Genomic DNA, 57,671 nt, shown 5'->3' with positions numbered 1-57,671 from the left:
CACGGCAATCGCGCCGACGACGGTGGCGATCAACGGTGGTATCCGCAACGACACCATCGACCTGACCGGCCTGGTCGGCACCAAGGTTGAGATCAACGACGTCGACGACACCACGGGCGGCGACACCGATACAGTGAAACTGGCCGGCAAGTGGGCCGATTACACCATCACCCGCGCATTCGATGGTACCTTTACCTTCAGCCTTGGCGGCAACGTCGTGGCGACGGCAAAGAATATCGAGCGGTTCACCTTCATGGGTGAGAACGGCGGTCTCGGCGGCACCATCCCTGCTTTCGATCTCATCAACGATGCGCCGATTGCCGCCGCTGACAGCGACACCGTAATCGAGGCCGGCGGCATCGCCAACGGCACGGCCGGCGACGCCTCGGCAACCGGCAATGTGCTGACCAACGACAACGACGCCGATATCTTCGACACCAAAACGGTTACTTCGATCCGGTTCGGTGCGGGCGCGGCGACGGCCGTTCCCGGCAACAATGGCGACGTCCTGGTTGCTGGCACCTACGGCATGCTTACCATCCATGCGGACGGCACCTATGCCTATGCGCTGGACAACAATGACGCCGACACCCAGGCCCTTGCCCAGAACGCCAGCGTCAGCGAAGTCTTCACCTACGGCATGAAGGACGCTCACGGCCTGACTTCGACGGCCTCGCTGACGATCGCCATCACCGGCACCGGCGACGCAACGGTTGTCGACCTGAACGGCGCTGCTGCCGGAAACGATACGGCGACCAATGCCACGGAACAGACGCCGCAGCAGTTCGCCTGGCAGGCAAGCCTTGCGGACGTCGACTCTTCGACGCTGCAGTCGATGACGGTCACGCTTGCCCACAACCTTGATGGAGCAAGCGAGACGCTCTTCCTCAACGCGACGGCAACCGCTGCCGCCGCGGGCTTGAACGTGGGTTACAACTCAACCACTGGCGTGCTGTCGATCACCGGTTTGGCATCGATCGCCACCTATCAGACGATCCTCAAGAACATCGTCTACCAGGACAACAGCGACAACCCGGATACCTCGGTGGACCGCACCCTGACCGTCGTGGTCAATGATGGGGTTTCCGATAGCGCGCCGCAGGTTGCGACCATTCATATGATCGCCATCAACGACGCGCCGGTATTGGCCGGTACGTTGACGGCGACGGTCGCCGAGGGCGGCAGCCAAGTCCTCAGTCTCACCGAACTCGGCTATACCGATCCGGACGATGTCGATGGCGGCGTGGTCTTCCACGTCTCAGACGTGACACACGGGTTCATCACCAATGGCGGAGCCCCGGCAACCTCGTTCACCGCGGCCGAACTCGAGGCCGGACTGATCAGCTACACCCACGACGGTTCGGAAGGCCCGACCGCATCCTTCTCGGTCAAGGTCGAAGACGGCAACGAGGACAACTCGGCACCCGGCACCAGCACCTTCAACTTCGCCGTGACGCCGGTCAACGATGCGCCGGTGGCAGTCGATGACTACTTCTTTACAAACGAAGATACCGCCATCTCGGGGCTGAAGCTCTTCGCCAATGATAGCGACATCGAGGGCAATCCCCTTGCCGCTAATGGCATTACCGTTGGAGGCCAGCTGGGCGGATCCATCTCGTTTGAGCAGAATGGCACCCTGTACTACAAGCCGCTGGCCAACGAGAGCGGATATGCGGTCCTGCAATACAGCGTTTCCGATGGAAACCTGACCAGCACGGGCACGGTTACCATCGACGTCCGTCCGATCGCCGACACCGCTACGATTTCCGGTTCCGGCCTGGGCAACGAGGACGCTACGGCCGCTCTGAGCCTCAACATTGCCCTTGGTGACACCGACGGCTCGGAAAAGGTGACGCGGGTCGAACTGTCGGGCTTCCCGCTGGGTGCGACTTTCAACCAGGGCGCGCTGGAAGGCGGTGTCTGGGTCATCACCAATACCGCCGGAGTCAACACCACCGGCCTGACGATGACGCCTCCGGCCAATTATGCCGGGAACTTCAATCTCAGCGTTTCGGCAACCGTCCTCGACAGCGCCACGCTGTCCGACCTTGCGGTCCACACGGATACCAAGGTGTCGACGGGTTCGATCGGCGTCAGCATCACGCCGGTCAACGATGGCCAAGCTACGATTTCGGTCACCGATCTCACCCAGACGGCAACAGATCCGACCGTCGGCGATGTTCTGCGAGCCACGCTGGGTTCCGACCCTGACGGCACGGCGACCAACGTCGTCCACACCTGGCTGCGTGACGGCAACGACACTGGCGTAACCACGGCGGATTACACCCTTACGGCCGACGATGTCGGGCACCAGATATCAGTCCGGACCACCTATGTTGACGGTCAGAACTTCAGCGAGACGGTCACCAGCGGTGCAACCGCAGCCGTAATCACCAACAACCATGCGCCGGTTGCCGTAAACGATACGCTGTCGTTCGGTGGTGGCGCGACCCCGGCTCCAAGCGGCACGGGCTGGTCGCTCAACGCCGAGAACGGCCATTACTACAAGGTGGTTGCCGGAAACTATTCTTGGACCCAGGCAGCGGCTGCTGCAGCGGCTGATGGCGGCTATCTCGCGACCATCACGTCGCAGAGCGAGCAGAACTTCATCCAGAGCGCAGGCACGCTGGGGACGAATTGGTACGTTGCCCAGAATGCTTGGATCGGCGGTTCCGACAGCGCTACCGAAGGCACCTGGAAATGGGTAACCGGTCCTGAAAGCGAGACAACGTTCTGGACCGGCGCGAGCGGTGGCACACCCGCCGGTTATGAAAACTGGAACACTGGTGAGCCTAACAACTGGGGGGCGGGAGAAGACCACGCTCAGATGATCTTCGTCGCCGGCGGCCTCTGGAATGACGGCACCAACACCACGGCGCCGAACGGCCAGTTTGGAGACTATGTCGGCTACGTCGTGGAAGTCGGCGGCGCCATCACCAATGGCGGCATATCCGAGGACGTTACCAAGACATTCGCGGCTACACTGCTGACCGCCAACGATACCGATGCCGACGGCGACGCACTGACGGTGATTTCGGTGACCAACAGTGCCGCCGGTGCTGTCGTTACTTTGAACGGCGACGGCACGATCAGCTACAACGCTTCCTCGTCTGCCACGCTGCAGGCGTTGGGTGCCGGCGAAACCGTGACAGACACCTTCTCCTACACCATCGACGATGGTCACGGCGGCACGGCAACGGCAACGGCGACGATCACGATCAACGGAGTAAACGACGCACCCGTGATCACATCTAGCGCGACCATCAGCCTTGTGGAAAATAGCAGCGCTGCCTACCAGATCGTCGCCACTGACGTCGATCACGATACGGCGCTGGTCTACTCGCTGACCGGCACCGACGCGGCATTGTTCAACGTCTCCTCGACTGGTGCCGTGACGTTCAAAAACGCGCCGGACTTTGACATTCCGGCAGATAACGGAGCCAACAACAAATACGATATCATCGTCCACGCTACCGATGGCATCGCCGACACGACTAAGGCCGTGCAGGTCTCCGTGACCAATGTCAACGAAGCCCCTGCCGTCGGGAATGAGCCATATGCTGTAGGTCGCGGGTATTCATTCACCGGAGCCGACGCCACTTACGGCAACCAGGTGATCACGCTGCCTGCGGGACTGTTCACGGACCCGGAGAACGCAGCGTTGACCTGGTCGGTAAATCTGCCTTCGGTGAAGTGGGCGTTCGACAGTTCGAGCCACACGCTGACCTTCCAGAACGACGTGCCGACCGGTGTATATGACATTGTCGTCAATGGGTCGGACGGCGTGAATACCGCTTCGCAGACGATCAAGGTTTGGGTGGCGGGGTCTACGGCGGTATCCCCGACAGCCAATGGCAATGCAAACCACCTCATTGGCGGCAACACCACTAACGATAATATCAATGGTGGCGACGGTAGTGATTTCATCCATGGTCGTGGCCGCAGTGATAATTTGTCCGGCGGCAACGGTGTGGACGTCATCTATGGTGGCGTTAACGACACCAACGGTAACGACACCATCTCCGGTGGTTCGGGTGACGACTACCTGAATGGCAACGAGGGCAACGACACCATCTACGGCGACGGTGACAACGATTGGCTCGATGGTGGGGCCGGCAACGATCAACTCATCGGCGGAACCGGAAGCGACACAATCCTCGGCGGCACCGGCAATGATACAATTTACTATGGGAGCGGCGACGGTGCGGACCGTGTGTATGGCGGCTCTGGCGACGATACACTTTACGTCGACGGAACTGGGAACAGCGATATCCTCAATGTTGTCGTTTCGAACGGTGTTATCACTCAGTTCGCCGGTGGAACGGTTCAGGATGTCGAGAACATCGCACTCTATATGTGGGACGAAGGCAGTGCTGGAGATACGCTAAGCTACAGCGGTACAGCCTCGACCGAGAATATCACCGTTGATCTTGCGGCCGGTACGGCGACAGGTTTCAACGACATCGTCGATGTGGAGAATGTTACAGGTGGCAACGGGAATGATACGCTAACGGGTGCTTCGGGGACCAACACGCTGATCGGTGGCGCCGGCAATGACACGCTCATGGGCGGCGCAGGTGCAGACACGCTGACGGGCAACACAGGGGCGGATACTTTCAAGTTCGCAAGCGGCGCGTCCGCAGTTAGTATTGGCGGTAGCGGCAACGGCGGTTCCATATCGGGTTACGATGTGGTTACTGATTTCAACGTGGCCGATCATGACAAGCTTGAGTTTACAATAGCGCCCTTTGCTGTTGGCAATACTTCGGGGGTCGACGGGAACAATTCTTCCCTTACGATTAACGGTGCGACCGTGAAGTCGCATGCCATTTCAAATGGCATTATTACTTTCGATGATAGCGGCACCTACAGTTCGAGTTCGCCTCTGACGCTAGCCTCCATGTCTAACGTTGCTGCCGTGGTGCAGTATTTGCGAGCCAATGATCTGGGCAGCGCCGGTGCCACTGTAGCCTTCACAGCAACGATCAGTGGAGTTGCCCATACCTTTGTCTATCAGCAGGTTGGAAACAGCCAGAACGTTAACAACGACATCCTGATTGATCTCGTTGACGTTAATCTGGCTAGCTTGTCGGCGCTTATCTCGGCTGCTGCCGTCGACCCCATCATCCTCGATCTCGACCGCAACGGCTTCGCCTTCACATCCCTCGAAGACGGCGTGAAGTTCGACATCGATGCTGATGGCCACAAGGATCAGGTGGCCTGGACCAAGACCGATGGCATCCTTGCCTTCGATGTCGACGGCAATGGCAAGATCGACAACGGTTCGGAAATCTTCACCCCGAACTTTGCCGGTGGCACCCATGCCGGTGGCGTGGCGGCGCTTTCGACGCTTGACGTCAACCATGACGGCAAGATCGATGCCTCCGATACCGGCTTCGATAAGCTGCTGGTCTGGCAGGATGCCAACGGTAATGGTGTCAGCGACGAGGGCGAGCTGAAGGGCCTGAACGACTACGGCATCACCGGCATCTCGCTCGATGCCGAGAGCGCGGAAGGTTATCTCGACGGCCAGGCTCTGTTCGCAGAAGGTTCGTTCACCTACGCAGACGGTTCGACCGGCTCCTTCGTCGAGGTCGGGTTCGACACTCTGTTCAGCGATGCGCCCGACCACGTGCTGGTCGGAACGGATGGTGACGATATCCTCGCCGCCATGCCGGGCCTGACGCAGATGACCGGCGGTGCCGGCGCGGATACGTTCGTGCTCGATCCTTCGGCCCTGCACGAACTGGACATGGCCGACATCATCACCGACTACAAGTCGAACGAAGGCGATGCGGTCGATGTTTCGAAGCTTCTCGACACCCTGCTTGGTCATCAGGCTACCGGTGAAGAGGCTGCCGCGAATGTTCGCACCACGATTGCCGGCAACGACACGACCGTCAGCGTCCAGGTCGCGACCGACAGCTGGAAGGATGTCGCCGTGCTTCAGAATCACACAGAAGCCGTCAAGATCCTCTTCGACGACGACAAGCACTCGGCCAACATCTCGCACGTATAAAGCGAAGCGTGCTGCAGGTCAGAAACCAGAGAAAAGGCGCGCAAGCGCCTTTTCTTGTTTAAGTAATGTCTTGCTAAACAATTTGAACGGCAAGCTACTGTTCTAGATTTATACAATTGGCAGGCGTGGGGCGCGTGTATCCTCGCACCGGGAAGAGTGGTTCTCCATGTGTCCCGGCGGCTACACAAGAGGTAAATGTATACGCCTGTGGAAACGGGCGGAATTATCTACTTTTGCGTCCAACCAGTTGGCTTTCTAAATTTTTTGTTAAAAAACAAATGGATGGATGGTTTCCATTTGGTAATTAACCCTAGAATGATGAATATCGGAAGCAGGCTTGGGCCGCTGATTTAGAAATGATAATACTTCCCAACGAAATCGCCGCAGTATATGAATGCCGACATGGGGTTTTAATCGGCGAGGGGCTTCCGATTGTTTAAGAGCACAAGAATTTTAGCGACGCTGCTGGCGACTGTAGCCTTGGGGGTCGTGTTTAGCGCACCTGCCAACGCGATGACGCTCGATGAGGCGGTAGCAAAGACTCTCAAAACCAATCCGCAAATCATGCAGGCGGTAGAAAACCGTGAAGCGGTTGAGTTCGAGCTGCGGCAGGCGCGGGGTCTTTATCTTCCCTCCATAGATTTGCAGGCAGGTGTAAGCCGCCGTAGACTGTCTAACAGCAGTACTGGCACGCTGACCCGCGACTATGAAAACTTCAAAGGCTCCGATGCGAGCCTGACAATTACTCAAACGTTGTTTGACGGCGGCAACCGTCGCTCTCAGGTGGAGCAGCAGGCATCGCGCGTTGATGGCGCTTCCTTCCGTGTTGTTGAGCGGTCCGAGTCGTTGGCTCTTCAGGTCACTCAAGATTATCTTGAGTATATCCTGCAGTCCAAGATCGTCGGCATCGCCCAGCAGAACGTCGCTGCCCACAGCCAGATTCTCGGCGATATCGGAGCCAGCATCCAGGGCGGTGCCTTGACCGACGCCGACCGTCTGCAGGGCCGTGAGCGCCTCGAGGCGGCACGAGCCCGGTTGCGCGAAGCCCAGGAAGAGCTGGAACTGACGAAGATCCGCTTCCTGAAGACGGTCGGAGAGCCGATCGGTCCGGTCAAGGTGCCGGTATCGCTCGCGAAGTTCATCCCGAAGACGCTCAACGATACGATCTTCATCGCCAAGAAGAACAGCCCGCAGATTCACGCGGCCGATGCCGACGTCGATGCGGCTGATGCCGGCGTTCGCGGTTCGCGCGCCAACTATCTTCCGAAGGTCGATCTTCAAGGTAGTGCACGCGTCGGCAACGACATCGATGGCAACCAGGGCAATACCAACGACGTTCAGGTCGGCGTGACCGCCCGCTGGAACCTCTATCGCGGCGGTATCGACCAGGCGCGCGAGCAGGAGCAGATCCGTCGCGCCAGCGAACAGCGTTACGGTTTGGCGCAGGCCCATCGCGAGGTTGAGGAATCCATTCGTTCCGCATGGAACGAGCGCAGCGGCCGCGGCGAGTTGTCGACGATCCTGGCGCGTCAGTCATCGACGAACGGCAGCCTCGTTTCCTCGTATCGCGAGCAGTTCAAGGTCAATCAGCGTTCGCTTCTCGACGTGCTGGATGCCCAGAACACCCGTTTCAACACCAGCATTCTTGCGGAAACCGCACGATTTGCTTCGCTTTTCGCCGAATACAAGATTCTGGCCGCATCGGGCAGCCTGCTTCAGTCGATGAAGCTGAAGCCCGTCGGTCAGGCTGAGGCGTATGCCCGGAATGAGTTTGCTGTCCCGGGTGGCGTCACGAATCCTGGCTATGTCGAAGTTGACTCCCGTCAAAAGGCTGGCATGCCCATGGATCTCCTGGCGCCGATCCGACAGTAACGGATTGGCAAGGACCAAATGCTCAACGTAAAGCTCGACCACGCAGACACGACGCCGTTTCGGACATTTAAAACTGCATTCAGGTCTGTTGCGAGCTTTTACGGGCGCCCGACGTCAGACATCGTCCTGTTTTCCGGATTGCCGGATGAGATTTCCGAATCTCTTGAACTGGACGATGTCGAGCATCTGGCGCAGCGCATCGGGCTGGAAGTCATCCGCCACGGCGAACGCGAATGTCGCGAGGGCAATTTCGATTGCCCCGCCATCATCGTCTTCGAGAACGGCGGCGTCCTGCCGCTGCTGGAGACCGATGTCGATGGAAACTACGTCACGGATCTGGTTCCGGCCTCGGGAAATCCCGTCAAGCTGACGCGTCAGGAACTCGTGGCGCTGAAGCCGAGCTTCGGTTTTGCCTTCACGCTCTATTATCAGAACGCGTCCGACACTGCCTCGGTCGGCATGGCCGGAGAAATCGAGCGCCGGCACTGGTTGCTGCGGGCGCTGGTTCCCTATTGGCGCACCTATATGCGCGTCATCATGGCCGCGCTGTTCATCAACCTGATTGCGCTCGGCTCGCCGCTGTTTACGATGAACGTCTATGACCGCGTGCTTCCCAACAAGGCATTTCCGACGCTCTGGGTGCTCGCCATCGGCATCACGCTTGCCTACACGTTCGATTTCCTCTTGAAGACCGCCCGCGCCGCGCTCATCGATCATGCCGGGCGTAACGCGGATCTGCGTCTTTCCCAGATGATCTTCGACAAGGTGCTGAATTCGACGCTCGCGTCGCGTCCGCTGTCGACTGGCGAATATGCCAACCGCGTCACGCAGTACGAGTTCGTCCGCGAATTCTTCACGTCCAACACGGTCGGCCTGCTGATCGACACGGCGTTCGTGTTCATCTTCCTGATCGTGATCTACATGCTTTCAGGCTGGCTTGTGGTGATCCCGGCCGTGGCTCTGGTGCTGTCCGTGCTGATCGGCCTGCATGCCCAGGCCAAGATCGGCCACCGCATGGCGGCCGCCACCAACGAAGCATCGCGTCGCCAGGCGCTGCTGGTCGAGACGATTTCGACCATCGAGACGGTGAAGAGCCTCCGCGCCGAAGCGGGCATGCTGCGTCGCTGGCAGGAGTTGATGAAGCTCTCGAGCCGCACCAGCGAGGAAATCAAGCATGTCTCCTCGAATGCCGTAAACCTCACCAATCTTGTCCAGCAGATGGTCAGCGTTCTGATCGTGATTGCCGGCACCTACGAGTTTTCCGAAGGCCATCTGGCAATGGGCGCGATCATCGCGACCGTGATGCTGGCTGGCCGCGCGGGGGCACCGCTCGGCCAGATCGCCATGGCGCTTGCCCGGTTCCGGCAGGCGATGACGTCGCTCAAGATCCTCGACAAGATCATGGAGCAGCCGGAGGACCGTCCGTCCACGGTGGGTTTCGTGAACCGCGAGATCAAGCGGGGCGGCTTCAGCTTCCAGAACGTCTCCTTTCAGTATCCGGGATCTGACTACAAGGTCATCAATCAGCTTTCGCTGACCGTCGCTCCTGGCGAGCGGGTCGGGATCATCGGCCGCATCGGCTCGGGCAAAACGACGCTCGGTCGCCTGCTCGACGGCCTTTTCCTGCCGTCCGATGGCCGCCTGCTGATCGACGGCGTCGATATCCGCCAGTATCACATGTCGGAAGTCCGCTCGGCGGTCGCGGTGGCCGGGCAATCGTCCGATCTGTTCTCGGGGACGGTAAAGGAAAACCTGCTGATCGGCCGCGCCGATGCGACGGACGAAGAATTGCTGCATGTGTCGCGCATGACCGGCGTCGACGAGTTCGTTTCCAACCATCCGCGCGGTTTCGACATGCCGGTCGGGGAGCGCGGCAGCAATCTCTCAAGCGGCCAGAAACAGGCTCTGGCGATTGCGCGCCTGCTTCTGACCAAGCCCAAGATCGTTTTCCTCGACGAGCCGTCGGGCGCCATGGACCTTGCAAGCGAGCGCCATCTCCTCGCCAAGCTCTCGACCGCATTCAGCCGCGAGACGACGCTGCTGATCGCCACGCATCGCTTCAGCATGCTGGAACTGTGCGACCGGCTGGTGGTGATCGACAAGGGCCGCATCGTTGCCGACGGGCCGAAGGCGGCCGTGCTCGAGGCGATGCAGCGCAAGGGAGCAAAGCCGTGAGCAGAGGCGTTCACGACAACCCCCCGTTCTTCGCTCGCATGCTGGTCGGCCTGGTGGCGGCCTGCATGGCGACGTTCCTCGCCTGGGCAGCGCTTGCCGAGATCGACGAGATCGCCCGCGGCGAAGGCAAGGTCATTCCCGTTTCCAAGACGCAGATCATCCAGTCTTCCGAAGCCGGCGTCGTCCAGGACATAGCTGTTCAGGTCGGCCAGGTCGTCCGCAAGGGGGATTTGATCGTCCAGCTGAACAATACGACAACCGAATCCACGCTCGGCGAATCCGTTGCCAAGGCGAGGGCGCTCGGCGCCAAGATCGCGCGCCTGCAGATGGAAGAAAAAGGCGAATACGACCAGCAATTCGTATGTCCGGCCGATGTCCTGGCGGTCGCCAAGAACGTCTGCGACAACGAAGACCGGCTGTTCCAGGCCAACAAGGCCAGTTACAAGAACAAGTTCGATGTGCTTCAGGAGCGCATGAAGCAGCGGCAGAACGAACTCAGCGAAGCCAATGCCAACATCGATCGGCTTGAACAGAATATCGCCGCCTCGACGCGGCAGCGCGATCTTTACGGCCCTCTGGCCAAAAAAGGACTGGTCTCGCAGACACAGCTTCTGACGATCGAAAGCCAGCTTACGGACCAGCAAGGCCAGCTCAAGGTCTATCAGGAAAGCCTGATACGCCTTCGTGGTGCAGTCGAAGAAGCAAAGCTCCAGGTGGGGGAAATTTCGCTGGTTATCCGTCAGCAGGCCCTGACCGACAAGGCGCAGGCCCTCGCGGAGCTCTCCGTCATCGATGAAACGATCCGCGGCGCTTCGGACCGCGTCAAGCGCACTGATATTCGCTCGCCGGTCGATGGCATCGTCAATACCCTGGAAGTCAATACGATCGGCGCCTATGTGGATCCGGGCCGTGTGGTTGCCGGCATCGTTCCGACGGCCGACACGCTGCTGATCGAAGCCCGCATATCACCGCGCGATGTTGCGTTCGTCCGCCGCGGGCAGCCGGCCATCGTCAAGATCACGGCCTATGATTTCGCGATCTTCGGCGGGCTCGACGGCGAAGTGACCAACGTTTCAGCCGACAGTATCGTTGAGAAGGAAAAGGGCGAGACCTACTACCTCGTCCAGGTCAAGACCAACAAGTCCGAGCTGGAACGCAACGGCAAGCTCTATCCGATCATTCCTGGCATGATTGCGTCCGCCGAAATCATGACGGGTCGCAAGACAGTCCTCAGCTATCTCATGAAGCCTATCAATCGGGCGCGTTCCGATGCGCTTACCGAACGGTAGAGCCCTCCAATGAAATCAGGTGCGCTTTCAATGTCCGGCATCGAACCTGCGGGCGATCCGCTGCCGATCATCGACAAGGAAGAAGTCGAGCCGCGTTTTCGCGCGGTCGTGGCGCGCAATGGCGAGCGCCGCGGTATCAGGCTCGAGAAAATCTATTGGGAAGGCCTCAGCCGCATGTCGGCGGCGGGCAAGATAACCACCGGCGATCTGGTCCAGTACACCGCGGCCCAGATGCCGGAGGGAGGCAATCTTACCTCGCTGCTGCGTGTCCTCAGCCTCAAATGGGCGCTTGGACGGCTGGCTACGGTCGAGGAAGTTTCGTCGCTCGAAAATCTCGGTGCGCTGGTCCAGGCATCGCCGTCCCCGACGGTCGTGCTGACGCGAGAAAAGCGGCTGCAGTTCTTCAACGAACCGTTTCTTGTCATGCTTCGGCAGCGGTTGGTGGGGGAGGATACGTCGCAGCTGATGAAGACCCTGAAGTTCTCGATCGACACGCAGATCGAAGACGCAATGGATACGCTGCAGATGAATCGCGGCAAGACCTTGAATACCGGCTTCACGATTTCCTGCGCCAGACAGGTCGTCAAGGGGCAGATCAATCTCGCCCTTGCCCCGGCACACGAAAAGCCGATGCTGATCGGCTATATTTCCCGTTATTGACATCCAGGGCCGGAGCGCATCGCATCCCGGCCCAGAAAGCTTAGAAGTTTACACCTTCGCCTGGCGCAATCTTTTCCAGCGGCGTTGCCATCGCGACGTTCTGGTCCTTGCGGCGGGAGCCGTGCAGGAAACCCTTGCCGCCCTTGATCGAATAGAGCGGCATGTAGTCGGGAAGCTGCGTATCCAGGAGAACCTGGTTGCGCATGTTGTCGAGGATGAAGAACTTGCCGCCGGCTTCGACCGAAAGAACGGCGTGGTAGAAGTGCCGCTTCTGGTCGAACAGGACGACGATCGACATCTGGTCGGGGTCGATGCCTTCCGCGCGAAGTGCCGCCATCTTGAGGATCGCGAAATCTTCGCAGTCGCCCTGCTGCTGGCTCAACGTTTCCCGGGGCGTGCTCCAACGGTCGGTAACCTTGTAGGCGTCCTGGTCGGTGCGGTAGCGAATGGACTGGTTCACCGCGGCATTGACGGCGTTGAGCTTGTCGCGGATCGACGATTGCGACGTGTTCAGGCCGACGAGCTGGATGGCGGCGAAGGCCGGGCTGCAGCCCTTGCCGTTGCATTTCACCGCGGTGCCGCTGTCCATTTCTTCGAGGGCGGGCGCGAGCTTCTTCAAGGCGGCAAGGCGCTTGAAGGGGATGGCGACGGTATCGAACACCGCGCCGTTGGGCGCTGTCGGCTCTACGCGCTTGGATGGAGACAGGTCGGCCGGCTTGATTGCGACCTCGATTACATTCGCAGGTCTTGCCGCGGGCAGAGCGATCGTCGAGCCGAGCTGGCTGAATGTCTGAAATGCTGCGGCAACCTGTACGTTCCGGAACGCAAGCGAAGCCATGATGGAGAGCGGCGTCGGAAGATATTCCAGGATATGAGTTCCGATAACCGCCACGCCGGCTCCAGTATTGGTCGGAAACTGTTGGTTTGCGATTGGAGCGGAGATGGCGGCGGAAGCAATGAATGGTAATGCTAGAGCTGTAGCGATTGCGACTTTCAGGGTATTCTTCTTATTCGCCATTTTTTTATCTCCCTTGATAGAGAGATGCTAGCAAGCGCTGCTGAATTTCTGGTTTTTGAAGATAGATAATCTATAAATAAGTTATTTGAGATAAAACGTATAAAATTTTATATTTACACGAGGGTGCTTGTTAATGATTTTTGTCTGGGATAGCATGGCGTTGCCACAACCAAGAAGGCCGCAGAGTGGTCCAGGAAATGCCCCAAGGACGTTCGTTTTTTAACCCTTCAGATCTCGCCGACGTTACTCATAAGGCCTTCCGAATGACGACGCGCCTGCGTCCGATACGCATGTCGCTGCTGGGTCTGTTGGCCGTCGCCATCCTATCGGGATGCGAGTCCTCTTCGGTTGCCGACAAGGTTCTCGACGACAAGGCACTGAAGCCGCCGCCATCCGTGGTCGAGGAAACATTCGGGCGCGGCTCGACGGAAGTCACCGTGCTTCTCACCAAGGCGTCGAACGGCACCTATGAGGGTGCTGCGCGCGACATACGTGACGGTGCGGCACTTGCCATCGGCGAACTTGACGATGCCAGCGTCATGAAGATCAAGGTGATCGACGTGGCGGAGGGGCCGGCTGCCGTGGCTCCGGCGCTCGCCGCTGCCAGGGCGCGCAATTCCGGTCTGCTGATCAGCTACGCGCCGCAGGCGACGACAGCGGCGATTGCCGCCATTCCGGCCGATCAGCGTCCGCCGCTGATCAATCTCTCAAGCCCTGTGGCCGGCGCGAACGTCTTCAATTTCGGGTTCGACGAGGTGGCGAGTGTTGCACGGGGCGTGCGCCCGGTCATCACCGCCGGCCATAAGAGAATTGTCGTCCTGGCGCCCAGCAGCATAGCCGGTGTCGACGAGGAGCGCCTGAGATCCGCGGTCGGCCAGGCCGGCGGCGCGCTGATCGGCGTGGTCCGTTATGATCCAGCCGCGCCGCTTGGCGACCTGCTTACCCGCAACAAGGCCCTGCTCGATGATGCGGGTGCCGTGGTGCTGATGGGGGACTCGCCAGCGGTCGGAACCATCCTCAAGGGTGTCAGGACGTCTTTCGGCAAACTGGCCGTGGTCGGAACCAGCCACTGGCCAATAGAGCTTTATGCCGATCCGGCTGCCTCCAATGTCATCATCGCAGCGGCCGATCCGGACGCCTCGCTGTTGATCGGCGAGCGATATCGCCGCTTCAACAAGCGTTCGCTCTCGGTCTATGCCGCGGAGGGTTACGACAGTATCGCGGTCGCTGCCGGCCTCGTCCGAGGCAAGGGTGCAACGGCGCTGACGCCGGAAGCGCTGACGACGAAGACGGGGTTTCGAGGCGTTACGGGCCTGTTCCGTTTCACGCCGAGCGGAATGGCGGAGCGCAAGATCGGGCTTTACAAGATCGACGGCGGCCGGCTGGTGGCCATCGAGCCGAAGGCGGTCAGCTTCTGACCGGATTTGACGCACCTGGTACCGGCGCAGATATCGCCCATCCGGGAGCAAATCCTCAATCTGCCGGTCGAGACGAAAAAGGAGTTCGGCTTCTCCTGTCTTTTGGTGCGTGGCAACCTTTCGGGTGTGGGCTATTTCCCGGACACTGCGAGCCGAATATTATCCAACGGAAAGACCGGGAGATTTTACATGGTTGATTATCGCTATCTGGGCCGCAGCGCCCTCAAGGTTTCGCCGCTGACACTGGGGGCCATGATGTTCGGCAACCAGACGCCGGACGACGTGGCGTTGCGCATCATCGACAAGGCGCGCGACCAGGGGATCAATTTTATCGATACCGCCGACGTCTACCACGACGGCAAGTCGGAGGAGGTCGTCGGGCGCGGCATCAAGGCTCATCGCGACGACTGGGTTGTTGCGACGAAGTTCGTCAATTTCCACAATAACAAACCCAACCAGGGCGGCCATTCGCGCAAATGGGTCTTCCAGACGGTCGAGAACTCGTTGCGCAACCTGGGCACCGATTATATCGACATCCTCTATTTCCACCGTTCCGTTTTCGATGCGCCTCTGGATGAGCCGATGCGGGCCATCGCCGATCTGATCAAGGCCGGCAAACTGCGTTACTTCGGCGTTTCGAATTTCCGCGGCTGGCGCATTGCTGAGGTATCCCACCTCGCCGACCAGCTGGGAATCGACAGGCCGATCGCCAGCCAGCCGCTCTACAACATCGTCAACCGCACCGCGGAAGCCGAGCAGTTGCCGGCCGCTGCCGCTTATGGTCTCGGCGTGGTTTCCTACAGTCCGCTCGCGCGCGGCATCCTTACCGGCAAGTACAATGTCGGGGAGGCGCCGGCGGCCGATACGCGTGCCGGGCGCGGCGACAAGCGCATGCACGACGTGGAGTTCCGCGAGGAATCGATCGCGATCGCCAGGCAGATCGCGGAGCATGCACAAGCGAAGGGGATTGCGGCTGCGGATTTTGCGCTCGCCTGGGTGCTCAACAACCAGCTCGTCACATCGGCGATTGCCGGTCCGCGCACCGAGGAGCATTGGGACGGTTATGTCCGCGCGCTCGAGGTCAGGCTGGACGCAGAGGACGAGGCGCTGGTCGATCGTCTGGTCGCAACCGGCCATCCGTCGACACCGGGCTTCACCGATCCGGCTCACCCGGTCGAGGGCCGCGTTGCCCGTTCGGCAGGTCGATCGGCGCCGGTCGCTCCGCTCACGCGCTCGCAAAGCGTCGCCTAGCGGATACGGGCGATCAGGAACCTGAGTTTGGCGCTCCCTAACTCAAGCATCAGCGCTCGATATCGGAAGCCGAGAATTCCCCGAGCCTCATCCGAATGGGCAGTTCCATTTCTGCAGGCCTGCTCTATCTGCTGGTGATCCGGGGTTCTCTCTCAAAGGCATACATGACTTCAGCAGATTCCGAGACGGAAACGACGGATGTCTGCATCGTCGGCGCAGGCCCCGTCGGGTTGGCGCTCGCTCTGAAGCTGGAGAAACTCGGGCTCACCGTAACCCTGCTCGAAATGGGCGCGGGCGGAGCGGCGGAAGACGCCGGTGCCGGCGAGATCGAATTCACCAACGGCCATCATGCCCCTTCGATGGCGATGTCCCGTCCGGGCATAGGTGGTGCGTCGGCGCTCTGGGGCGGCCGGTGCGTCGCTTTCGACGACCTGGATTTCGAGGTGCGGGATCATGTGCGGTTTTCCGGTTGGCCGATTTCCCACGAGGAGCTTCGCCGCCACTATGCGGAGGCGCTGACATTCCTCAACTGCAATGCCGACGAGCCTCCCTTAGAGGCGGTCGGCGTCTCGGACAATAGGATCGATACGAACGCGCTGGAGCGCTGGAGCCGGTCGCCGGATCTCGGGCCGATTTACGGGGAGAGGCTCAGGGCTTCCAGGCGTATTCGTCTCGTGAACGCAACCGTCGCCGGCATCACGCTCGATGCGTCCGGTGCGCGCGTCGAAAGTCTCACGGCCTATAGCGCCGGGCAGGAAAGCCAGATCACGGCAAGAACTTTCGTCCTCGCCGGAGGGGGGCTGGAAAATGCCCGCCTGCTGCTCGCCCTGCGGCAGAGGCGGCCGGAAGCACTGGGCGGTCCCGACAGTCCGCTTGGCCGCTTCTACCAGGGGCATCTCACCGGCTACATTGCCGTGCTGCAATTCGACAAGCCCAGGCTCGCGAACCACTTCGCCTTCAATATCGACGACGAAAACTATATCTTCCGTCGCAGGCTGCAGATCACGCCGGCGATCCAGGCGGAGGAAAAGCTGCTCAACTGCGTCTTCTGGATCGACGCTATTTCGGTTGCCGATCCCGCGCATGGCTCGGGTGCGCTATCACTCATCTATCTGTTCCTGAAGATGTTCGGTCTCTATCGCCGCCTCTCGAACGGCCTGGCGCCGACGGCCAGGGGGCCTGAGAATATCGACCGCCGGCAGCATTGGCGGAATATCCGCACCGATCGCCGGACGGTATTCGATCTGTTCGGATCGGTTCTCAACATGCTGGAGCGACGCATCGAACCGTGGCGCACGCTCATCAATCCGAAAGGCCGCTATCTGCTTCGCTACCATGCCGAACAGGTGCCCAATCCGGAAAGCCGGGTCTACCTGCAGCCTCAGGGCGGAGCGGGCACCCAGGCTGGTCTCGTCGTCGACTATCAAGTGACCGAACAGGACTTGAGTTCGGTTCTTAAATCGCACGAAATCCTCGATACGTGGCTACGCCGAACCGGTCTCGGGAGACTGGAATATCTGCATGACACTCACCAGCGGCGGCAGGCCGTGCTGAGCCAGGCATTCGATGGCTATCACCAGATCGGCCTCAGCCGCATGTCCGGCAACCCTGACGATGGCGTGACGGATGCCGATTGCCGCGTCCATGGCATCGGCAATCTGTATCTTGCAGGCAGCGGCCTGTTCCCGACGGGAGGCCATGCCAACCCGACTTTGCCGGCCGTGGCGCTGGCGCTCCGGCTCGCCAAACACCTTTCCGAAAAGCTCAGGCGATGATGGTCCGCCGGGGTCTGGCGGGGTAGGTCAATGCGGTGGACTTCTGGCGAAGGGTAAGCCTGCCGGCGGCGTAGAACATCAGGAACGAGCCGATCTGGTAGGGGAAAAGCACGTCGACCTCCACGAAGGCCCGTATCAGCAGCAGGACGCTCAGCGCGCATAACAGCGTCGAGCCGGGGTCGCGGTTGCGGCTCAGCATCGCGCTCAGATGGCCGAAGACGTTTGTCAGCATGATCATGCAGAGCAGGGCGAGCCCAACGAGGCCGGTCTCGACGGCGACCTCGATGAACGTGTTGTGGAAATGGAACCCGCTGCGGGCGGTGATGAAGAAGTCGTCCCACAGTCTCTCGGCATCGGCGAAGCCAGGAACCCAGTAACCCTGATAACCGGTGCCCAGAATCGGGTTTTCGCGTATAGCCTCGATTCCCTGCTGCCAGAGATAGGTCCGTCCTGTCAGCGTCGAATCCTTCCCGAATATGCCGAGGACCGCGTCGATGGCACCGATCTGGAGCGCCCCGACAATCGCGACCACTCCAATCACCACCAGTGCGGCGACCAGCAGCTTGCGGTAATTGGGAGAAAGATGCGCGACCGGCATGTAACCGACGCAAAGCGCCAGAACGCCGGCGGTGGTGATGGCAGAGGTCGCCGATTGAGAGGCGAGAAGGCAATAGGCGCTCAGAAGGCCGACGCCGCCCGAGGCGATCAACCAGAGACCCTTCTGCCGCCAGATGAGCAGATAGGATGCCGCGAAGAAAAGGCCGAGCGAGGCGTAGAAACCGAGCTGGTTCTTCGAGGAGAAGGCGCCGACGAAACTGTAGCTGCCGTCGATCGCGTCGTAGAGGTAGGTTCCGAACAGCATGGAAAACAGGAGTACAATCGCCGTGCCGACGATCGCGCCGCGGGTCAATGTCAGCACGCTGATCGTGCGCATGGCGATCAGCGCGCAGACCACATGGGTCAGGTATTGTATCGCGGTGCGCAGCGAGATGCCGAAGGCCGGCGACCAGAAGGCTGAAATGAAGCAGAACAGCGCAAACCCGAATATCCAGAGATATTTGAGGTAGTTGCCGAGCGCCCGCCGATAATCGGCGAGCAGCAGCAGGAACCAGACGCCGTAATAAGCGAGGATCGAAATCTGCCCGAACCGGCTCGAATAGGCGAACACGAAGAAGGACAGCGCGACCGCAGCCACGCCGTAGACTTCATTGCGAGCCGGATCGATCAGCGCAGATTTGGCAATCCTCATGCGATCCTCATTGCATCAGGAGCTCGGCGGTGACCTTGACGACGTCGCCGGGCATAAGCTTGTCGTTTTCGCCGACGACAACCTCTTTCGGCCCCTGACCTTCGTCCCGCACCACGGTGTATTTGATGGTGGCAGACTTGCCCGAAGGGTCGAATTTCAGCGCCTCGGCCGACTGAGCCACGGCTTCCGACATCAGTTCGCGGCTGGTGCCGAGCTGCAGACCGAGTTTTTCGAGTTCTGCATCGGTGTTCTGCAGCTCCTGGGCGCGCTGGGCCTCCCAGTCGTTGCGCAGGTTGATCTCGTCCTGGTTCGCCTTGTTGATATCCTGCTTGGCGCGAAGGGTGGAGGTGTCGATATCGAGGAGGTTGCCCTCGATGGTCGCGGCTCTTTCCTCGGCGGTGATGCGGCGGCTGGATGTCGCCAGCCCCTGTTCGGTCAGCTTCGCCATCTTTTCGCGATCCTCGCTGACGAGCTGCAGCTGCCGCTTCTGGGTCTCGGTCTTCTGGCTGAGCGACTGGACCTCGTTTTCGAGCAGCGTGCGCAGGTCGCCGAGCGCCTTCAGCTGAAGTTCGTAACGGTCGCGACGCGATTTCATCAGCGACGCTTCGCTGGCGATCAGTTTTTCGGCGTTGCCGATGTCTTTGAGTTCCGGGGGGACTTTCAGGTCGGTAGCGCCGGCGACTTCCGCCAGCAGCCGTGCACGGCGAGCAAGAAGCCGGGCGCGCTCGGAATCGTAGACGGAGGCGTCGCCGCGGGCATTGATGAAATCCCGGGCGAAACGTTGGCCCGAATCGGACCGGAGAAGGCCGCCGGCGAGGCTGATGGCCTTCAGCACGGTGAGGTTGGGTGTAAAGGGATATTCGCCCGGCGTATGCACGTCGCCGGCCAGGAAAACCGGCCGGAACTGGGCGATTTCCACGGAAGCCGACGGCAGGTTGCGCAACGCGAATTTGCCGCGCAACTCCTCGCCGATGGTTTTCGCCACCTCGCCCGCCGTCTTGCCGGCCGCCGGGAGGTCGCCGATGAAGGGAAGCGAGAGCGACCCGGTCGGCCCGATGGTATAGTCGCCGCTCACCGCATCCCAGTTGCGGATCGTGCCGTCGGCCGGCTGCCACTCGGCGACGCGGACGCGAAGCTTATCCATCACGCCGAGGCGATAGCCGGCCTCGTCCGCAGTCGCGCTACCGGCCAGAGCGACTGTGATCGCACCGGCCAGAAAACATAAAGCACGCAGGCCCCTCGCGGAGGCGGTTTGTGTCTGCATGGATTTTTCCTTCAAAAGGCGCGGAACTAGGTCCGCGCTCGAAGCCCGCCAAAATCGCCGATCCCGTCAACGGGCCGACGCCTCAGCAGAGGGGATGGATGATCAGTAACTGCCGCGCGCCATGCAGACGGCGGGGATCGTTTTCACGATGATGGCGACATCACCGATGAGCGACCAGTTCTGGACGTATTGGGTGTCGAACGCGATACGGGTGTCATAGGAAACGTCATTGCGGCCGCTGATTTGCCAAAGCCCGGTGAGGCCCGGGCGCGTGCTCAGGTAGTAGGCTGCAAAGCTGTCGTAGAGGTTCAGTTCCTCGTCGACCACGGGGCGAGGGCCGACAACGCTCATTTCACCCCGCAGAATGTTGAGAAGCTGCGGAAGCTCGTCGAGGCTGAGCTTGCGCAGCACGGTGCCGACAACCGTCACGCGGGGATCGACCTTGAGTTTGCGCGTCGCTCGCCACTCCTCCGCGGCTTGCGGGTTGGCTTTCAGGTGGTTTCGCAGGACTTCGTCGCCATTTACGGCCATCGTGCGGAACTTGAGGCATTTGAAGATGCGGCCGTTATGGCCGATCCGAGGATGGCCATAAAGAATAGGGCCATGGTCGGTAAACTTCACCAACGCCGCGATCATCAGGAAGATGGGACTGAACAGGATGAGGGCTAGGGCGGCGGCAGTGATATCGAAACTTCGTTTTGCCAAGCCCCCGGTTGGGAGAGTCATGCGGGCTTGGTCTGACGTTGAGAACGGCGAACCTGCCGAACGTGTCGCTGACTTCATAGAGTGAACTCCACTTAGGTTTTGCGATAGTCGGTGCCATTACGGCGCGTCATTGAGCGTTAATGTGATAATAAGTCTGTGTTCGCAATTTGATGAAGATCAAACTTTTCCGTCAACCGCCTCGGGCAGGGGGTGGGGGGTGATCCCCAACCCGCGATTGGGCGGGAACAACTTGGGAGATATACGCCAAAAGTACAGTCAATACTGTAGAAGGCGTGTAAAATTGGCCATGTAGCCAATATTAGCAGCTTGGGCCAAACTTATCCCTTCGTTCTCTCCTGTGGGTCGTCTAGTCATAAAACGCGCAGCTTCTTGGCGATGGGGACCAAAGTAGCTTTCGTCTGGGACCAAAGGCCCATCCCTGTTGCGTCGCAATACAATGCTGCAACGCAACAATGGTTGGCGAGTTCGCGTGAGCTTTGTAACAAAAGTTGATTGGGTTTGACGGGAGTTGAGAGAACTGGCCGCAGATTTCGTTCCAACCGGGTCGAATCCGGGCGAAAATGTGGCAAAACCGAGGCCTGAGCACTTGTGGTACTGAGATAAAGATCGATGCATTGCCTGCAGTATTTATCGGGAACCTCGAGGACCTTACGAAAGTTTCACCAATAGCTGGCACTATCGGGATCGGAAAACTTGAATCCTCTCCGCCAGACTCATATGGTTGTTTTATCGGGAGAGGAGCCTGAAAAGCCTAGAGCGGAACATTTATGTTCGGGAGGAAGGACCATGTACGCGCCGCGCGTCTTTATCAGCATGACAGGGACTCTGATCGTGTTCGCGGTGGCTGCGTACCTTATCACCGGGTCAGTCTATACGGCATTTATACAGACCCTGATCTGTGCAGTCCTGATCCAGGCAGGATATTTCGTCGCCATCCTCTATCTGGTCCGTCGTGAAAAGCAGTTGCGGGATGCAGGCGTAACTTCGGACGCCGCTGCGGCGGCCAAGAGTTCAAAGGACGGCAGCCGGCGTGACGGGCTGCGTGCCGATCCCGCTCCGCACCTTCCGGCCGGCGATACCTGAACGAAATCGCTCTTTTTTCCGCCAGTTTCACACGAGGGCCATTTTCCTGGGCCCATAGTTGCGTTGCGATGCAACATGGAGTGGGCTATGGCGGAAAACGCTTCTCAGACGATCTGCGTCATCATCGCGGTCAAGAATGCCGCGGAAACGATTGGAGTAGCAATCCAATCCGCCTTGAACGAGGCTCGTGTCAGCGAGGTCGTGGTGGTCGATGACGGCTCGACCGATGGCACTGCCGATGTCGCGCGCAAAGCCGACGACAAGTCCGGACGGCTGACCGTTGTTTCGTTCGAAAAGAATCGCGGCCCCTCAGCCGCCCGCAATCATGCGATTGCTATATCGAGCGCGCCACTGATCGGCATCCTCGATGCCGACGACTTCTTCTTCCCCGGCCGGTTCGCGCCGATGCTGGAGGAGGAGGGCTGGGACCTCATCGCCGACAATATCGCCTTCATCTACGAACCGAGCGGCCCCGTCCGTCCGGAACGGTTCGAGACCCGGGCGCGGACCATGTCGCTCGTCGAATTCGTGGAAGGCAACATCTCCAAGCGCGGTGTCAAACGCGGCGAGACCGGTTTTCTGAAGCCGGTGATGAGCCGGGCGTTCCTTGACGCCCACGGCCTCCGCTACGACGAGAACATGCGTTTCGGCGAGGATTACGACTTCTACGCCCGGGCGCTCGCCAAGGGCGCGCGCTACAAGGTGATAGAGCATTGCGGCTACGGCGCCATCGTGCGCCAGGATTCGCTGAGCAGCCGGCATCACACCGACGACCTGCGCAAATTCTACGAGGCGGACGACGCGCTCCTTGCAGATCCGGCGCTTGGCGAAGAGGAGAGGGCAGTGATCGTCCGGCATCGCGACCATACGCGCGACCGCTACGAGCTGCGTGCCTTCCTCGACATCAAGTCGCAGGCGGGGAACGGCGCGGCCATCCGGCACCTGCTCTCCCGCCCGCAGGTCCTGCCGGCGGTCGCGACAGGCATCTTCCTCGACAAGCTCGATCTCCTGCGCGCCCGGTCGTCCAAGCCGCAGGCGCAACCGGCCGGCATGCGCTATCTTCTGCCCGGCATACCCGCTGTTCAGAAATAGTCGCGGCGTATCCCTTCCAGCATCGTCCGGAACCTCTCTTTGCGCTCGTCCAGAACCTCGACGGGGCTGAGCCGCGGTTCCGCGCGGCTTGCCTGCCAGAGCGCCAGCACCGACGGAGCGGCAAGCAATTGCTTCGCCATGCCGCGAAGGCCGGCCCGCGAGGGCGTCCGGGTGATGACCTCGCCGCTGTGCGGCTCCGGCGCCGCCTCCTCATGCGCGGGTTGCTGACCTTCGAAGCTGAAGCCCCAGAAGCGCGAGCGCTTGGCCACCGCTTCTGCGCGGGTGGAGACTGGCACGTAGCGAGGTTCGTAAACCGTCCCCACCGATGCGGCCCAGTCGTTCCACTTGAAATTGTTGATGGAACGGGAGCTGCTGACGGCCACCCACGGCACCCGGAAGGCATCCGCCAGGATCGCGCCGTGCATGGATTCGGCGATGATCAGCTCCGACTGGGCGATATGGCGGATGACCGATTTGGCCTCGCCGCGCGGATCGAGATAGGTGAGGCCGACAGGCTCGCAGACGGCGTTCCACATGCCGAATTCCGCCGATTCCCAATGGGGAATGAAGGTCTTCTTGTGGATTTTCGGCAGATTCTGGAATTCCGGCATATCGGCGATCATCGCCGCCGGGTCGGTGATCGCCTTGTCGGGCGAAATGCCGAGCTTGGCGGCCGTCATCGGGCCGCGGACCGCCCGCACGTCCCATTCCGCCGCGTCGGCGACATCAGGCGGCGTGCCATAACCGTAGCCGCTGCCGATGACCAGCTTCTTCTGGCCTGCAGGCAGCAGGACCGGATTGAGGACAGTGCCGACGCCGACCAGCAGGACCTCGGGGTGAACGTCCCGAAAACCGGGAAGCAGCGCATCCCAGAGCCAGAGATTGAGGTCGTCGCCGAAATTGCCGTGATGCGATTCCCAGTAGTACGCTTTCATGCGGGCCTCCGTGGGATGATAAAATTAAAAGGAAACACAGGCATTTAGCGCGCGTTGCGGCCGAGTTTCCCGGCCCCGAGTTCGAAGGCCGCCCGGATTAGCGCGGGATCGCGCATCACCCAGCGGGCGAGCAGGCCGAGGTCCGGCGCCTGGCGGCGTTTCACCCGTCCGGCCTGGCTCCAGAGGGCCTGCCGCCGGGCCGTGTTCTTGTAGGATGCGATCGAGGCGACGTCGCTGGGGCGCGAACGGAAACGCTCCTCCAGCGTATCGAGCGCCACCCAGGTGTTGAACTGCTGTCGCAGGAACTGCGGCGAGCGATTGTCGATGCTGTGGAAGATGTTGAGACCCATGCCGCGGACCGCACCCTCTTCGTCGCAGAGCAGGGTTCGCTTCGATTTCAGGATGCAGTCGACGAAGAACAGCACGTCTTCGGCCGCCAGCCGCAGCGAGGGTTCGAAACGGACCGTCTCGAAGACCGGCCGGGCGATGACCATGCAGGAGAGATGCAGGAAGCTCCAGTTCTTCAGCATGACGCTCGCGAGATCCGGCATTTCGATCAGGAGCGGGCTTTCAGAAAGCCGCGTACCGCCTTCCGTCTGTTCGAGTTCGGCCATGCCGAAGTGGTAGTAGAACTCGTCGCTTGCCTGCATCGAGGCCCAGTAGCACTCGGCATCGAAGCGGGTCATGCTCTCAAACGCATTCTTCAGATGATCCGGCAGCCAGACGTCGTCCGAATCGAGAAGTGCCGCGTAACGGGTGGCAGCGGGTATGTTGTCGAGGCCGGTATTGCGTGCCGCACCCGGCCCGCCGTTCTGCTGGCGGATTACGCGGATGCGGGATCTCCAAGCGTCTTCAATGCCTTGAAGCTCCATATCTGCGGAGAGGGGCGACTCGTCGTCGACAATGACGATATCGAAGTCCTGATAGCTCTGATCGAAAATCGATTTCAGCGCGCGGCGAAGAATGCCGGCTTCCTTCTGGAAAAATGGGATAACAACCGTGAACGTCGCCATGTTTTTGCCCCTGCCTTTTCAAAGAATTACAAGCCTCTGACGTTTGTCGGGCTCCGGGTTGACGGCAGTGCGCTGCCGTATCGAATGACCTCCCGTAACAGGATTTGACCCTATGGCTCCCGCCAAGACGATCACACCGGCCTCGGCCGAGCGCGTTATCTAAGACCGTTACATTCGGGCTGAAATTTGTCACGGGCTCCAATCTGGCAAGACCGCGGGCCTTGGAAGATCTCGGATCGGTCCCCCGGGGCACCACCCGGTGCTGTTTTCGGCGATGATCTGCCGGTCGTCCTGCGCATCCTCGCAGCGCAGTTAACGAAGTCTTATCTGGAGGCGGCAAGCGGCGGTGCAGCCGGGGGAGACCCCATCAATTGGCACCCTTTTGGTGGCTGCGGCCTGGTTTTGCTGAAAATTCAGGACGTCGTCCGCCGCCGCGGATCCCGGCGGTGCAGCGGGGTCGGCTTTGCCCGATTGTGTCCCAGATTTGCCCAGATTACGCCACATTCCGCGCCCGTTTGAGGGCGAGGAGGTACATGGATACGAAAGTGCTAGCCGTTTCGGCCTATTGCAAAAAGATTTTTTTGTGCTGTTGCGGTGCAGCATTCCGAGCCCCGAAGTGGGCCCTGAACCCTTGAAAATCATAAGTCCCCGAAGCCGTATCGGACGCCGGGACAGGAGCCTCTTCGAGCCTCAGTATTTCCGCGTGGGTTGCTTTTTTGCTGCGCCGCCACATTTTGCGCCAAACTCGGCCCGATCCTTTTTGCGTGACTGCGGGCTCAAGTCTGCTCTGATTGAAACGGTGGTGACGGGAGGCACTGCCCAAAAAGGGGTGACTCGTTTGACTGTCGATCCAAACATATCCTCCCGTATCAATCTGATGCGTATCCTGCTGATCTCCGGCATACTCTTCGTCCATGTGCCGCACGATCCCGGGACCAGCCCCTTCCTGGGGCTGAATGGTTTGTTCGATTGGCTCAGGGTTTTCCTCGGGGATAGCCTGTTCCGTATCGGCGTGCCGTGCCTCAGCGCAATTTCCGGTTACCTGCTGTTCCAGCGTGGCTGGGAGACGTTCGACTATGCCAAGACGCTTCGCTCCAAGGCGAGGACGGTCCTGGTGCCTTTCCTGTTGTGGAACCTCGGTCTGCTTGGGGCCGTTCTCGTCGTCCAGCCAATGGACATCGGTGTTGGGTATTTCCCTGATCTCTGGAACCTTTCCACGCGGGAATTCCTGAGCAACGCATTGGCCACGGAAGGGCTGCCGATCAATGTTCCTCTCTACTTTCTGCGCGACCTGATCGTCTGCATCATCCTGTCGCCGATCCTTGCCATGTCGGTGCGGCGCTTTCCGGCAGTGACGCTTGGCGTGCTGTTCCTGCTGGCGATCACTCCCGCATTGATGCTCGGCATTGTCCTGAAGAAATCGATCCTGTTCAGCTTCACCCTCGGCATCTTCCTGGCGCTCCACCGGGTGGATCTCAAGGTTGCGGACCGGTATGCGGGGTTGGGTACGGCAGCGATGCTCGCCGCCGCAGTGCTGCTGTCCATCGGCCTCTACTGGACCGGCCCGGATTTCCCCTGGCCTCTCGACATGGCGCGCAGCGCGCTTTCGATTGTCGGCGCCGGCGGATTCTGGCTGATGTCGGCGATCGTCATCCGTTCCTGGGCCGGCCAACGGCTTGCCGCCACCGGAAGCCTGAGCTTCTGGATGTTCTGCGCCCATTACCCGCTGCTCGTCCTGATGTGGATGGTGTGGAACCGGGTGGCAGGTGACGCCCTTTATCCCGTCTTCTACACGGCCGCCGCCGTCGGAAGCTTCCTCATTCTTTTTGTCAGCAACCGTCTTTTCTCGCGCAGAATGCGCGGCCTGTATGAGGTGTTGACGGGCAGCCGCGGCCGCAAGGCCAAGCTTTCGGCCGCCGCCAGCTCCCACTCACCCGCCGGGGCCAACCATCCCGGCGAACCCGTAATGACGCAACAGCATAGGTGAAACATGACGGCCAAGGCCAGACAGATTCAACTAACCTGCCAGGTTATCATCGCTGCCGCGGTATCTGGACTTCTCTCCCCCGCAGCACACGCCCAACAGGGTGCTGCGGGTCAGTCCTTCGTGGAGAACTTCGACAGCCTCGATCGTTCCGTCTGGTACGTCTCGGACGGCTGGAACAACGGCAAGCACCAGAACTGCACCTGGTCGAAGAAGCAGGTGAAGGTCGAAGGCGGCGCCCTGCAGCTCGGCTTCACCGGAGACAAGACCGGCGACCGCGGCTTCGCCTGCGGCGAGATCCAGACCAAGGCGCGCTTCGGCTACGGCACCTACGAGGTGCGCATGAAATCCGCGACGGGCTCGGGACTCAATTCGGCGTTCTTCACCTATATCGGCCCGACCGACAAGAAACCGCATGACGAGATCGATTTCGAAGTGCTCGGCAAGAATACCGGCCAGGTCCAGCTCAACCAGTATGTTTCCGCCAAGGGCAACAACGAAAAGCTCGTGCCGGTCGCCGGCGGTGCGGACAAGGGTTTCAACGACTATGCCTTTATCTGGGAGGAGAACCGCCTCCGTTACTTCGTGAACGGCAAGCTCGTCCACGAAGTAACGGACAAGACGAAGATCCCGCAAAACCCCCAGAAGATCTTTGTCAGCCTCTGGGGAACCGACACGCTCAAACAGTGGATGGGCGCATTCTCCTACACCCAGCCGACCTCGATGACCGTCGACCGGATCTCCTTTACCGCGATCGGCGAGAAATGCCGCTTTCCTGAATCCGTGCTCTGCACACTCGGCTGAGCCGCCTTGGCGGCTCGACAATGGAGTTGGACGATTTGACTTTGAGCGTTCTCTATCTCGCGCATGACATGGCCGACGCGGCCATCCGGCGGCGCGTGCTGACCTTGAAGGCCGGCGGTGCGACTGTCACCGTCGCGGGCTTCGAGCGCGGCTCGAACGTGCTTGCCGACGAGCGGGATGTGACGACCGTTTCACTCGGGCAGACGGCGGACGGGCGTTTCGCACAGCGCATCGGAGCGGTTCTTGCCGCCCGCATGAGGCTGAAGCGGACGCTGGCCGATATCGCCGTGCCCGACGTCATCATCGCCCGCAATCTGGAGACGCTTGCGCTTGCCGGACGTGCCGCGTCCATGTTCAGCCGCCGGGTTCCTGTCGTCTACGAATGCCTCGATATTCACCGCCTGCTTCTCGACGAGGGAATGAAGGGCCGCCTGATGCGCCAGGCGCAGCTGTTTTTCGGCAGCCGCGCCAGCCTGCTGATCACGAGCTCCCCGGCTTTCGTGGAAAATTTCTTCAGGCCGCGTTCCGGCCTCGACCTGCCGGTTCTGCTTCTGGAAAACAAGGTGCTCGCCCTTGAGCCGGAACCAGTTTCCGGGCAGCTCCAGCCCCGCCCACCGGAGCCGGGCAAGCCTTGGCGGATCGGCTGGTTCGGAGCAATCCGCTGCCGCAAGTCGCTCGATATGCTGATCGACTTCGCGGCCCGCATGGACGGGAAGGTCGAGATCGTGTTGCGCGGCCGCCCGGCTTACAGCGAGTTCGACGATTTCGATGCCAAGGTCGCCGCCGCCCCGCATGTCGAGTTCCACGGCGCCTACCGCAATCCCGAGGATCTCTCTGCGATTTACGGCGACGTGCAGTTCACCTGGGCGATCGATTTCTTCGAGGAAGGGCTGAATTCCAGCTGGCTGCTGCCGAACCGGCTCTATGAAGGCGGGCTATACGGCGCGGTTCCGATCGCGCTTGCAGGCACCGAGACCGGCCGCTTCATCGGCAAGCGAGGCATCGGCCTGGTGCGCAATCAGGTGACGGCCGAGACCCTCGAGGCGCTGTTCAACGAGATGACGGAAGCCCGCTACATCGACCTCTTTTCCCGGCTTGCCGCCGTCGAGCGCAGCCAGTGGGTGACCGGTCCGGCGGAATGTCGCGCCCTTGTCTCTCGGCTCGCTGCCCTACATCCCAACGTCCCGTCGCCGGCCGAAATGCCGGCTGTTTCAACCCTGCAATCGTGAGGTGGAGTATGGTTTTGCGTTCTCACTCCAATGCCCAGATGTCCGAGATCCGGACGCTTCTGGTGATCCCGTGCCTCAACGAAGCGGCAACAATCGCGCCGCTGTTGCACAAGCTGAATGGCCAGCGCGGCGACATGGACATGCTGATCGTCGTCGCGGACGGCGGCAGCCAGGACGGCACGACGGACATCGTCCAGGGACTTATCCCGGAAATCCGGGACCTCGTGCTGATCGGCAACCGCAAGCGCATCCAGAGCGCGGCCATCAATCTCGCGGTCGACCGTTTCGGCGAAGATCGTGACTTTCTCATCCGCATCGATGCGCATGGGGATTATCCGGAGGATTATTGCCGGACCCTGCTGCAGGAGGCAGTCGAGATGGATGCCGATTCTGTCGTGGTCGGCATGGAGACGATCGGTTTCGGGACTTTCCAGAAGGCGACCGCGGTGGCGCAGAATTCCAAGCTCGGAAACGGCGGTTCGAAACATCGCGCCGGCGGCGGCGGCGAGTGGGTCGATCATGGCCATCACGCGTTGATGCGGATTTCGGCCTTCCGGGCCGTCGGCGGCTATGACGAGAGTTTCAGCCACAATGAGGATGCCGAACTGGATTTCCGGCTGCGCGCGGACGCTTTCCGAATCTGGATGACCGGCAAGACCTACATGACCTATTATCCGCGCTCGACCGCCTCGGCGCTGTTCCGGCAATATCTGGCCTACGGCCGGGGCCGTGCGAAAAACCTCGTCAAGCATCGTTCCATTCCAAAGCTCCGTCAGGCCATCCCGCTGGCAGTCGCGCCGGTCGTCCTCGGCGCGGTGCTTGCGCTTCTCTATTGGTGGGCGGCCGTGCCGGTGGTCATCTGGGCCGCGGCCTGCATCGGCTACGGCTTCTGGCTCGCCGTCGGGCAGAAGAACCCTTACGGGCCGCTCGCCTCGCTCTCCGCGATGATCATGCATTTCGCCTGGTCGGCCGGCTTCTGGCTGGAACTGATCGGCATCCGCCCACGGAGGATCGCTTGATGGCGGCAGAGGAAAGGCCGTTCCGTATCGATATCGGTATCTGCACCTACCGACGTCCCGAACTTGCCGAAACGCTGATCTCGCTCTTCGAGATTGCCGTCCCGGCGGGCGCGGAACTGCGCCTGATCGTTGCCGATAACGATGCAGGCCCGAGCGCAAGCGGGCTGGTGGATGGTTTGCGGGAGCGTTCGCCGTTCCCGATCCGCTATGTGCATTGCCCGAAGTCGAATATCTCGATCGCCCGCAATGCCTGCCTCGCCGAAAGCGATGCGGACTACCTTGCCTTCATCGACGACGACGAGACGGCGGAGCCGGAATGGCTGGCCGGTCTGATGGCGATGGCGAGGCAAACGGGCGCGGACGCCGTTCTCGGGCCGGTCCGGGCGGTCTACGGAGCGCAAAGCGCCGACTGGATGCGCAAGGGCGACTTCCACTCGACGATGCCGGTCTGGGTCGATGGACAGATCAGGACGGGTTATACTTCAAATGTTCTGCTTCATATGCGCTCGCCGGTCGTCGCGGGCCGCAGGTTTGCGCTCTCGCTCGGCCAGAGCGGCGGCGAGGATACGCATTTCTTCACCGCACTGACCGATGCTGGCGGCCGGATCGCGTTTGCGCCGGATGCGGTGGTCGAGGAACTGGTGCCTGAAAAGCGGGCAAGTTTCTCCTGGCTCGCCAAGCGCAGGTTCCGTTCCGGGCAGACGCATGGGCGCATCCTTGCGACAAAGAATTCCGGCTTCGGCCGGATCAAGCAGACCGCACTTGCTGCGCTGAAACTCGGTTATTGCCTGGCGGTGACGGCGGCAACCATTGCCTCGCCGGTCATTCGTACTCGCTACGCTCTTCGTGCGGCACTCCATGCCGGCGCGGTCACGGGCACGCTCGGCATCCGCGAGATCCGCCAATACGGAGCCGCCGAAGCCACATGACGATGCATGATATGCAGGCCCCGGATTTCCAGCCCGACGTGAGCTTTGTGATTGCGGCTTACAATGCCGAGGAGACGCTCGCACGCGCGATCGACAGTGCGCTCGCCCAGATCGGCGTGACGCTCGAAGTGATCGTCGTCGACGATTGCTCGACCGACGGGACGCGGGCAGTCGCCGAAGGTTATTCCGATCAGCGGGTCAGGCTGATCGCCCAGGCGGTGAACGGTGGGCCGGCTGCGGCTCGAAACGCCGGACTCGCGGCGGCCAGGGGCCGTTGGGTCGCCATTCTCGATTCCGACGACACGGTCTATCCCGTCAGGCTTTTGACCATGCTGGAGCGGGCAGAGGATGCGCAGGCGCAGATTGTCGTCGACAATCTCGACGTCATCCCGTTCGACCATGGCGAGCCCCATGCGATGTTCTCCAAGGAGGCGCTGAGGCAGCGGTCGATGCTGACACTTGCCGATTTCATCGGCTCGAACGTGATTTTCCAGTCGACCTTCAACTTCGGCTACATGAAGCCGATCTTCGAACGCGCATTTCTCGTCGAGCACGGGCTGCGCTTCGACGAGGCGCTGCGGATCGGCGAGGACTATCTGCTGCTTGCTTCTGCCCTGGCGAGCGGTGCGCGATGCGCGATCGCGCCGGAGATCGGATATGTCTACCACCTGCGCCAGGACTCGATTTCGCGCGTCCTGGAGCAGAGCCACCTGGATGCGATGTTGGCCTCCGATCGCGCTTTTCTCGCCCGCTACAAGCTGGATGCGAAAGCCTCGGCTGCCCAGCGCAGGCGCACCCGCAGCATCCTCGAAGCGGGCTCATTTCTCACGCTCGTCGACGAAATCAAGAAGGGTTCCGTCGGCGGCTTCCTGAAAACGGCAATCGAAAACCCACGTGCGCTCCGACTTCTGCGCATGCCGATTGCCGTTCGCATGCGTCGGCTGGTGAAGCGGCCGACGTCAATTGAAAATCCGATCAATAGGGCGGGGGCGCCCTCAGAAAGGACGAAGGAATGGACATGAAAAGACCAGTTCGAAAGGCGGTGATACCCGTCGCAGGCAACGGCACTCGGTTCCTGCCGGCCACCAAGGCCATGCCGAAGGAAATGTTGACGATCGTCGATCGGCCCGTCGTGCAATATGCGGTCGACGAAGCCATGCAGGCGGGAATCGAGCACATCATTTTCGTGACCAGCCGCAACAAAACCGCGATCGAAGACTATTTCGACAGTGCGCCGGAGCTCGTCGCGACGCTGACCCGCGCGGGCAAGACGGTCCAGGTTACCCAGCTCGAAAAGATGCTGCCGGTCGCCGGCACCGTCAGCTATACGCGCCAGCAGGTGCCGCTCGGGCTCGGCCATGCGGTCTGGTGCGCCCGCGAACTGGTCGGCAACGAACCCTTCGCGCTGCTTCTGCCCGACATGGTTTCCTACGGTCCGCAGGGCTGCATGGCCGGGCTGATGGATCTCTATGAAGAAGTCGGCGGCAATGTCTTTGCGGTCGAGGAATGTGCACCGGAAGAGACGTCGAGCTATGGTATCGTGGGTGTCGGCCACAGCGTATCGCATGGTTTCGAGGTGACGGAGATGGTCGAAAAACCAAAGCCTGCCGAGGCACCGTCCAATTATTACCTGAATGGGCGTTATATCCTGCAGCCGGAAATCTTCGAATTGCTTGCCCGGCAGGAACGTGGCGCCGGCAACGAAATTCAGCTGACGGACAGCATGCACAAGCTTGCGCAGGTCCAGCCGTTCCATGCGCATCCCTATCAGGGACGCACATTCGACTGCGGCAGCAAGCGCGGCTTTATCGAGGCGAATGTCGCCTTCGCCATGCTTCGCCAGGATATGGGGGCCGAGATTTACGCCTCCATCAAGGAACTGATGATGTCGCACGAAACGCGGGTCAAAGCCGCCTGACGCGCATTCAAATCATACGAGACGGATGGCGGCAATCCGCCATCCGTCCCCCAAAGCTCCAGAAAGCGGGCCCTATGGATCAGGTAAACTTCCGACCGAGAACGATATTCCCGAGCGAAACGCGGGATAACGATACGTTCATCGATCTCGATAAGCTCTGGGCGGCTGCGATCCGTCGTTCGGGGATCGTCGTCGTCTGCCTCATCGCCACCGTTGCCCTTGCCGGGCTCTACCTGGTGATGGCGCAGCCGATCTACACCGCCCTGACGCAGATCCTCATCGACGAGAACCTTTCCCGTTATGCTGACGACGCGCAGGACAGCCAGTCGGCCCAACAGATCGACAACCGCATGTCGAGCGCAGTCGAGATCCTGAAATCCAAGGCATTGGCGGTGAGGGTGGTAGACAAGGCCAAGCTCGATCAGAACGACACGGTGGTCAATCCGCCGCAGTCGCCGGTCGATCTTGCCAAGGGCGCCATCCGCAGCGTCGTCGCGCTTCTGACCCCCGGCAGTCCGCCGGCTTCCGAAGAGGATATCCGGATGGGCCGGCGCGAAAAGGCGGCGGCTGTCCTGCAGCAATCGCTGACCGTCGAGCGTGTCGGTCGCAGCTCGGTGATCGCACTGTCCGTTCGTTCGCCGGATCCGCAGCTTGCCGCGATGATCACGCGGACCTATGCGGAATCTTATCTCACCGAACAGCTCAACGCCAATTTCGATGCGACGGAGCGGGCTTCGCTCTGGCTGCAGGAGCGCCTGAACGATCTCAACAGCCGTTCGCAGCAGGCCTCGCTTGCCGTCGAGCAATTCAAGACCCAGCACGGTCTGGTTTCGCCGCGCGGCGAACTCCTGTCGACACAGCAGCTTTCGGATCTCAACAGCCAGTTGATCGTGGCGCAGGCCGATGCAGCGACCGCTTCGGCACGCTATAATCAATATCAGGCGATCATCGACAAGGGGCCTGACGCGGCCGTTCAGAATGCCGTCATTTCGGCTCGCGATACCGACAACACGGTCATTCAGGACCTCCGCAAGCGTTACATCAACATTTCCGACCGCGAGCAGGGCATCATCCAGCAGTTCGGTGCCAACCATCCGCAGGCGGTCGCGCTCAAGACGGAAAAGAGCGAACTCGCGCAGCAGATTTACCGCGAGCTGCAGCAATTGACCGGCAGCTTCCGCAACGTGTTCGAGGTGGCGAGTTCGCGCGAAAAATCGCTGCGTGAAAGTATCGACCGGGTCGCGGGCCGCAATTCGGAAGCGAATGTCTCGATGGTCCAGCTGCGTGAACTGGAGCAGAGGGCGGCGGCGCTGAAGACGCTCTATGAATCCTATCTCGGACGCTTCGAAGAAGCGACGCAGCGGCAATCCTTCCCGATCGCCAAGGCCCGCGTGATCTCCGATGCCGGTCTGCCGACGGCCCCGTCCAGCCCGCGCAAGACGCTGACCATGGCGCTCTCCATCGTGCTCGGCCTGCTGATCGGCGGAGCCGCGGCAACGCTTCTGGAATTCCGCGAGCGGTTCTTCCGGACCGGTGACGACGTGCAGGAGAAACTGGGTCTTCGCTTCCTCGGCTACCTGCCGAAAGTGAGCGGCGCCAGTGCGGAGGAAACGCCACCGCCGGCACCGACCGATGCCGAAGCAGCGGGAGCACCTCCCGGCAACCCGATCTCGTTCCGTCGCTTGATGCGGGTCGCGGTCGAGGCGCCACGGTCTCAGTTCGCCGAGACGCTGCGCAATGCCAAGCTCGCCTGCGATATCATGCTGCAGGAGCGGAAGTGCCGGGTGATCGGCGTGGTCTCCTGCCTGCCGGGCGAAGGGAAATCCATGGTCGCCGCCAATTTCGCCGGGCTGATCGCCTCGACGGGCGTTCGCACGCTGGTGATCGACGCCGACCTGCGCAATCCGGGTCTCAGCCGCATGCTGGCCTCGGAGCCGGAAGTCGGACTGGTCGAAGTAGTGCTCCAGCAGACGCCATGGACCAATGCCGCGCGTGTCGACCGCCGATCGCGCCTGACGATCCTGCCGATGACGACGCGCAGCAAGCAGCTCGCCCATACGAGCGAACTTCTCGCTTCTTCCGGCATGAGCCATTTCCTCGAAAGCATCAAGGATACGTTCGACGTCATCGTCGTCGATCTGGCGCCGCTCCTGCCGGTCATCGATGCCAAGGCCTTCGAGCCCTATGTCGACGGTTTCGTCTTCGTCACCGAGTGGGGCGTGACCCCTGCGAAGGCGGTGCAGTCCATCATCCGGTCCGAACCGCAGATCGCCTCGAAAACGGTGGGCGTGATCCTCAACAAGACGGAGATGTCGGAATTGCACCGCTATGCCGATCCGGGCTCGCCGGAGCGGCTGCACAGCAGCTACGTCTCATATTACAAGGAAGGTTCGGCCTCGGCGCCACGCTGACCTATGATTCAGCTGACATGTGATTAAAGGGGCGGTTTTTACCGCCCCTTTTTCGTCAGGCGCTTGCCGCGGCCTGGTCGCTCCACTGCGTGCAATCGGCGAAATCGACCTTGCGAAATACGTGGCCGATGCCGATCAGTACGGGTTCATCGATACCGATCTCTGCCATGGCCGCAGCCATGTCGCTCAGACGCCCGGCCCAGCGCCGCTCGTTCGGCCGCGTCACCGCGCTGACGATCACGACCGGCATGTCGTGCGTCATGCCGGCGTCCGTCAGCTTGCTCACGATCTCGCCCGCGGTGCGTCCCGCCATGTAATAGATGGTCGTGGTTCGCGGGTCGGCGAGGCTTTTCCAGTCCAGATTGTCCGGCAGCACGCCCTTGCGCGAATGGCCGGTGACGAAATGGACGCCCTGCGCATGGTCGCGATGGGTCAGCGACACGCCGAGCCGCGAGGCCATGGCGCTCGCCGAAGTGATGCCCGGCACGACGTCGACGGGGATGCCTTCGCGTTCCAGGCAGGCGATTTCCTCTCCGGCGCGGCCAAAGACCATCGGATCGCCGGATTTCAGGCGGACGACACGTTTGCCCGCCTTGGCGAACTTCACCAGCATGTCGTTGATGTCTTCCTGGCGGCAGCTTACCCGGCCACCGCGTTTTCCCACCAGCATTCGTTTCGCCTCGCGGCGTGCGAGCTCCAGCACCTCGTCGGAGACGAGATCGTCGAACAGGATGACGTCGGCCGCCTGCAGGGCACGCACCGCCTTTAGCGTCAGAAGTTCGGCATCGCCGGGGCCGGCGCCGACAAGGGTGACACGGCCCTTCTGGGCCGAGGATGCGACGCGGCCGGCATCGGCGAGGATTGCGGCTTCGCTGCCCGAGCCCGGTTCGCTGCCGAAGGCGCGGTCCACGAAACGTTCCCAGAAGGCTCTTCGCTGCGGGCCGGGCGCCAGGCGGTCGTTGATCTTTTCCCTGAGCGACTGGGCGAGCTCCGCCCAAGTTTTCAACGAGGCCGGCAGCAGGGTTTCGATACGACGGCGGATTGCCTGCGCCAGGATCGGCGCCGCGCCATCGGTTGAAATGGATACGACGACCGGCGAGCGGTTGACGATCGAGCCGAACTGGAACTGGCAGAAGGCGGGTTTGTCGATGACATTGACCGGCACGCCGGCCGCGCGGGCAGCGTCGAAAAACGCCTGCGCCTCGTCCTCATCGTCGCAATCCGCAATCGCGATCGCTGCGCCCTCGAAAATCGAAGCGTCCCACACGTTTAGATGATGAATAAAGCGACCCTGCGGATGTTCCGCCCCGCGTTCGATCAGCTTTTCGAATGTCTCGGAAAGCCTGTCCGCATAGACATGCACATTGGCGCCGCAGGCAGCGAGCAGCTCAGCTTTCCAGGCCGCTGCATCCGACCCACCGGCAACGATGACGGGCCTGCCTTCGAGCGCCCAGAAGACCGGGAGCTTCGCAAGCGGCGCCATGCGAGCGCCGCGATCAGGAGATGCTTCATTCCGCAGCTGCTGCAAGACATCCATCGATGATCCCCCTGATTTCAGCGCGGCAGGAGCCGCAATTGGTGCCGGCATTGGTTTCCTTGCCGACCGCCTCGACGCTGTGGCAACCCGTCCGGACCGCGCCGATGATCCGGTTGACGCCAACCGAAAAGCAGGAGCAGACTGTGGCGCCGGGATCCGGCTGGTCGGCTCCGGGGCGTCCGGCAACGATCGCAAAGCGCTTGCGCAGATCGGTATGTTCGGCGGCAAGCTGGCCGATTGCCCAGTTGCGCGCGACGGCGACCGGCTCGTTCGCAAGGAAAAGAGCTGCGAGCAGCTTTCCGCCGTCGAAAAAGGCGAGGCGCAGATCGCCGGACTGATGGTCGGCATAACCGAGCGGCTCGATCTCGGCCGGGATGCCGAATGCTCCCCGGCACCAGGCCACCCAGTCCTCGACCGGGTCCGCGAACGCGAGTTCGATCCGCCAGCCGCCGTCGGCCTTGGCGAGCGCCCAGTAACCCGCCTGTGGGTTCAAGGGTTTCGAGGCGGAAACGGCAAAGCCGTAGAAGCAAGCGGCGAACGGCCGAGCGGCGATCGCTATGTTCTTCGAGGCCGGTTGACCGGAAAACGGGTCGGTGACAGGTGCGACCAGCGCATCGATGCGCGCCCTTGCGGCGAACTGGTCGTTCCAGTGCATCGGCACGAAGAGGTTTCCACGGGCCTGGCGTTCGGTGACCAGCGCCCGGACGATTGCCTTGCCGTGCGGGCTTTCGAGCTCGACCAGGCCGGCGCCGCGAATGCTGAGTTCCATCGCATCGCGCGGATGGAGTTCCGCAAAGGGCTCGGCGATATGGCCGGAAAGCCGGGCACTTTTCGCCGTTCGCGTCATCGTGTGCCAATGGTCGCGGATGCGGCCGGTGTTCAGCGTCAGCGGGTATTCTTCGTTCGTGCGGTCGGTGGCCGGTGCCTGGACGGCGATGAAACGTGCCTTGCGGTCGGGGTGATAGAAGCCGCCATCGGCGAAAAAGCGCTTGTCGCTACCCCCGAGGGCAGGATTTTCCAGCGGAGCGGGCCACTGAAAGGGCGCCAGTGCATCGTATCCCTCTTCGCCGATTTCGACACACGCTCCGATATCGAAATCCCGGCTGCCCTCGTTCTCGAAGGCCGAAAGTGCCGCATGTTCGGCGAAGATCTCAGCCGCAGATTGATAATCGAAGCCGTCAAAGCCCATGCGCTGGCCGACTTCTGCCATCTGCCACCAATCGGCTTTGGCTTCGCCGGGTGCGGACAGAAACCAGCGCTGGCGGGAGATGCGGCGTTCCGAATTGGTGACAGTGCCGTCCTTTTCACCCCAGCCGACCGAGGGCAGCAGGACATGCGCGTGGCGGGCCGTATCGGTGTCCCGAAGAATGTCGGAGACCACCACGAAAGGACAGGCTTTGATGGCAGCCTCGACCGCATCGGCATCCGGCATCGAAACCACCGGATTGGTGGCCATGATCCACAGTGCCTTGATCCGTCCGTCGGCGACGGCGCGGAACATGTCCACGGCCTTCAGGCCCGGCTTTTCGGCAATCCGCGGCGAGGCCCAGAAACGCTGCACGCGGTCACGATCGTCCGCGCTTTCGATCGCCATATGGGCGGCGAGCATGTTGGCGAGACCGCCGACCTCGCGGCCACCCATCGCATTCGGCTGGCCGGTCAGCGAAAAGGGACCGGTGCCCGGCAGGCCGATGCGGCCGGTCGCCAGATGGCAGTTGATGATGGCGTTGACCTTGTCCGTACCCGACGCCGATTGGTTGACGCCCTGACTGTAGCAGGTGACGACCTTTTCCGTCGTCTCGAACAGGTCAAAGAACTCGCGAAGCTGCATCGCCGGCAGGCCCGTCCGCTCCATCAGTTCGGTGAAGGAAAGCGCGGAAGCGGCGGCAAAGGCTTCGTCGAACCCTTGCGTATGTGCGGCGATATAGTTCTGGTCGATTGCCGGGCTTTGCGCGAGGTGGGCGAGCAGGCCCATGAACAGCGCCACGTCGCCATCCGGCCGGATGCCCAGATGCAGGTCGGCGATATCGCAGGTCATCGTCCGGCGCGGATCGATGACGACGATCTTCATGTCCGGCCGCGCGGTCTTGGCCGCTGCGAGCCGCTGATAGATCACCGGATGACACCAGGCGAGATTGGAGCCGGTGAGGATGACCAGATCGGCGAGTTCGATGTCCTCGTAGGTGCCGGGAACGGTATCGGATCCGAAAGCGCGGCGGTGGCCGGCGACGGACGAAGACATGCAAAGCCTGGAATTGGTGTCGATATTTGCCGAGCCGATGAAGCCCTTCATCAGCTTGTTGGCGACGTAATAGTCTTCGGTCAGCAACTGGCCGGAGACATAAAAGGCAACGGAATCCGGTCCGTGTTCGGCGATGGTTTTCGAGAATTTTTCGGCGACGAGATCGAGCGCCTCGTTCCAGTCCGTCTGCCGGCCGAGGATCTCGGGGACGAGGACACGCCCATCGAGATCGATGGTTTCCGCCAGCGCCGATCCCTTGGAACAGAGCCGGCCGAAATTGGCCGGATGCTCGGGATCGCCTTTGACCGTCACGGCGCCGTTGTCCGCCACCGTAGCGATGACGCCGCAGCCGACGCCGCAATAGGGGCAGGTCGTCTTGGTGGTGTTTCCACCCGACTGCATTTCCGTTTCCAGAAGACCCGCCCCCATCGGTTCACTCCGCCGGAACGCCAGCGGGATTGCTGATATGGCTGGCCGGAACGCTCTGTTTGCTCTTCTTTCGGCCATGGGTCGAATAGAGGGTGAGGCCGACGAAGGTGAGGCCGCCGACAAGATTGCCGATGACGGTCGGGATTTCGTTCCAGATCAGGTAATCCATGATCGAGAACTTGCCGCCCAGCAGCAGGCCGGAGGGGAACAGGAACATGTTCACGATGGAATGTTCGAAGCCCATGTAGAAGAACAGCATGATCGGCATCCACATGCCGATGACCTTGCCGGACACGGAGGTCGACATCATCGCGGCAACGACGCCGGTCGAAACCATCCAGTTGCAGAGAACGCCGCGGACGAAGAGCGTCAGCATGCCCGCCGCGCCGTGTGCCGCATAACCGAGCGTGCGGCCTTCGCCGATATGACCGATCCTCTGGCCGACTTCGTTTGGTGCCTCGCTGAAGCCGAAGGTGAAGATGATCGCCATCATCACCGCAACAAGGAAGGCGCCGGCGAAATTGCCGACGAAGACGAGCGTCCAGTTGCGCATCACGCCGCCGGCGGTCACACCCGGCCGCTTGTCGATCAGGGCGAGCGGTGTAAGCGTGAAGACGCCCGTCAGGAGATCGAAGCCCATGAGGTAGAGAAGGCAGAAGCCGACCGGGAAGAGGATGCCACCGGCGAGAGCGTTGCCGGTCTGCACCGTGATGGTGACGGCGAAGGCGGCGGAAAGCGCAAGAATGGCGCCCGCCATGAAAGCCCGGATCAGGGTGTCGCGCGTGGACATCAAGACCTTTGCCTCGCCGGCATCGATCATCTTCGTCACGAATTCAGTGGGATGCACATAGGACATTTTTTTCTTGTCTCCCTAGAGTAGATCGTCGGTAAGGGCCGCGCCGATTATTCGGCTGCGGCCAACTGTTCTTCGAGTGCCATGAAGATGTCTTCGCCGCGCAGTTCGAGCCGGATGGTCCGGACCGAGCCTTCGTCGGCGCCGAGCGCCTTGCCGGTTTCGAGCGAAATCACCCAGTTGTGCAGCGGACACGTCACCGAGGTGCCGTGCACGATGCCCTGGCTGAGCGGTCCACCCTTGTGAGGGCAGTGATCCTCGATGGCGAAGACCTGGTTTTCGGCGGTGCGGAACACGCCGATCTTGCCTTGGGGCGTTTTCACGCAGCGCGCGCCGCGGAGCGGAATGTCGGTCAGCTTGCCGATCGCGATCCAGTTCATGCTCATCTCCTCACTCGGCTGCATGCGGGTAGCCGACCGTCGCCATCGGCCGGAACTCGTGTTTGTCCTTGCCGGAGACACGCTCCGACCACGGGTCGACCTGGGCGAACTTCTGGGAGAAGACGAAGCGCTCGTAATAGGCCTCGCGCTTCTCCGTATCGGTCATGATCTGCCGGCGGATTTCGTCGAGGCCGATGCGCTTTGCCCATTTGTAGATGCGCTCGAGATAGCGGCCCTGTTCGCGGTACATCTGCGTCAGCGCGACGATGTATTCGAGCGCCTCGTCCTCGGTCTTCACCAGTCCGAGCACTTCGGTGCCCTTGATGTCGAGGCCCGCGGCGCCGGCGAAATGGATCTCGAAGCCCGAGTCCACGCAGATGACGCCGATATCCTTGCAGGTCGCTTCCGCACAGTTGCGCGGACACCCCGAGACGGCCAGCTTCAGCTTGGCTGGCGTCCAGGAGCCCCACATGAATTTCTCGATGCGGATGCCGAGGCCGGTGGAATCCTGCGTGCCGAAGCGGCACCAATCGGAGCCGACGCAGGTCTTTACCGTGCGCAGGCCCTTGGCATAGGCCTGGCCGGAGACGAAGCCGGCCTTGCCGAGATCGGCCCAGACGGCGGGCAGGTCTTCCTTCTCGATGCCAAGAAGGTCGATGCGCTGACCGCCGGTGACCTTCACCATCGGTATCTCGAACTTATCGACGACGTCGGCGATCGCCCTCAATTCCTGCGAATTGGTGACGCCGCCCCACATCCGCGGCACGACGGAATAGGTGCCGTCCTTCTGGATGTTGGCGTGGACGCGTTCGTTGATGTAGCGCGACTGGTAATCGTCGGCATATTCATCCGGCCAGTCGCAGACGAGGTAGTAGTTGAGCGCCGGGCGGCATTTGGCGCAGCCACAGGAGGTCTTCCATTCCAGTTCCTGCATGACCGCAGGGATGGTCTTCAGGCCCTTTGCCTTGATCAGGCGGCGCACGTCGTCATGGCCGAGTTCGGTGCAGGTGCACATCGGCTGCACGGCCTTCGGATTGTAGGCATCGCCAAGCGTGATCGCCATCAGCTGTTCGACGAGGCCGGTGCAGGTGCCGCAGGAGGCGGAGGCCTTGGTGTGGGCACGCACGTCGTCAAGCGATGTCAGGCCCTTGGCGGTGATCGTCGAGGTGATCTTGCCCTTGCAGACGCCGTTGCAGCCGCAGATTTCCGCATCATCCGGCAAGGCTGCAACGGCCGCCATAGGGTCCAGCGGGGACCCTCCCTGGTAGGCCTGGCCGAAGATCAGCGTGTCGCGCATCTCCGAGATATCGGTCGCCTTCTTCTTCAGGTCGTTGAACCAGGCGCCATCGGAGGTCTCGCCGTAAAGGACCGTGCCGATGATGCGGTTGTCCTTCAGAACGAGGCGCTTATAGATGCCGGCGGTGGCATCGCGCAGCACGATTTCCTGCCGGTCGTCGCCATCGGCGAAGTCGCCGAGCGAATAGAGGTCGATGCCGGTGACCTTGAGCTTTGTCGGCGTGTCGGAATGCACGAAGGCCGGCTTGGTGTCGCCCGCCAGATGCGACGCCGCGATGCGGGCCATCTCGTAGAGCGGTGCGACGAGGCCGTACACCATGCCGCCCACTTCGGCGCATTCGCCGATGGAATAGATGTCGCCGTCGGATGTCTGCATTCCCGCATCGACGACGATGCCGCGATTGACCGCGAGGCCTGCTTCCTTGGCGAGGCCGGCGCTCGGGCGGATACCGACCGCCATCACCACCAGGGTCGCCGGAATGATCGTGCCGTTGTCGAGTTCGACGCCCTCGACCTTGCCATTGCCGATGATCTGTTTGGTATTGGCCTTGCAGATCACCTTGATGCCGCGCTCTTCGACGGCCTTCTGCAGCAGGTAACCGGCGGCCGGATCGAGCTGGCGCTCCATCAGCGTCGGCATCACGTGCAGCACGGTCACGTCCATCCCACGCTGGGCGAGGCCGGCGGCTGCTTCGAGGCCGAGCAGGCCGCCGCCGATGACGATCGCCTTTTCGCGCGACTGGGCGGCGAGAAGCATGGCCTGGACGTCGTCGAGGTCGCGATAGGTGATGACGCCCGGCAAATCCTTGCCCGGTACGGGGATGATGAACGGCACCGAGCCGGTGGCGATCACCAGCTTGTCGTAGCTTTCGGTGACGCCGTGATCGGAGGTAACGGTCTTCGCCGCACGGTCGATCGCGACGATCTTGTGGCCCTTGTAGAGCGTGATGCCGTGGTCGATGTACCAGCCGTCGCCATGGATAACGATCTGCTCGAAGCTCTTTTCGCCGGAAAGCACCGGCGAAAGCATGATGCGGTCGTAATTGACGCGCGGTTCGGCATTGAAGATCGTGACTTCGTAGCGGCCGGGCGCCTGTTCGAAGAGATGCTCCAGCATGCGTCCCGGCGCCATGCCATTGCCGATGATGATGAGTTTTTCTGTCATGGTTCTTACTCCGCGGCTTCGACGAAGCGGTGGCGTTCGTAGAGGAATTTCAGGACTGCCTCGCGGCACTTGAGATACGTGCGGTCGGAAGCAAGCTCGATGCGGTTGCGCGGACGTGCGATCGGCACGTCGAGCACTTCGCCGATCTTGGCGGCAGGGCCGTTCGTCATCATCACGATGCGGTGGGAAAGCAGTACCGCTTCGTCGACATCGTGGGTGATCATCACCATGGTGTTGCCGAGACGGCTGTGGATCTCCATGACCGCGTCCTGCAGATGGGCGCGCGTCAGGGCGTCGAGGGCGCCGAAGGGCTCGTCGAGCAGCAGAATCTTCGGTTCCATGGACAGAGCCCGGGCAATGCCGACGCGCTGCTTCATGCCGCCGGATATTTCCGCCGGGCGCTTGTCCTTGGCGTGAGCCATCTGCACGAGGTCCAGGTTTTCCATGACCCAGTCATGCCGCTGCGCCTTGGTCTTGGTGCGGCCGAAGACTTTCGAGACGGCGAGATTGACGTTTTCGTAGACCGTCAGCCAGGGCAGCAGCGAATGGTTCTGGAAAACGACGGCGCGTTCCGGACCCGGTGCGTTGACCTCGCGGTTTTCGAGCAGCACAGCGCCCGCCGAGACGGGTGTCAGCCCGGCAATGAGGTTGAGCAGCGTGGACTTGCCGCAGCCGGAATGGCCGATGATCGAGACGAATTCCCCCTTGGAGATCGTCAGGTTGATGTCCTTCAGAACCTCGGCTCGATTGCCGCCGCGGTCGAAATGTTTGTCGATATGATCGAGCTTCAGGTAGGCGTTCATGGTCCGCTCCTCAGTTTGCCGAAGCGCCGCGGGTGATGATCTTGCCGAGCGCGGAAACCAGCTTGTCGAGGGCGAAGCCGACGATGCCGATATAGGCGAGCGCGACGATGATGTCGGGCAGGCGCGACGAGTTCCACGCATCCCAGATGAAGAAGCCGATGCCGACGCCGCCGGTGAGCATCTCGGCTGCGACGATGGCGAGCCAGGAGAGGCCGACGCCGATCCTGAGGCCCGTGAAGATGTAGGGGGCGGCCGATGGCAGCATGATCTTGAAGAAGAATTCGATCTGGTTCAGCCGCAGCACCTGCGCGACGTTGCGATAGTCTTGCGGGATGTTGCGAACCCCGACGGCGGTGTTGATGATCACCGGCCAGATCGAGGTGATGAAGATCACGAAGATCGCAGAGGGGCTCGAATCCTGGAAGGCTGCGAGCGACAGCGGCAGCCAGGCGAGCGGCGGCACGGTGCGCAGTACCTGGAAGATCGGGTCGAGACCGCGCATCGCCCAGATCGATTGTCCGATGATCGCACCGACGATGACGCCGGTCACGGCGGCGAGGCCGAACCCGTAGGCGACGCGCTGCAGCGAGACCAGTACCCGCCAGCCGAGCCCGATATCCTGCGAACCGTAGACGAAGAACGGATAGGCGATCAGGTCATAGGCTTCCGTCCAGACCACATGCGGCGAGGGGAGCGAGGCATTCGGCGCCGAACAGAGGACCTGCCAGACGAGCAGGATCAGCGCCAGCACGATAACCGGCGGCACAACGTTGCGCAGCGTCGTCATGCCGATCTGCTTGAAATCGATCCTCGATACGGGCTTGCCGGAAAAGGGGACGATCGTTGCTGCCGGCTTTGCCGTAGCGACTGCGGAAACATTTTCTTTTTTTGCCAGGGCGGACATCTGCGCGCTCCTTAGAAAGGGAAAAGGCCGGCGCGTGCGTCCACGCGCCGGAGGTGGGGAAATCAGGACGCCGCCTTGATCGAAAGGCTGTCGAGATAGGCCGAGGGGTTTTCCGGATCGAAGACCTTGCCGTCGAAGAAGGTTTCCTTGCCGCGTGAAGAGGAGGCCGGGATGTCGGCTGCCGCGACCCCGAGATCCTTGGCGGCGGTGCGCCAGATGTCCTCGCGGTTCACCTGGTTGACCAGCGCCTTGATGTCGGTATTGGCAGGCAGGTAGCCCCAGCGGATGTTCTCGGCCATGAACCAGCTGTCGTGGCTCTTGAACGGGTAGGACGCGCCGTCCTTCCAGAACTTCATGTAGAGGTCGGTGCCATTGGCGACACGGCCGTTGCCGTAGTTGATGTCGCCCTTCAGGCGACCGAGGACGTCCTTCGGCGGCACGTTGAACCACTGACGGCGCCCGAGGATTTCGGCCATCTCCGCCTTGTTGTCCATGCTTTCGCACCATTGCTGGGCTTCCATGACAGCCATCAGCAGGGCCTTGGCGGCGTTCGGGTTCTTCTCGATCCAGTCGGCGCGCACGCCGAGCGCCTTTTCCGGATGGCCCTTCCAGAGTTCGCCGGTGGTGGCCGCCGTGAAGCCGATGCCCTGGTTGACGAGCTGTTCGTTCCAGGGTTCGCCGACACAGAAGACGTCCATGTTGCCGACCTTCATGTTCGCCACCATCTGCGGCGGCGGCACGACGATGGTCGAGACGTCCTTGTTCGGATCGATGCCGCCGGCGGCGAGCCAGTAGCGGATCCAGAGGTCGTGGGTGCCGCCCGGGAAGGTCATCGCCGCCTTGATTTCCTTGCCTTCGGCCTTCTTCTTGTCGAACGCCGCCTTCAGCTTGGAGGCATCGAGCTGTACGCCTGTCTCGGCATATTCCTTGGCGACCGAAATGCCCTGGCTATCGAGATTGAGGCGGGCGAGGACTGCCATCGGTACAGGCTTGTTGTTCTGGGTCACCTTGCCGGTGTGCATCAGGTAGGGAAGCGGCGAGAGGATATGGGCGCCGTCGATGCCGTTCGCGGCACCGCCGAGCACGAGGTTGTCGCGGGTCGCACCCCAGGATGCCTGCTTGGCGACATCGACTTCGGGAAGGCCGTGCTTGTCGAAGAAACCCTTCTCCTTGGCGATGACCAGCGGGGCGGCGTCGGTGAGCGCGATGTAGCCGAGCTTGATGCCCTTCACCTCGGGGCCGGCCCCGGCTGCGAAGGCGCCGGACGGGAATGCGGTCTTGACGGCGCCGATGAGGGCGGCGGTAGCTGTCGTCTTGATCAGGCTGCGACGGGTGATGCCGCTCATCAAAATCTTAGTCATGCGCAGGTTCCCTCTGCTGGTTCTTAGGAATTAGGCACAAAAAAAACGCCGCTCGGAGATCGCGCGCCTGGGAACTGGGAGGAGTTCCGGGCAGCAAAAACCTTGCGACGTCGATGTCTTTGAAAGCGCTTATCACGCGCCTAACTGCTCCAGTCGCCATTGACCGGAGCAATTTCTAATAAGCAAAGGCCGTGCCAGTTTTCGAGCGCCATGCTAGGTCGCTGAAAAACAACAAAATTTCGGTTGTGAAAGTTTTGGCTTAAATTGTCGGCAGCTTATCGCGCTGCAATATTTTTGTGCGATTGCCAAACTGAAGGCGCCAAATGCTGTGCAGCGCCTGCCGGAATTTCAGACGTCCTGGCGGTCCGAATGGGCAGGGAGAGAGCTTCGGACGGCGAAATCTCGGACGTAATCCATCATGTTCGAGGGGTCGAACACATGGCCGTCCATGAAGCGGTCACCGCTTCGGTCCCCTTCGATGCCGACGTCTGGTTCAGTCGGGCCGATGCCAAGGGCGGCCCGGTAGAGATCGGGGCGATAGGCAGCCGCCGCTGCCCGTAGGCCTTGTTCGCTGAATTCGATCTGACCCCAGCGGATCATCTGGCTGTAGAGCCACAGTGCATGGCTCGGCCGCGGATAGTTGGCAAATCCGCGGTGGAAGGTGAAGTAGTCGGCGATGACGCGGCGGTTGCCCTTGGCATCAAGGCTGAATTCGCCGGACAATACGTGACGGATGATATTGACCGGGGCACCGATGAAGCGCGGACCGGCCAAGACCTCCGCCAGCGCGTCATGGTTCTCCGCCCTGTCGCACCAGCGGGCCGCGGCATCGAGCGCGACGATGAGACGGGAGACGGTTTCGGGATGGCTTTCCGCCCATTCCGGCCGCATGGCGATCACTTTTTCCGGTGCCGAGGGCCAGATATCGTGCTTGGCGGCGACAATCCGGCCGACCCCGCGTTCGGACGCGACCATGTTCCACGGCGCGCCGACACAGAAGCCGTCGATGGCGCCGGCTGCCAGTGCATCGGAGGTCATCGGTGGGGGCACGACGACGAGTTTCACATCCCTGTCCGGGTCTATTCCGCCGGCGGCGAGCCAGTAGCGGAATTCGTAGTTGTGGGAGGAGAAGGGATAGGTCACGCCGAACATCGGCAGTGCTTCGCCGCGTTCCCTCATCGCTTCGAGCACGCTGGCGAGCGCCTTTGCGTTCTCCAGGGCGCCTGCGGTTTCCGATATCCCGCCGACCTCGCGCATGCGCTCGAAAAGCCGCGTCGAAAGCGTGATCGCATTGCCGCCGCGGCCGAGCGAAAACGGCGTGATGGTGGGCGAGGGGTTGGAACCGAGCCCCAGCATGGAAGCGACCGGCATCGGCGACAGCATGTGGGCGATGTCGAACTGGCGGAAGGCGAGGCGGTCGCGGACATTGGCCCAGGACACGTCCTTGACGAGATCGAGGGTCAGTCCCTCTTTGGCGGCAAAGCCGAATTCGGCGGCGGCGATCAGCACGGAAGCATCGACCAGCGGGATGAACCCGGCGCGCAGGACCTTCGGCCCCTCGCCGTTCGAACGGGTGGGCGCGGAGAGGTTGCTTCCGGATCGGTCGGTATTCATCATCATGTTCACTCCGGCTTTCTCCCGGACATTTCGGTGCTCGGAACCATCACATCAACAGGCCCGCTGCCGTGACCACGCTTTGAGCGATGTCCGACATCTTCTTCTTTTCGTTCATTGCCGTCTGGCGCAGCAGCGCAAACGCGTCTTCTTCCGACAGGCCGCGCATCTTCATCAGAATGCCCTTGGCCCGCTCGATCACCTTGCGCTCCTCGAGCGCCGATTTTGCCTCGGCGAGCTCCCGCTGAAGCCGGCTGAAGGCGTTGAAGCGGCTGACCGCCATGTCGAGGATCGCCTTGACGCGCTCCTTCTTCAACCCGTCGACCACATAGGCCGAAACGCCCGCATCCATCGCGGCCTCGATCAGAGCCGTATCGGAACGGTCGACGAACATGGCGATCGGCCGGCTGACGGTGCGGGTCAGTTGGAACAGATGCTCCATCATGTCGCGGTTGGGGTTCTCGATATCGATGACGATAACGTCCGGCTTCAACGTTTCGATGATGCGCGCGACGCCCTGGACCTCGTGGATGACAGTGACTTTGCTATGCCCAGCCTCCCGCAGCCCTTCCTCGATGATGGAAGCGCGGATGGCATTTTCATCGATGACCAGAATGGTGAGATCGGGTGCCGGCATTCTTATAGTGATGACGCAGTGCAACAATCTTGGCAAGGGCAACCGGCACTCCGACCAATTTCATGACATCATTCGCCGCTTGGAAAGGACCAGTTAACCTTTATTTTCTACTTCCTATGAGAATGTGCCCTTCCCGTATCTCGTCTGGTTGTCATGCAGTTCTCACGCAATAATCATCCTCAGAGTTCTGACCTTTCCAACGCCGAAGACGACGCTGTCGACCCGGCGCAGCCGGGTCTTCGCCGCCAGAATCTGGCTGATCTCAACCAGTCGGCGATCGAGCAGGCGCCGTGGCAGGCGGCGTTCCGGCTGGCCCCGAACGTGCGGTTCACCCGTACGCCCGAAAGCGCGCTGGCCCGCAAGGCGAATGCCGGGCAGGCTCCTGCGGAGCAGGGCGAAGCGCCGGTTGCCGAGCAGATCGAAATCATCCCGTCCGAAGCGTTCCTGACCCCGGCCGCGGATGATTCGCAGGTCCCCGGCGAGGCGCTCGCCGCCCCGATCGAACAGATCGCGGGCCTGCAGCAGCTTGCGGCGACGATGCGTTACCATGTGCCGGAAACGCCTGCCGTCGCGCGGCCCGAGCGGCTTGAGGAGGCAGCGCCAATCGCGGTGCCGCGCCAGGATATCGCGATCTCCGATTTCGCCTTCTGGGACGCCATGCCCTTCGAACTCGAGGGGCCGGTCGTTGTGGAAACGGGCGTTCAGCCGGCCGAACCGCCAATCGCGGCTGCCGTGGTGCAGCCGGGCGAACCGGTGACGGCGCTTTATCGTGAAGTCCCGCGCAGGAGCGTTGCCAGAACCGTAGTCGTTGCGCCGTCTCCGAGGCCGGAGCCGGTGAAGGTGCCGGAGCCCGTCGCACCTGTCCGGGTCGCTCCGCAGCGCGTGGTGAAGGCCAGGGCACCGGTCGTCGAACCGGCGCCTGCCCCTGTCGCACAGGTGCCGGCACCCGCCCCCGCCCTGGTCACGGCGGCCCCGGTCGTCGCTCAACCCGAAATCACCCGTCCGCGGACCGTCCGGCCGGCGGAAGCGGAATACGAATTCCCGCCGATCTCACTGCTTCAGGAGCCGCAGGGCGAACGTGGCCAGGCGATGCAGCCGGATGCCCTACAGCAGAGCGCCGGCCTGCTCGAAAGCATTCTCGAGGATTTCGGCATCCGCGGCGAGATCATCGACGTGCGCCCCGGTCCGGTCGTGACGCTTTATGAATTCGAGCCGGCGCCGGGCGTCAAATCCTCGCGGGTCATCGGCCTTGCGGACGATATCGCCCGCTCGATGTCGGCTCTGTCTGCCCGCGTCGCCGTGGTGCCCGGCCGCAACGTGATCGGCATCGAACTGCCGAACGCGACGCGCGAGACCGTGTATTTCCGTGAACTGATCGAATGCGAGGACTATTGGGAGACCAAGCACCGGCTGGCTCTCTGCCTCGGCAAGACGATCGGCGGCGAACCGGTTATCGCCGAGCTCGCCAAGATGCCGCATCTGCTCGTCGCCGGCACCACCGGTTCGGGCAAGTCGGTCGCTATCAACACGATGATCCTGTCGCTTCTCTACCGGCTGCGGCCGGAGGAATGCCGGCTGATCATGATCGATCCGAAGATGCTGGAGCTTTCCGTCTATGACGGCATTCCGCACCTGCTGACCCCCGTCGTGACCGATCCCAAGAAGGCCGTCCTGGCGCTGAAATGGGCGGTCCGCGAGATGGAGGATCGCTACAAGAAGATGTCGCGCCTCGGCGTGCGCAATATCGACGGCTACAATCAGCGCGCCGCGGGTGCCCGCGAAAAGGGCGAGGTCATCACCGTCAGCGTGCAGGCGGGCTTCGACCGGCAGACGGGCGAAATCCTCTACGAAGAGCAGGAGATGGATCTCTCGCCGATGCCTTATATCGTCGTCATCATCGACGAAATGGCCGACCTGATGATGGTCGCCGGCAAGGATATTGAAGGCGCGGTCCAGCGCCTGGCGCAGATGGCGCGTGCCGCCGGCATCCATGTGATCATGGCGACCCAGCGCCCGTCCGTCGACGTCATCACCGGCACGATCAAGGCGAATTTCCCGACCCGCATCTCCTTCCAGGTGACGTCGAAGATCGACAGCCGCACCATTCTCGGCGAACAGGGTGCAGAGCACCTGCTCGGTCAGGGCGACATGCTGCATATGGCCGGCGGCGGGCGGATTTCCCGCGTCCACGGCCCGTTCGTTTCGGACGCCGAAGTCGAACTGGTGGTCCGCCACCTGAAGACGCAAGGCCGGCCGGATTATCTGGGCACGGTTACCGAGGATGAAGACGACGAGGAAGACGAGGACGGTTCGAGCCAGGAAGCCGTATTCGACAAGAGCGCGATGGGCGGAGACGACAGCGACGAGCTTTACGACAAGGCCGTCAAAGTGGTCATGAAGGACCGCAAGTGCTCGACCTCCTATATCCAGCGCCGCCTTTCGGTCGGTTACAACCGCGCGGCATCTCTGGTGGAGCGTATGGAGCAGGAAGGCCTGGTCGGCCCGGCCAACCATGTCGGCAAACGCGAGATCATTGCCGGCGGACGTTCCGCTACGGCCGAGGATTTCGGGGACTAAGGCGTGCCCCCTCCGGCTCCTCATCCCTGTGCTTGTCACAGGGATCCAGCCAGCCCAAGTCTTTGGGCTGAGAGGAGTCTTCCACCGCGCCGACGCGCGGTTGCTGGATTCCTGTGACAAGCACAGGAATGAGGGTTGATGGGTGGAAAGTTCCGCCCAAATCGTCACGTTCTTACCGCTTCCGGCAGATGAAGGGCAGGAAACTGCTTGCGGTACCGACTTTCATCGACGCCTCCTTGGCCCAGGCTTCGACTTTGGCGTCCCCGGCCCGGACGGGACCGAAGCTCGCCAGAGTGACGACAAGGATCAATAGAATTCTGGTCATGCGGCACCGGATCGATGGCTCCGGCGGATCACCGGCTGCGGATATAGTCGCTGAGCCGGTTTGCGGCATCCTCGACCTGCAGCGGATCGCGCAGGAAACAGGCGCGCATAAAACCTTGTCCGCCGGCCCCGAACGCGGTTCCCGGAGCAAGGCCGACACCGGTCTTGTCGACGATCCTGAAAGCCTCTTCACGGCTGTCGGTGACGCCGTCGATCTTCAGGAAGGCATAGAGTGCACCGGCGGGTTTTAGCGTTTCCACACGGTTGGTAGCGATCAGCGCGTCGCAGAGGATGTCGCGTGACTTTCGCGCCCGTTCGATATTGGTGCGGACGAAGTCGTCCCCCTGTTCAAGGGCGGCGATCGCGCCCTTCTGCATGAACTGCGCGACGCCCGAGGTCGAATACTGGATGAGGTTGGTCAGCGTCTGGCCGATTTCCGCCGGGGCCACCATCCAGCCGACCCGCCAGCCGGTCATGCACCAGTTCTTCGAGAAGGAATTGGCGAAGATGATCCGGTCTTCCGGCTCCATGACGTCCATGAAGGACGGCGCGCGGGCGCCTTCGAAATAATAGAGGCCGTAGATCTCGTCTGCGACGATCCACAGGCCGTGCTTGCGGGCGAGTTCGAGGACGGCCTTGAGGTCGTCATGGGTCGCGGTCCAGCCGGTCGGGTTGGAGGGCGAGTTGATGAAGAGGGCGCTGGTCTTCGGTGTGATCGCCGCCTTCAGCCGGTCGATGTCGAGCACCCAGCGGCCGTCGGTAAAGCCGAGCTCGACGGTGACCGGCTTGGCTTCCGAAACGCCGATGGCGTTGACGACGTTCGGCCAGGCGGGAGAGAGATAAACGATCTCGTCACCAGCGGAGGCGACGGTCTGGATGGCGAGCACGATCGACTGCATGCCGGAGCCGGTGACGTAAATATTGTCGACCGACAGATCCCGCCCGTAGTGCCGCTGGTAATAACGCACGATCGCCTCGCGCAGCGCCGGAATGCCTTGCGTCCAGGTGTAGAAGGTCTCGCCGGCAAGCAGCGCCTCGCTGGCGGCGCGGGTGATGAAATCGGGCGTCGGCAGATCGCCCTCGCCGATCCAGAGCGGCATCAGGTTTTCGCGGCCTCGGGCATAGGTGACGATCTCGCCAATGCCGCTGCGGGGCGCTGCCGCGGCGCGGGCGCTGATCTCCGGTCTGATGATTGTCATGGATTGCCCTGTCGGTCCTGGCTGGTTTGTCGCAAAACTGACTTGGCCCAACCGCGCCCGCGGGTCAATATTTTCCGCAGTGGATTTTGGTCTTTACTGGCTGGTGGTGCTCGCGAAACGGCCGAAGGTGCCGCGGGAGAAACACAGCGGATCGCCTTCACGGTGGGCTGCCCGCAGCACGCGGCCGAGGATCAGCGTGTGATCGCCGGCATCGTGCATCGAGGAGAGTTCGCATTCGAAGCGAGCCAGCGTGCCGGGGATGACCGGCACGCCTTCGTGGTTGTGGTTCCAGAACAGCTCTTCGAACCCCAGGCCGCCGCGCGTGAACCGGGCGCTCAACAGGTCCTGGTCGGCGCTCAGCACATGGATGGCGAAGTGGCCTGCCGCCGTGAAGGCGGCATGGCGCGACGAACTCTTGGCCGGCGACCAGAGGACCAAAGGCGGATCGAGCGACACCGAGGTGAAGCTGTTGACCGTCATCCCGATCGGGCCATCCGGAGTAGTTGCCGTCACCACAGTCACACCGGTCGTGAACGCCCCGAGCGCATTGCGATAATGCCGGGCGGTCGATGCATCCGGAACGAAGATCTGTTCGCTGGTTATGCTTGCGGTGTCGGCAGTGATCATCATGGCACCTGCTTTCCGATTGCGGCCGTGTAGAGTTCGAACCAGGTCTGGCGATCCATCGTCACCTTGGCGGCGTCCGCGCTGGTGGCGATACGGGCGATATTGTTGGTCCCGATGATCGGAAGAATGTTTGCCGGGTGATGCAGCAGCCAGGCGAGCGCCACAGCCGATGCGTCGACGCCTTGTTCTTCCGCTACCCGTTCAAGCACGGCCATCAGAGGCTGGTGTTCGGGTTTGAAAATGCCGCCGCGGGCGAGCGGCGACCAGGCCATTGGCGCGATATTGCGCTCCTGCAAAAAGGCGAGATCGCCATTGGTGAATGCCTCGGAGGCGAGGAGGCTGATCTCGATCTGGTTGGTGACGAGTTCGGCCTCCATGGAGGACTGCAGCAGCGAAAAATCCCAGGGGCGGAAGTTCGAGACGCCGACGGCGCCGACCTTGCCGGATGCGACCAGGGCGTCGAGTGCCGGGCCGGTTTCGTCCGGATCCATCAACGGATCGGGCCGATGGATCAACAGCAGATCGATGTGGTCCGTCGCCATGTCGCGCAGCGAGGCCTCGACCGACGCGGTGATATGGGCAGCACTGGTATCGTAGTGCTTGCCACGGACAGCGGAATGGCGGCCGGCCGGCGCGACGATGCCGCATTTGGTGACGATCTCGATTTTGTCGCGCAGCGAAGGCGAGGCCTTCAGCGCCCCCCCAAAAATCGCTTCGGCCGTATAGCCGCCATAGATGTCGGCCTGGTCCATGGTGGTGATGCCCTGCGCCAGGCAGGCTTCGATCTTTGCCTGGACATGTTTCGGCGAGGTATCTGCATCGTCGCCGATCCGCCACATGCCATAAACGAGGCGGCTGAGCTGGAGATCGGGCGAAAGTTGAATGCGGTCTAGGTGATGAGGGGCCATCAGTGTCGTCTCCCGTTGCCGAGCGGCGTTGCGGGTGTCTCGGCCGGCACGCGGCCATAGACATGCGGCAGCGAACAGGTCTTGAGCTCGGGCAGCACCTTCTGGCCGAAATGTTCCGCTTCGTCGAGATGCGGGTAGCCCGAAAAGATGAAAGCCCGGATGCCCATCTTCTTGTAGGCCTCGATTTCCGAAAGCACCTGGTCGGAGGAGCCGACAAGCGCCGCGCCGCAGCCGGAGCGAGCCCGGCCGATGCCGGTCCAGAGGTGAGGTTCGACATAGCCGAACTTGTCGGCGAGTTCGCGGGCCTTCGCCTGGTGCGAAACACCGAGCGAGGTGCTGTCATGGGCGCGGCTGCGGATCAGCCGGCCGTATTCATCGTCCAGCTTGGAGACGAGATGCTCCGCATATTCGCGGGCCTCATTTTCGGTGTCGCGGACGATCATGTGGACACGCAGGCCGTAATCTAGTGTCCGGCCATGGGCCGAGGCGCGGGCGTGGACCGCCTTCATGCGTTCGGCGAGCTGGTCCCTGGTTTCCGGCCACATCAGGTAGACGTCGCATTGGGCGCCGCAGAGCTCCAGCGCATCCGGCGAATAACCGCCGAAATAGAGAAGCGGGCCGCCGTTCTGCTGGTAGGGCCTCGCCGGTTCGGTGGTGACGCCCTTGAAATTGTAGACCTCACCCTCGTGGTCGATCGTGTCGCGCGTCCAGGCCTGGCGGAGGATCTGCACAACCTCGTGGCTGCGGCGATAACGGAAGGCGCTGTCTGCGACTTCACCGGGGAAATCGGAACTGATGACGTTGAGCGTCAGCCGGCCCTTCAGCATGTGGTCGAGCGTGGCGACCGTGCGGGCGAGCATGATCGGCTGCATCTCGCCGCAGCGGATCGCCGCCAATAGATTGATCCTGTCCGTGATTTGCGAGGCCGCTGCGGCGAAGCTCAGTGTGTCCTGGCCGACTTGGTAGGACGAAGGGCAGAGGATGTTGCGGAAGCCGAGCGTCTCCGCGCGCCTGACGATATCGGAGCAATGTTCCCAACTCGATTTCAGCGCATCGTCGGGGACGCCGAGATAGGCGTAATCGTCCGAGCACAGGGCGGCGAACCAGGATACCTCGGCGGCATCGAGATCCGGTGATGTTATGGGCACGACGGTCATCAAAATTCTCCTCGACTCCTGGGACTTGAATATCATCCGCGTTCGTGTAAATCAATAGTGTATCAATTTGAGTGGGTCATTCCCTGGGGAGGGGGAAACGGCTTATGGACAGTTATCCCGGCAGCCTGCCGATCTATCTGCAAATCGCCGAACTGCTGGTTCGCGATATCGCCGCCGGCCGGCTTGTCGACGGCGAGAAGCTGGCGCCGGAGCGCGACATGGCGGTGCAGCTCGGCATTGCCGTCGGCACGCTGCGCAAGGCGCTGGCGGAACTGCAGAACCGCGGGCTGCTGGAGCGGGTGCAGGGGTCCGGCAACTACGTCCGGGCAATCAGCGATCCGAAGAGCGTTTATGCGATGTTCCGGCTGGAACTGATCCAGGGCGGCGGCCTGCCGACCGCGGAATTGCTCGATGTGATGCGGCTCGACAAACCCAAGGATCTGCCGAGGTTCGGCTTTTCGCCGGAAGGGCATCGCATCCGCCGTATTCGTCGGCTGTCGGGCAAAGTCGCGGCACTTGAGGAGATCTGGCTCGACGGTTCCTATGTTGCGGCGATCACCCCGGAGGATCTGTCGGAATCGCTTTATCTCTACTACCGCACCCGGCTGGGTCTCTGGATCGTCCGGGCGGAAGACAAGATCGACCTCGACACCGTGCCTGACTGGGCGCCGCCGGCCTTCGGCCAGAAGCCGGGAGCGCCAATCCCCCATGTGCTGCGCATGAGCCAGGCGCAGGATGGCGCCCTGGCCGAGGTTTCCCGCACATGGTTCGACCATTCCGTGGCGCGATACGTATCGCGGCTGCGGTAGAAACAATCGAGTACCGACAAGATGAAATTCGAGACGACACAAGACGGTTTTTCCATATCGCTGAACGGCCGCAGCATCCTGCGGCACAGCGCGGCCTCGCCCTGCATATTTGTCGGCCATGGGCAGGAGCGGATGGACATGTACCGCGGCAATTTCGAGGTCGAGGATTACATCGTCGAGCGCAGCGCTCTGCGTCACGCGGAAATCGACGGCAATGTGGTCAGCCTCGCGGAGGCGAAGGGCCGGGCGCCGCGGCTGGAGCTGACGGTCTCGGAAACCGCCGTGCATTTCCGCTCACTGGACGAGACGATCAACCGCTTCTGGATCCGCGTCCATGCGGACAATGACGAGCATGTCTGGGGCGGCGGCGAGCAGATGTCCTATTTCGACATGCGCGGTCGCCGCTTTCCGCTCTGGACCTCGGAGCCCGGCGTCGGCCGCGACAAGACGAGCGAGATCACCTTCAAGTCCGACCTGAAGGACAAGGCGGGCGGGGACTATTACAATACCAACTACCCGCAGCCGACGTACATCTCCTCGGCGCGTTATGCCCTGCATGTGGAGACGACCGCCTATTCCGTCTTCGATTTCCGCCGTAAGACGTTTCACGAGATCGAAGCCTGGGCGGTGCCGGAGCGAATCGAGTTTTTCGCCGCACCGAGTTTTATCGAGCTGGTCGAGGCGCTGTCGTTGCGGTTCGGGCGGCAGCCGGAACTGCCGGACTGGGTCTACAGGGGCGCGATCATCGGCCTCAAGGACGGCGTCAATTCCTTCGAGCGGCTGGAAAAGATGCGCAATGCCGGCGTGCAGGTCTCCGGCCTCTGGTGCGAGGATTGGGTCGGCCTCCGCCAGACCTCGTTCGGATCGCGGCTGTTCTGGGACTGGCAGGCGAATGACGAGCGTTATCCGGACCTGCGCCAGCGCATCGCGGAGCTGAACGGCGATGGCATCCGCTTCCTCGGCTACGTCAATCCCTATCTCTGCGTCGATGGCTCGCTGTTTCCGGAAGCGGAAGCCGCGGGCTATTTCGCCAAGGACCCGCTCGGCCGCACCGCGATCGTCGATTTCGGCGAGTTCGATTGCGGCGTCGTTGATTTCACCAATCCGGAAGCTGCCGATTGGTTCGCCGAGGAAGTCATCGGCCGCCGCATGCTCGATTTCGGGCTGACCGGCTGGATGGCCGATTTCGGCGAATATCTGCCGATCGATGTGGAGCTTGCCAACGGCATCGATGCCAAGCTGATGCACAATGCCTGGCCGACCCTCTGGGCCGAAGTCAACGCCAAGGCGATCGCCAGCCGCGGCAAGACGGGCGAGGCGCTGTTCTTCATGCGGGCCGGCTTTACCGGCGTGCAGAAACATTGCCCGCTGCTGTGGGGCGGCGACCAGTCGGTGGATTTCTCGCGCCATGACGGGCTGGTCACCGTGATGTGCGCCGCGCTTTCCTCAGGCCTCCTCGGCAACGCCTATCACCATTCCGATATCGGCGGTTATACGAGCCTGTTTGGCAATGTCCGCACGCCGGAACTGCTGATGCGGTGGGCCGAGATGGCGGCCTTCACGCCCGTCATGCGCAGCCACGAGGGCAATCGGCCGCGCGACAATATCCAGATCGACCAGGACCCGGAAGTGCTGGAGCATTTCGCCCGGATGACGCGGATCTACGTGCATCTGGCGCCGTATCTGAAGACTCTCTCCAGAGAAGCCGCCGCCCGG

Annotated in this window: 42 protein-coding genes (2 of these 42 running past the window's edge); 21 read left to right on the top strand and 21 right to left on the bottom strand. The window is 61.7% G+C overall.

What is annotated here, in order from left to right; all coding sequences use genetic code 11:
* From ACSQ3G_RS16245 to ACSQ3G_RS16225, 5 genes are all read left to right on the top strand, one after another.
* A protein-coding gene (locus ACSQ3G_RS16245) for a beta strand repeat-containing protein (protein ID WP_436110759.1) crosses the window boundary here: on the top strand, positions 1-6,019 show its 3' end. Its footprint begins 7,649 nt before the window's first position; 6,019 of the gene's 13,668 nt are visible here — the last part of the coding sequence; its start codon lies off the left edge, out of view; it ends in the stop codon at positions 6,017-6,019.
* 432 nt (positions 6,020-6,451) lie between these two features.
* Positions 6,452-7,891, top strand: a complete 1,440-nt coding sequence (locus tag ACSQ3G_RS16240; RefSeq protein ID WP_436110758.1) for a TolC family outer membrane protein — start codon at positions 6,452-6,454, stop codon at positions 7,889-7,891.
* A gap of 18 nt (positions 7,892-7,909) precedes the next feature.
* Positions 7,910-10,066, top strand: coding sequence for a type I secretion system permease/ATPase (locus tag ACSQ3G_RS16235; protein ID WP_436110757.1), 2,157 nt, complete (start codon positions 7,910-7,912; stop codon positions 10,064-10,066).
* A gap of 38 nt (positions 10,067-10,104) precedes the next feature.
* Entirely contained in the window at positions 10,105-11,355 is a 1,251-nt protein-coding gene (locus tag ACSQ3G_RS16230) for an HlyD family type I secretion periplasmic adaptor subunit (RefSeq protein ID WP_436111727.1), read from the top strand.
* A gap of 30 nt (positions 11,356-11,385) precedes the next feature.
* Entirely contained in the window at positions 11,386-12,015 is a 630-nt protein-coding gene (locus ACSQ3G_RS16225) for a ribbon-helix-helix domain-containing protein (protein WP_436110756.1), read from the top strand.
* 40 nt (positions 12,016-12,055) lie between these two features.
* Here ACSQ3G_RS16225 and ACSQ3G_RS16220 read toward each other — a convergent pair whose 3' ends face one another.
* On the bottom strand, positions 12,056-13,033 hold the full coding sequence (locus tag ACSQ3G_RS16220; protein ID WP_436110755.1) for a transglutaminase-like cysteine peptidase: 978 nt from the start codon (positions 13,031-13,033) through the stop codon (positions 12,056-12,058).
* A gap of 263 nt (positions 13,034-13,296) precedes the next feature.
* On the opposite strand from ACSQ3G_RS16220, the gene ACSQ3G_RS16215 reads away from it, so the two are divergent.
* The 3 genes from ACSQ3G_RS16215 to ACSQ3G_RS16205 all read left to right on the top strand — a co-directional run bounded on the left by ACSQ3G_RS16215 (position 13,297) and on the right by ACSQ3G_RS16205 (position 17,477).
* Complete coding sequence (locus tag ACSQ3G_RS16215) at positions 13,297-14,451, top strand: type 1 periplasmic-binding domain-containing protein (protein ID WP_436110754.1); 1,155 nt, start codon at positions 13,297-13,299, stop codon at positions 14,449-14,451.
* Between the two features lie 189 nt (positions 14,452-14,640).
* Entirely contained in the window at positions 14,641-15,702 is a 1,062-nt protein-coding gene (locus ACSQ3G_RS16210; RefSeq protein ID WP_436110753.1) for an aldo/keto reductase, read from the top strand.
* 164 nt (positions 15,703-15,866) lie between these two features.
* Positions 15,867-17,477, top strand: a complete 1,611-nt coding sequence (locus ACSQ3G_RS16205) for a GMC family oxidoreductase (RefSeq protein ID WP_436110752.1) — start codon at positions 15,867-15,869, stop codon at positions 17,475-17,477.
* Here ACSQ3G_RS16205 and ACSQ3G_RS16200 read toward each other — a convergent pair.
* The 3 genes from ACSQ3G_RS16200 to ACSQ3G_RS16190 form a co-directional block, all read right to left on the bottom strand.
* Positions 17,467-18,726 carry an O-antigen ligase family protein gene (locus ACSQ3G_RS16200; RefSeq protein ID WP_436110751.1) on the bottom strand — a complete coding sequence of 420 codons (1,260 nt, stop codon included), beginning with the start codon at positions 18,724-18,726 and terminating at the stop codon, positions 17,467-17,469. The two genes, ACSQ3G_RS16205 and ACSQ3G_RS16200, sit on opposite strands and share 11 nt — an antisense overlap.
* 7 nt (positions 18,727-18,733) lie before the next feature.
* The gene (locus ACSQ3G_RS16195) at positions 18,734-19,990 is read right to left on the bottom strand and encodes a polysaccharide biosynthesis/export family protein (protein WP_436110750.1); all 1,257 of its coding nucleotides are present in this window, start codon (positions 19,988-19,990) and stop codon (positions 18,734-18,736) included.
* Positions 19,991-20,092: 102 nt separating this feature from the next.
* On the bottom strand, positions 20,093-20,773 hold the full coding sequence (locus ACSQ3G_RS16190; RefSeq protein WP_046634162.1) for a sugar transferase: 681 nt from the start codon (positions 20,771-20,773) through the stop codon (positions 20,093-20,095).
* A 729-nt stretch (positions 20,774-21,502) separates the two neighbouring features.
* Between ACSQ3G_RS16190 and ACSQ3G_RS16185 the strand changes: the two genes are divergently transcribed.
* Both ACSQ3G_RS16185 and ACSQ3G_RS16180 read left to right on the top strand, forming a co-directional pair.
* Positions 21,503-21,799 carry an exopolysaccharide production repressor protein gene (locus tag ACSQ3G_RS16185; RefSeq protein WP_105439695.1) on the top strand — a complete coding sequence of 99 codons (297 nt, stop codon included), beginning with the start codon at positions 21,503-21,505 and terminating at the stop codon, positions 21,797-21,799.
* A gap of 87 nt (positions 21,800-21,886) precedes the next feature.
* Positions 21,887-22,891 carry a glycosyltransferase family 2 protein gene (locus ACSQ3G_RS16180; RefSeq protein WP_436110749.1) on the top strand — a complete coding sequence of 335 codons (1,005 nt, stop codon included), beginning with the start codon at positions 21,887-21,889 and terminating at the stop codon, positions 22,889-22,891.
* Here ACSQ3G_RS16180 and ACSQ3G_RS16175 read toward each other — a convergent pair.
* Both ACSQ3G_RS16175 and ACSQ3G_RS16170 read right to left on the bottom strand, forming a co-directional pair.
* Complete coding sequence (locus ACSQ3G_RS16175; RefSeq protein ID WP_436110748.1) at positions 22,882-23,826, bottom strand: polysaccharide pyruvyl transferase family protein; 945 nt, start codon at positions 23,824-23,826, stop codon at positions 22,882-22,884. The genes ACSQ3G_RS16180 and ACSQ3G_RS16175 overlap by 10 nt on opposite strands.
* Positions 23,827-23,870: 44 nt before the next feature.
* Complete coding sequence (locus ACSQ3G_RS16170; RefSeq protein WP_105403099.1) at positions 23,871-24,839, bottom strand: glycosyltransferase family 2 protein; 969 nt, start codon at positions 24,837-24,839, stop codon at positions 23,871-23,873.
* Positions 24,840-25,677: 838 nt separating this feature from the next.
* On the opposite strand from ACSQ3G_RS16170, the gene ACSQ3G_RS16165 reads away from it, so the two are divergent.
* The 8 genes from ACSQ3G_RS16165 (at position 25,678) to ACSQ3G_RS16130 (ending at position 35,133) form a co-directional block, all read left to right on the top strand.
* Entirely contained in the window at positions 25,678-26,826 is a 1,149-nt protein-coding gene (locus ACSQ3G_RS16165; RefSeq protein WP_436110747.1) for an acyltransferase family protein, read from the top strand.
* A gap of 3 nt (positions 26,827-26,829) precedes the next feature.
* Positions 26,830-27,627 (top strand): endo-1,3-1,4-beta-glycanase ExoK, encoded by a 798-nt coding sequence (gene exoK / locus ACSQ3G_RS16160; RefSeq protein WP_436110746.1) that lies wholly within the window; start codon positions 26,830-26,832, stop codon positions 27,625-27,627.
* A 68-nt stretch (positions 27,628-27,695) separates the two neighbouring features.
* Positions 27,696-28,856 carry a glycosyltransferase gene (locus tag ACSQ3G_RS16155; protein ID WP_436111726.1) on the top strand — a complete coding sequence of 387 codons (1,161 nt, stop codon included), beginning with the start codon at positions 27,696-27,698 and terminating at the stop codon, positions 28,854-28,856.
* 8 nt (positions 28,857-28,864) lie between these two features.
* The gene (locus ACSQ3G_RS16150) at positions 28,865-29,875 is read left to right on the top strand and encodes a glycosyltransferase family 2 protein (protein ID WP_436110745.1); all 1,011 of its coding nucleotides are present in this window, start codon (positions 28,865-28,867) and stop codon (positions 29,873-29,875) included.
* Positions 29,875-30,804 (top strand): glycosyltransferase family 2 protein, encoded by a 930-nt coding sequence (locus ACSQ3G_RS16145; RefSeq protein WP_436110744.1) that lies wholly within the window; start codon positions 29,875-29,877, stop codon positions 30,802-30,804. The genes ACSQ3G_RS16150 and ACSQ3G_RS16145 overlap by 1 nt, the downstream gene beginning before the upstream one ends.
* Entirely contained in the window at positions 30,801-31,826 is a 1,026-nt protein-coding gene (locus tag ACSQ3G_RS16140) for a glycosyltransferase family 2 protein (RefSeq protein ID WP_436110743.1), read from the top strand. Before ACSQ3G_RS16145 ends, ACSQ3G_RS16140 begins: the two co-directional genes overlap by 4 nt.
* Positions 31,817-32,722, top strand: coding sequence for a UTP--glucose-1-phosphate uridylyltransferase (locus ACSQ3G_RS16135; RefSeq protein ID WP_105403095.1), 906 nt, complete (start codon positions 31,817-31,819; stop codon positions 32,720-32,722). The genes ACSQ3G_RS16140 and ACSQ3G_RS16135 overlap by 10 nt, the downstream gene beginning before the upstream one ends.
* A gap of 74 nt (positions 32,723-32,796) precedes the next feature.
* The gene (locus ACSQ3G_RS16130; protein ID WP_436110742.1) at positions 32,797-35,133 is read left to right on the top strand and encodes a polysaccharide biosynthesis tyrosine autokinase; all 2,337 of its coding nucleotides are present in this window, start codon (positions 32,797-32,799) and stop codon (positions 35,131-35,133) included.
* A 55-nt stretch (positions 35,134-35,188) separates the two neighbouring features.
* Here ACSQ3G_RS16130 and cysG read toward each other — a convergent pair whose 3' ends face one another.
* From cysG to ACSQ3G_RS16080, 10 genes are all read right to left on the bottom strand, one after another.
* On the bottom strand, positions 35,189-36,670 hold the full coding sequence (gene cysG, locus ACSQ3G_RS16125) for a siroheme synthase CysG (protein ID WP_436110741.1): 1,482 nt from the start codon (positions 36,668-36,670) through the stop codon (positions 35,189-35,191).
* The gene (locus ACSQ3G_RS16120; protein ID WP_436111725.1) at positions 36,642-39,314 is read right to left on the bottom strand and encodes a nitrate reductase; all 2,673 of its coding nucleotides are present in this window, start codon (positions 39,312-39,314) and stop codon (positions 36,642-36,644) included. The genes cysG and ACSQ3G_RS16120 overlap by 29 nt, the downstream gene beginning before the upstream one ends.
* Positions 39,315-39,345: 31 nt before the next feature.
* The gene (locus ACSQ3G_RS16115; protein ID WP_436110740.1) at positions 39,346-40,197 is read right to left on the bottom strand and encodes a formate/nitrite transporter family protein; all 852 of its coding nucleotides are present in this window, start codon (positions 40,195-40,197) and stop codon (positions 39,346-39,348) included.
* A 47-nt stretch (positions 40,198-40,244) separates the two neighbouring features.
* Entirely contained in the window at positions 40,245-40,580 is a 336-nt protein-coding gene (gene nirD, locus ACSQ3G_RS16110; protein ID WP_105403091.1) for a nitrite reductase small subunit NirD, read from the bottom strand.
* A 4-nt stretch (positions 40,581-40,584) separates the two neighbouring features.
* On the bottom strand, positions 40,585-43,035 hold the full coding sequence (gene nirB / locus ACSQ3G_RS16105; RefSeq protein WP_046634188.1) for a nitrite reductase large subunit NirB: 2,451 nt from the start codon (positions 43,033-43,035) through the stop codon (positions 40,585-40,587).
* Positions 43,036-43,040: 5 nt separating this feature from the next.
* A complete protein-coding gene (locus ACSQ3G_RS16100) occupies positions 43,041-43,838 on the bottom strand; it encodes an ABC transporter ATP-binding protein (protein ID WP_436110739.1) in 798 nt (265 codons plus the stop codon).
* Positions 43,839-43,848: 10 nt separating this feature from the next.
* Positions 43,849-44,742: a nitrate ABC transporter permease gene (gene ntrB, locus ACSQ3G_RS16095; protein ID WP_105419959.1), complete on the bottom strand. Its 894-nt coding sequence runs from the start codon at positions 44,740-44,742 to the stop codon at positions 43,849-43,851.
* Positions 44,743-44,804: 62 nt separating this feature from the next.
* Positions 44,805-46,103 carry a CmpA/NrtA family ABC transporter substrate-binding protein gene (locus tag ACSQ3G_RS16090; RefSeq protein WP_436110738.1) on the bottom strand — a complete coding sequence of 433 codons (1,299 nt, stop codon included), beginning with the start codon at positions 46,101-46,103 and terminating at the stop codon, positions 44,805-44,807.
* A 348-nt stretch (positions 46,104-46,451) separates the two neighbouring features.
* Positions 46,452-47,729 (bottom strand): CmpA/NrtA family ABC transporter substrate-binding protein, encoded by a 1,278-nt coding sequence (locus tag ACSQ3G_RS16085; protein WP_436110737.1) that lies wholly within the window; start codon positions 47,727-47,729, stop codon positions 46,452-46,454.
* Between the two features lie 37 nt (positions 47,730-47,766).
* The gene (locus tag ACSQ3G_RS16080) at positions 47,767-48,354 is read right to left on the bottom strand and encodes an ANTAR domain-containing response regulator (RefSeq protein WP_038590280.1); all 588 of its coding nucleotides are present in this window, start codon (positions 48,352-48,354) and stop codon (positions 47,767-47,769) included.
* A 153-nt stretch (positions 48,355-48,507) separates the two neighbouring features.
* On the opposite strand from ACSQ3G_RS16080, the gene ACSQ3G_RS16075 reads away from it, so the two are divergent.
* Positions 48,508-50,931 carry a DNA translocase FtsK gene (locus ACSQ3G_RS16075; protein WP_436110736.1) on the top strand — a complete coding sequence of 808 codons (2,424 nt, stop codon included), beginning with the start codon at positions 48,508-48,510 and terminating at the stop codon, positions 50,929-50,931.
* Between the two features lie 172 nt (positions 50,932-51,103).
* Here the strand turns inward: ACSQ3G_RS16075 and ACSQ3G_RS16070 are convergent, their stop codons facing one another.
* From ACSQ3G_RS16070 to ACSQ3G_RS16050, 5 genes are all read right to left on the bottom strand, one after another.
* Positions 51,104-51,256 (bottom strand): hypothetical protein, encoded by a 153-nt coding sequence (locus ACSQ3G_RS16070; protein WP_436110735.1) that lies wholly within the window; start codon positions 51,254-51,256, stop codon positions 51,104-51,106.
* 28 nt (positions 51,257-51,284) lie between these two features.
* Positions 51,285-52,454, bottom strand: coding sequence for a pyridoxal phosphate-dependent aminotransferase (locus tag ACSQ3G_RS16065; protein WP_436110734.1), 1,170 nt, complete (start codon positions 52,452-52,454; stop codon positions 51,285-51,287).
* A gap of 93 nt (positions 52,455-52,547) precedes the next feature.
* On the bottom strand, positions 52,548-53,081 hold the full coding sequence (gene smoA / locus ACSQ3G_RS16060; protein WP_046666537.1) for an NADH-dependent FMN reductase SmoA: 534 nt from the start codon (positions 53,079-53,081) through the stop codon (positions 52,548-52,550).
* Positions 53,081-53,989 (bottom strand): aldo/keto reductase, encoded by a 909-nt coding sequence (locus tag ACSQ3G_RS16055; RefSeq protein ID WP_436110733.1) that lies wholly within the window; start codon positions 53,987-53,989, stop codon positions 53,081-53,083. The genes smoA and ACSQ3G_RS16055 overlap by 1 nt, the downstream gene beginning before the upstream one ends.
* On the bottom strand, positions 53,989-55,146 hold the full coding sequence (locus tag ACSQ3G_RS16050) for an LLM class flavin-dependent oxidoreductase (RefSeq protein ID WP_436110732.1): 1,158 nt from the start codon (positions 55,144-55,146) through the stop codon (positions 53,989-53,991). Before ACSQ3G_RS16050 ends, ACSQ3G_RS16055 begins: the two co-directional genes overlap by 1 nt.
* Before the next feature lie 104 nt (positions 55,147-55,250).
* Here ACSQ3G_RS16050 and ACSQ3G_RS16045 point away from each other — a divergent pair, with 104 nt between their 5' ends.
* Positions 55,251-55,955, top strand: a complete 705-nt coding sequence (locus tag ACSQ3G_RS16045) for a GntR family transcriptional regulator (protein ID WP_038545893.1) — start codon at positions 55,251-55,253, stop codon at positions 55,953-55,955.
* A 21-nt stretch (positions 55,956-55,976) separates the two neighbouring features.
* On the top strand, positions 55,977-57,671 hold the 5' portion of the coding sequence (locus ACSQ3G_RS16040; protein ID WP_436110731.1) for an alpha-glucosidase. 297 nt of this gene lie beyond the right edge of the window; only the first 1,695 of its 1,992 coding nucleotides appear in the window; its start codon is at positions 55,977-55,979; the stop codon falls past the right edge of the window.

The organism is Neorhizobium tomejilense (assembly GCF_964254135.1).
Lineage (GTDB): Bacteria > Pseudomonadota > Alphaproteobacteria > Rhizobiales > Rhizobiaceae > Neorhizobium > Neorhizobium tomejilense.
This window is presented reverse-complemented; position numbering and strand designations above follow the sequence as displayed.

What these genes read in the sequence shown, in the direction of transcription:
- ACSQ3G_RS16065 (WP_436110734.1), bottom strand. Translation starts at nt 52,454, where the DNA reads ATGACAATCATCAGACCGGAGATCAGCGCCCGCGCCGCGGCAGCGCCC.
- ACSQ3G_RS16190 (WP_046634162.1), bottom strand. Translation starts at nt 20,773, where the DNA reads ATGAAGTCAGCGACACGTTCGGCAGGTTCGCCGTTCTCAACGTCAGAC.
- exoK (WP_436110746.1), top strand. Translation starts at nt 26,830, where the DNA reads ATGACGGCCAAGGCCAGACAGATTCAACTAACCTGCCAGGTTATCATC.
- ACSQ3G_RS16050 (WP_436110732.1), bottom strand. Translation starts at nt 55,146, where the DNA reads ATGACCGTCGTGCCCATAACATCACCGGATCTCGATGCCGCCGAGGTA.
- ACSQ3G_RS16135 (WP_105403095.1), top strand. Translation starts at nt 31,817, where the DNA reads ATGGACATGAAAAGACCAGTTCGAAAGGCGGTGATACCCGTCGCAGGC.
- ACSQ3G_RS16155 (WP_436111726.1), top strand. Translation starts at nt 27,696, where the DNA reads ATGGCCGACGCGGCCATCCGGCGGCGCGTGCTGACCTTGAAGGCCGGC.
- ACSQ3G_RS16080 (WP_038590280.1), bottom strand. Translation starts at nt 48,354, where the DNA reads ATGCCGGCACCCGATCTCACCATTCTGGTCATCGATGAAAATGCCATC.
- ACSQ3G_RS16230 (WP_436111727.1), top strand. Translation starts at nt 10,105, where the DNA reads ATGCTGGTCGGCCTGGTGGCGGCCTGCATGGCGACGTTCCTCGCCTGG.
- cysG (WP_436110741.1), bottom strand. Translation starts at nt 36,670, where the DNA reads ATGGATGTCTTGCAGCAGCTGCGGAATGAAGCATCTCCTGATCGCGGC.
- ACSQ3G_RS16075 (WP_436110736.1), top strand. Translation starts at nt 48,508, where the DNA reads ATGCAGTTCTCACGCAATAATCATCCTCAGAGTTCTGACCTTTCCAAC.
- ACSQ3G_RS16235 (WP_436110757.1), top strand. Translation starts at nt 7,910, where the DNA reads ATGCTCAACGTAAAGCTCGACCACGCAGACACGACGCCGTTTCGGACA.
- ACSQ3G_RS16170 (WP_105403099.1), bottom strand. Translation starts at nt 24,839, where the DNA reads ATGGCGACGTTCACGGTTGTTATCCCATTTTTCCAGAAGGAAGCCGGC.
- ACSQ3G_RS16140 (WP_436110743.1), top strand. Translation starts at nt 30,801, where the DNA reads ATGACGATGCATGATATGCAGGCCCCGGATTTCCAGCCCGACGTGAGC.
- ACSQ3G_RS16115 (WP_436110740.1), bottom strand. Translation starts at nt 40,197, where the DNA reads ATGTCCTATGTGCATCCCACTGAATTCGTGACGAAGATGATCGATGCC.
- ACSQ3G_RS16220 (WP_436110755.1), bottom strand. Translation starts at nt 13,033, where the DNA reads ATGGCGAATAAGAAGAATACCCTGAAAGTCGCAATCGCTACAGCTCTA.
- ACSQ3G_RS16150 (WP_436110745.1), top strand. Translation starts at nt 28,865, where the DNA reads ATGGTTTTGCGTTCTCACTCCAATGCCCAGATGTCCGAGATCCGGACG.
- ACSQ3G_RS16045 (WP_038545893.1), top strand. Translation starts at nt 55,251, where the DNA reads ATGGACAGTTATCCCGGCAGCCTGCCGATCTATCTGCAAATCGCCGAA.
- ACSQ3G_RS16200 (WP_436110751.1), bottom strand. Translation starts at nt 18,726, where the DNA reads ATGAGGATTGCCAAATCTGCGCTGATCGATCCGGCTCGCAATGAAGTC.
- ACSQ3G_RS16225 (WP_436110756.1), top strand. Translation starts at nt 11,386, where the DNA reads ATGTCCGGCATCGAACCTGCGGGCGATCCGCTGCCGATCATCGACAAG.
- ACSQ3G_RS16210 (WP_436110753.1), top strand. Translation starts at nt 14,641, where the DNA reads ATGGTTGATTATCGCTATCTGGGCCGCAGCGCCCTCAAGGTTTCGCCG.
- ACSQ3G_RS16185 (WP_105439695.1), top strand. Translation starts at nt 21,503, where the DNA reads ATGTACGCGCCGCGCGTCTTTATCAGCATGACAGGGACTCTGATCGTG.
- ACSQ3G_RS16090 (WP_436110738.1), bottom strand. Translation starts at nt 46,103, where the DNA reads ATGACTAAGATTTTGATGAGCGGCATCACCCGTCGCAGCCTGATCAAG.
- ACSQ3G_RS16070 (WP_436110735.1), bottom strand. Translation starts at nt 51,256, where the DNA reads ATGACCAGAATTCTATTGATCCTTGTCGTCACTCTGGCGAGCTTCGGT.
- ntrB (WP_105419959.1), bottom strand. Translation starts at nt 44,742, where the DNA reads ATGTCCGCCCTGGCAAAAAAAGAAAATGTTTCCGCAGTCGCTACGGCA.
- ACSQ3G_RS16120 (WP_436111725.1), bottom strand. Translation starts at nt 39,314, where the DNA reads ATGCAGTCGGGTGGAAACACCACCAAGACGACCTGCCCCTATTGCGGC.
- nirB (WP_046634188.1), bottom strand. Translation starts at nt 43,035, where the DNA reads ATGACAGAAAAACTCATCATCATCGGCAATGGCATGGCGCCGGGACGC.
- ACSQ3G_RS16175 (WP_436110748.1), bottom strand. Translation starts at nt 23,826, where the DNA reads ATGAAAGCGTACTACTGGGAATCGCATCACGGCAATTTCGGCGACGAC.
- ACSQ3G_RS16100 (WP_436110739.1), bottom strand. Translation starts at nt 43,838, where the DNA reads ATGAACGCCTACCTGAAGCTCGATCATATCGACAAACATTTCGACCGC.
- smoA (WP_046666537.1), bottom strand. Translation starts at nt 53,081, where the DNA reads ATGATCACTGCCGACACCGCAAGCATAACCAGCGAACAGATCTTCGTT.
- ACSQ3G_RS16195 (WP_436110750.1), bottom strand. Translation starts at nt 19,990, where the DNA reads ATGCAGACACAAACCGCCTCCGCGAGGGGCCTGCGTGCTTTATGTTTT.
- ACSQ3G_RS16055 (WP_436110733.1), bottom strand. Translation starts at nt 53,989, where the DNA reads ATGGCCCCTCATCACCTAGACCGCATTCAACTTTCGCCCGATCTCCAG.
- ACSQ3G_RS16215 (WP_436110754.1), top strand. Translation starts at nt 13,297, where the DNA reads ATGACGACGCGCCTGCGTCCGATACGCATGTCGCTGCTGGGTCTGTTG.
- ACSQ3G_RS16205 (WP_436110752.1), top strand. Translation starts at nt 15,867, where the DNA reads ATGACTTCAGCAGATTCCGAGACGGAAACGACGGATGTCTGCATCGTC.
- nirD (WP_105403091.1), bottom strand. Translation starts at nt 40,580, where the DNA reads ATGAGCATGAACTGGATCGCGATCGGCAAGCTGACCGACATTCCGCTC.
- ACSQ3G_RS16130 (WP_436110742.1), top strand. Translation starts at nt 32,797, where the DNA reads ATGGATCAGGTAAACTTCCGACCGAGAACGATATTCCCGAGCGAAACG.
- ACSQ3G_RS16180 (WP_436110749.1), top strand. Translation starts at nt 21,887, where the DNA reads ATGGCGGAAAACGCTTCTCAGACGATCTGCGTCATCATCGCGGTCAAG.
- ACSQ3G_RS16145 (WP_436110744.1), top strand. Translation starts at nt 29,875, where the DNA reads ATGGCGGCAGAGGAAAGGCCGTTCCGTATCGATATCGGTATCTGCACC.